Raw genomic sequence first — 57671 nt, 5'->3', positions numbered from 1 at the left:
CGCCACGCCGTCGCGTCGGTGGTCGCCTGGTGGGAGTGGAACGGCGGGTTGTTCAGCACCACGTCCACGCTCCCGGCCGCCACCCCGGCCAGTCCGTCCCCGACCCGGAACTCGGCATGCCCGGGCACCCCGTTGGCCTTGTAGGTGGCCTCCGCCGAGGCCACCGCCTGGAACGACTCGTCGACGAACAGCACCTCGGCCGTCGGATCGGCCAGCGCCACCGCCGTCCCGACGACCCCGTTGCCGCACCCCAGGTCCACGATCCGGCGCCCGCCCCCGGGCAGATGGCCGAGGAAGAACCGGGTGCCGATGTCGAGCCGGTCGGCGCAGAAGACCCCCGCGTGATTGACGACCGTACGCCCGGAGACCGTGCCGATCCCGTCCGGGAGCTCGTAGCTGTACGGCCACGGGTTCACCGGCCGCCGAAGCGACGGGTCCGGGACGCAGTGGATCAGCCGGGCCTTCTGCTCGGCCGGCGAGGTACGGGTCGGGCCGAGGATCCGCTCGAACAGCCGCAGCGTCGACGTATGGATCTCCTTCACCATGCCGGTGCCGATCACGACCGTGTCCGCGTGCACGGCGGGCGCCAGTCTGAGCAGCTGGTCCTCCAGCAGCGCCAGGCTCTTCGGCACCCGCACCAGCAGCACGTCCACCCGCTCCGGCGGCGGGTCCTGGGTGGTGAGCAGCTGCACCGCACCCGTCTCGACACCCGCGCGCGCCAGGTTCGCCCGGGTCGCCTCCTGGCTCAGGTACGAGTCGGTGATCTGCGTCGGCCGGTGTTCCGCCAGCGCGGTGACCAGCGCGCCCCACCGGTCGCCGAGCACCACGACCGTGCCGGACAGCCCGGTCCGTTCCTCGGCCAGATGCCTCAGCAGATACGCGTCGGAGGCGTCCCAGGCACGCAGCCGGTCGCTCGGATCCTGGGGGAAGCGGGACAGCTCGTACTCGCCCCACGCAGTCGTCATACGGTCGCTCATCGTGTGTCCAGGCTAGCGGAGCCGCAGCTCAGACCCGGTCGGGCAGGATGGGGGGCATGGAGGACGAGTTGTTCCCGAGGGCGTGCGCCCAGGTCGCGCCGGGCGCCGTGCACGTCCCCGACTGGCTGAGCGCGGGGCGGCAGCGTGAGCTGCTGGAAGCCTGCCGGGAGTGGGCCCGGCCACCCGCCGGACTGCGCACGGTCCGCACTCCGCAGGGCGGCACCATGACCGCCCGCCAGGTCTGCCTGGGCTGGCACTGGTACCCGTACGCCTACGCCCGCACCGTCGTCGACGGCGACCTCACGCCCGTCAAGCCCTTCCCGGCCTGGCTGGACGAACTGGCCCGCCGCGCGGTGACCGACGCGCTGGGCCCACAGGCGGTGGGTGGATTGTCGTACGACATCGCACTGATCAATTTCTACGACGCCGACGCGAGGATGGGCATGCACCGGGACGCCGACGAGAAGTCGGACGCGCCGGTGGTGTCGCTGAGCCTGGGGGACACGTGCGTGTTCCGCTTCGGGAACACGGACACCAGGGCGAAGCCGTACACGGATGTGGAGCTGCGGTCGGGGGACCTGTTCGTCTTCGGGGGAGAGTCGCGGCTCGCCTATCACGGGGTGCCGCGGGTGTACCCGGGCACGGCGCCCTCGGAGCTGGGCCTGACCGGCCGCCTGAACGTCACGCTGAGGGTCAGTGGACTGTGACGTGCCCCAGCTGAAGCGCCCCCGAAGGGGCGCGGGGCTGTGTCGACATGCGGCTCCGCCACGTGGGCGCGACCAGCCACAACGCACCGGCACCGTTCAATACTACGGATCATGGGAGACTCGCTCTCATGAGCGGCAAGGCGGCCCCCGGCGCGACGGGGAACGGAACCTCGAAACCCCGGTTGGACCGAGGGCGCGGCGCACTCGGCCCCGCGCTGGAACTCGTGCACACCGGCCGAGCCCCCACCCGTGCCGTACTCACCGCGGAACTCGGCGTCACCCGGGCCACGGCCGGCGCCGTCGCCGCCGAACTGGAGGCGCTCGGCCTGATCACGGTCGACGCGCACCCGGGCGCCGCGGCCGGTTCGCAGGGCCGCCCCTCGCACCGCCTCGAGGTCGCCGAGCACGGCCCCGTCGCCCTCGCCGCACAGGTCCACGCCGACGGCTTCCGTGCCGCGCTGGTCGGCCTGGGCGGCCGGATCGTCGCCACCGCCCCCGGCTGCGAGACCGTCGACGCCGACCCGGCCAAGGTGCTCGGCTCGGTGGTGGAGGCGGGCGCCGACCTGCTCCGCACCACCGGCCTGCGCTGCGTCGGCGCGGGCCTCGCCGTGCCGTCCGCCGTCGCCGAACCGGAGGGCCTCGCCCTCAACCCCCTTCACCTGGCCTGGCCGGTGGGCGCGCCGGTGCGCCGGATCTTCGCGGAGTGCGTGCGCGCGGCCGGGATCACCGGTCCGGCCTTCGCGGGCAACGACGTGAACCTCGCCGCACTCGCCGAGCACCGGCACGGCGCGGGCCGGGGCGCCCGCGATCTGCTGTGCGTGGCCACCGGGCACCGGGGCGTCGGCGGCGCGCTGGTCCTCGACGGCCGTCTGCACACGGGGAGTTCGGGACTGGCCCTGGAGGTCGGCCACCTCACCGTCAACCCCGAGGGCCGCCCCTGCCACTGCGGCAGCCGGGGCTGCCTGGACGTCGAGGCGGATCCACTGGCGCTGCTCATCGAGGCGGGCCGCGAACCCGGCCCCGAGGTGTCGCTGCTCCGGCAGGCCGAGGACCTGGTCCGCGACCAGTACGCCGACCCGACCGTGCGCAGAGCCGCCGAGGCCCTGATCGACCGCCTCGGCCAGGGCCTGGCCGGCCTGGTCAACATCCTGAACCCCGACCGCATCATCCTCGGCGGTCTGCACCGCACCCTGCTGGACGCCGACCCCGAGCGGCTGCGTGCCGTCGTCGCCGACCGCAGCCTGTGGGGCCAGAGCGGTGGAGTACCGATCCTGCCGTGCACGCTGAGCCACAACAGCCTGGTGGGAGCGGCCGAGCTGGCGTGGCAGCCGGTGCTGGACGATCCGCTGGGGGCGCTGCAGTGACGGCCTACCACTGAGCCGTGAGGCTCCACAGGGCCGCCACCAGGGTCTGCCGCAGATCGGGCCGCCGTACGCACAACCCGATCGGGAACCGCTCCGGCGCCGGAGCGGCCGGCACCACCGCCAGCCGGTCCCGCACCGCGCTGTGGTCCAGCACCAGCCGCGGCACCACACCCGTGCCGCAGCCCAGGGCGACCAGGGCCAACAGGGCTTCGTGGCCCTCCGGTTCGCAGGCGATGTCCGCGGGCCCGCCCCGCGCGCGGAACCAGCGGTCGGCCGCCTCGCGCACCAGGCCGCGGTGCGGCAGGACGAACGGCCCGTCGAGGCCGGGATCCGGGCGGTCGCGCGCGGTGACCAGAACCAGGTCGGTGACCGTGACCGTCCGGCTGACCAGGGGCTCCGGCAGCCGCGCCGGGATCCCGGCGACCGCCACGTCGGCCTCGCCCTCGTCGAGCCGGGCCAGCGCGGACGCGGCGTCCCCGGTGCGCAGATCGAGCCGTACCTGGGGATGTGCGGCCCGGAACGGCGCCAGCAGGTCGGGCAGCAGGGCCTGGCAGGCGGTCACGGTGGCGAACACCGTCAGCCTGCCGACGAGTTCCGCCGGGTCGGGATGCTCGTCGCGGTAGGCCTGCCACAACTCCATTGCCCGTACGGCGTAATCGCGGAAGCGGTGCCCCTCCGCGGTCAGGGACACCCCGCGCGGGCCCCGGTCGAACAGCCGGTGGCCCAGGTCGGCCTCCAGCCGCTGGACGGTCCGGGTGAGCGTCGCCGGGCTGACATGGCACTCCAGGCTGGTCCGCCCGAAGTTCAGCGACTGCGTCAGATGGAGGAAGAGCCGCAGCTCACGGTGGTCGTCCCGCACTCCTGTGACCAGGTCCTTTCATGATCCGCAACGGTACGCTGCGAAAGTTGCGCTTGCCGCAATGCTCGCCGGGACCCTACAACTCGACCATGACCCTGACGAACACTTACACCTCCCGTGTCTTCGCACTCGAAACCATGGACGTGCCCGGCGGCACGGAGACCATCCTGCGCGGCGGCCGGCACCTCTTCCCGCTGCTGCCCCAGGCGTTCACCGGGGTCGGCAGGATCGGCGTCCTCGGCTGGGGACCCCAGGGCCGCGCCCAGGCGCGCAACCTGCGCGACTCCCTCGCCGGTACGGACGTCACGGTCGCGGTGGGACTGCGCCCCGGCTCCGCCTCGGCCGCCGACGCCCGCGCGCACGGCTTCACCGAGGAGAACGGCACCCTCGGCGACTGGCTCGCCGTCGCCGCCGACAGCGACCTGCTCCTGCTGCTGATCGCCGACGCCGCGCTCGCCGCCCACCACGAGGAGATCTTCGCCGTGCTCAAGCCCGGCGCGGTCATCGGGCTCTCGCACGGCTTCCTGCTCGGCCATCTGCGCGAGACCGGCGGCGACTTCCCCGCCGGACACGGCGTGATCGCCGTCTGTCCGAAGGGCATGGGCGACTCCGTGCGCCGCCTCTACGAACAGGGCGCCGAGATCAACGGCGCCGGGATCAACAGCAGTTTCGCCGTGCACGCCGACCCGGACGGCCGGGCCACCGACCTCGCCCTCGGCTGGTCGGTCGCGCTCGGCGCGCCGTACACCTTCCGTACCACGCTGGCCAGTGAGTACCGCTCCGACATCGTCGGCGAACGCGCCATCCTGCTCGGTGCCGTGCACGGCATCGTGGAGAGCCTGTACAGCCACTACCGGCTGGCCGGGGACGACGAGGTGACGGCCTACGAGCGGTCCTGCGAGAACGTGACCGGGCCGATCGCCCGGACGATCTCCCGGGCCGGGCTCCGGGCCGTCCGCGAGGACCTCGACGCCGCCGGGCGCGAGGTCTTCGACCGCGCGTACACGGCGACGTACGGGCCGGCCCGTGAACTCGTCGCCGAGATCTACGACGAGGTGGCCGACGGCACCGAGCTGCGCAGTGTCATCCTGGCCGAACGGCGGCTCGGGAAGCGGGAGATGAGCCGGATCGGCGGTTCGCCGATGTGGGCGGCGGGGGAGCGGGTCCGCGCCCGGCGGGACGAACGGGAGCTGTCCGTCGAGCCGTTCACCGCCGGTGTGTTCGTCGCCACGATGATGGCGCAGATCGACGAGTTCGCCGAGCGCGGCCACCCCTGGTCCGAGATCGTCAACGAGTCCGTCATCGAGGCGGTCGACTCGCTGCTGCCCTACATGCACGCCCGGGACGTGGCGTACATGGTCGACAACTGCTCCCGCACGGCCCGCCTCGGCACCCGCCGCTGGGGCCCCCGTTTCCAGGCGTCCTTCGAGCAGATCGCCTACCCGAACGCCGAACTCCCCGCCGACCAGACCCTGTTGGCCACCTTCGACACCCACCCGGCCCACGAGGCCCTGTCCGCCGCCGCGAAACTCCGGCCGTCGGTCGACATCTCGGTGGGCTAGCGCCAGTCGACGGCGAAGGCCCGGGCCGGGTTGTCGACGAGGACGCGGCGTACCTGCTCCGCACCCAGCTCCTCCTCCAGCCGCGGCCGTATCCGCCGCAGCAGGTACGGCATCCCGGGCCCGCCGTCCACCGACCGCGCCCCCGCCACCACGGTGTCCCCGCCGAGCAGCAGCCGGTCCCCGAAGCCGGCCTCGGCGAGGGCCCGGACGGCGTCCGGCATCCGCCAGTCGGTGGCGTGGTGGGCGCGGGACGGCCCGTCGAAGGCCAGCCAGCAGCCGGAGGCGGCGGCCTGCCGCTGGACGAGGAGGTCGGGGGAGCGGTTGAGGTGGCCGAGGATCACCCGGTCGCCGGGGACACCCGACTCCCCGCACAGCAGGTCCAGTACGTCGAGCGCGCCGGTGCCCAGCTCCAGGTGCACGGCGATCGGCGCGCCCGTCGCGTGGTGGGCCTCGGCCGCCGCCGTCATCGTCCGGCGGGCGTGCGCGTCCAGGCCGTGGAAACCGCCCGCCACCTTGATCAGACCGGCCCGCACCCCGGACGTGCCGATGCCCTCGGTCAGCTCGGCGACGAAGACGCCGGCGAGCCGCCCGCCCAGCCCGTCGAGCAACTCCGGTGTGTAGTGGGCCGCTTGGTGCAGCCCGGTCGCGCAGACCAGATGCACCCCGGTGGTACGGGACAGCAGGGGCAGGTCGGCTGCGCGCCGGCCCATCCCGTACGGCGTCCACTGCACGACGCTCGCCCCGCCCGCCGCGCGGAACGCCGACAGCTCCGCTCGCGCGGCGGTCGCTTCGTCCAGCTCCTGGCCGGAGAGCGCGGCACTGCGGAGGAAGAGGTGGTCGTGCGCGTCGCACACGCCCAGGTCCTCGGGCCGCACGTCGCCGAGGACCGTGCGGACGGTGCTCACCACTGCCGCCCGCGCGGCAGCCGGTCCCGGCCGGGCTCCGACATGTGCAGCACCTGGAACACGTCCCCCTCGGCCTTCGGGGCGTCCTGCGCCCAGAGCGAGAAGTGGACCAGCTCCCAGCGGGCCGTGTCCACAGCCGCCGCCGCCAGCACGGCGCCGTCCTCGCCCGCGACCCGGCGGGTCTCCCGCACCACGTCCGCCATCAGCCCGGACAGCTCGGCCCCGTCCGGTACCGGCTCCCGCCGCCTGACCGCTAAGGCCGCCCGCGCATCGGCCGCGCCGCCCTCCTCGTACGCCAGGCCCGACCACTGCCGTGCCTCGGGCCGCCCGAAGTCGTTCACGAGGCCCTGGAAGGCGCCTCCCCACAGGAAGCGGTTCATGCCCTCCACGGTGTTCCAGAGGTAGAAGGGCGCGTACTGGTTGACCGGCGAGCCGTGCACACCGCGCTCGCGCAACAGGTACGTCTTGAAGCCGAGGCCGTCCCAGTCGTCGAGCAGATGCCCGATGCGGGCCACCCGGTCACGGACGACGCCCATGTCGTAGTCGGCGGGCAGGGTCAGCTCGTACTGCAGGGCGTGCATGGCGGAAGCCTTTCTCCAGACGCTCGGACGGTGGGGTGGCCGGCGGCGGACACCTGCGGACGTACGTCAGTTCCTCAGCAGCGACAGCAGTCCGCGCACGGCGGTGTCGAACGCGGCGGGCGAGCCGGAGGCACGGGCGAGGACGTAACCCCCCTGCACGGTCGCGAGGACCGTCGCGGCGATCTCCTCGCCGTCCACCCGCGGCCCGAACTGCCCCTGTTCCCTGCCCTCTTCGACGATCCCGGCGATCAGCTCCCGGATCCGGTCGAGCGTCTCGTCGACGGGCGCCCGCAGTTCGTCGCTCGCGATGATGTCCGGGTCCATGGTCAGCCGCCCGATCGGGCAGCCGCGCAGCACATCGCGCTCGCGCCGCAGATACGCCTCGATCCGCTCGTACGGCGTGCCCGGCCCGGTGAGCACGTCCTCGGCGGTGGCCAGCAGTTCCTCGGCGGTCCGCCGGATCGCGGCCAGGGCCAGGTCCGGCTTGCCCTTGAAGTGGTGGTACATGCTGCCCTGGCCGGCCCCGGCGCGCTCCAGGATGGCCTTGGGGCTCGTGCCGACGTAACCGCGCTCCCAGAGCAGCTCACGGGTGGACTCGATCAGACGCTCCGACGTGCTCACGCAGTCACTGTACATACTAGTAGTTACAGAACGCCAGTCCTGGCGGGAGCAGCCGGGCCCCCGCCGTGTACTCCCCGGGAGGTACGGCGACTGCCGCCGGCCGCACGACGACCCGGCCCCCTCCCCGGAGCCAGTCTCGATGCAACACACCGAGACTTTCCGGCAAGGGAGTTGAACCGAGATGGAGACCCTCGCGAACTGGGACGGCGGGCCCGGCCCGTGGATCCTGTTCTTCCCGCTGATCTGGGCGGCCGTCGTGATCGGCGTCGTCACCGTCCTGCGCCGCACCGCGTGGCGCGGGCGCGGCGGCCCCTGGCGCCCGATGGACGCCGGACGCCCGGCCGGCGACTCGCCGCTCGCCGTCCTCGGCCGCCGCTTCGCCTCCGGAGAGATCGACGAGGACGAGTACTGGCGGCGGCTGTCCGTCCTGGAGGAGCAGTTCGGCCGCATCGGCAAGGGCGGCGCGGCATGACCACGGCCACCGAGGTACGGGCCGCGGCCCGGGTCGTGGGCGCCGTGAAGACGTACGGCGCCGGCGACACCGCCGTACGCGCCCTGGACGGCGTGGACGTGGCGTTCCCGGAAGGACGCTTCACCGCCATCATGGGCCCGTCGGGCTCCGGCAAGTCGACCCTGATGCACTGCGCGGCCGGCCTCGACACCCTCACCTCGGGCACCGCCTGGATCGGCGACACCGAGCTGGGCTCGCTCGACGACCGGCGGCTGACCCTGCTGCGCCGCGACCGGATCGGCTTCGTCTTCCAGGCGTTCAACCTGGTGCCGACGCTGACCGTCGCGGAGAACATCACCCTGCCGCTGGACCTGGCCGGCGGGCGCGGCGACCCCGAGTGGATCGACGCGCTCGTCGAGGTCGTCGGGCTGCGCGACCGGCTGCACCACCGCCCCTCCGAACTCTCCGGCGGCCAGCAGCAACGCGTCGCCGTGGCACGGGCGTTCGCCGGCCGTCCGGAGGTCGTCTTCGCCGACGAGCCCACCGGCAACCTGGACTCCCGCTCCGGCGCCGAGGTCCTCGGCCTGCTCGGCGACGCGGTACGGCGGACGGGCCGCACGGTCGTCATGGTCACCCACGACCCGGTGGCCGCCGCCCACGCCGACGAGGTCGTCTTCCTCGCCGACGGGCGCCTGGTCGACCGTATGGAGTCCCCGACCGCCGACGGCGTCCTGGACCGGATGAAGGCCCTCGAGGTGCGGTCATGAACGCGTCCGTACGACTGAGCCTGTCCTCGCTGCGCGCCCACCGCCGCCGGTTCGCCGGCACCTTCCTCGCCGTCTTCCTCGGCGTCGCCTTCCTGGCCGGCACCCTGGTCATGGGCGACACCCTGCGCGCGAGCTTCGACTCGATGTTCGGCGAGGCCACCAGCGGCACGGACGCCGTGGTGCGCGGCGCCGACGCCATCACCACACCGGGCGAGGCCCAGGGCGTACGCCAGCCCGTGCCCGCCTCCCTGGTGCGGACCGTCGAGCAGGTGCCCGGCGTAGCGGCCGCCGCCCCGGACATCCAGGGCGCCGGCCAACTGATCGGCGCCGACGGCAAACCCATCGGCGGCAAGGGCCCGCCCACCCTGGCCGGCAACTGGATCACCGACCCGAACCTCAACTCCTACCGGATCGCCGAGGGCCGCGCTCCCGCCAGGTCCGGGGAGGTCGTGGTCAACCGAGGTGCGGCGAAGAAGGGCGGCCTGAAGATCGGCGACACGACCGTCCTGCGTACCCCCGATCCCGTCAAGGTGACGATCGTCGGCCTCGCGACCTTCGGCGGCGAGGACGGCATGGCCCAGGTGACCTTCACCGGCATGACACGGGCCGACGCCGAGAAGTACCTCACCGCGAAACCGGGGGAGGCCGCGAGCATCCTGGTGCGGGCCGGTCCGGGAGTCGGCCAGAAGGAGTTGGTCGACCGGCTGACTCCGGTCCTGCCCAAGGGAGTCGAGGCGATCACCGGCCAGGATTCGGCCCAGGAGAACACCGACATGATCTCCAGCCAGTTCCTGACCGTCTTCACGACCCTCCTGCTCGTCTTCTCCGGGATCGCCCTGCTGGTCGCGACCTTCTCCATCCACAACACCTTCGCCATCGTCGTCGCCCAACGCACGAGGGAGAACGCCCTGTTGCGCGCCCTCGGCGCCTCCCGCCGCCAGGTGACCGCGGCGACCCTGACAGAGGCGAGCGCCGTGGCCGTCCTGGCGTCCGCCGCCGGGGTCGCGGGCGGCATCGGGATCGCCGCCGGGTTGCAGGCGCTCTTCCCGGCGATCGGATTCCCCTTCCCCGACGGCGACCTGGTGGTCAAGGCGCTCTCGATGGCCCTCCCGCTCGCGGTCGGTGTCGTCGTCTGCCTGGGCTCCGCGCTGCTGCCCGCCGTCCGTGTCGGACGCACCGCCCCGCTGGCCGCCCTGCGCGAGACCGCCGTCGACTCCTCGGGCGCGTCCGGCCTCCGTGCGGTCGTCGGAGCCGGCCTGGGCGCCCTGGCCGTCGCCCTCACCCTCACCGGCGTCCTGGTCTCCCCGTCCCTCTGGCTCGCGGGACTCGGCGCGCTGCTGGCCCTGGTCTCCTTCGTGATCCTGGGCCCGGTCGCCGCCACCACGGCCGTACGGCTGCTCGGCGGCCCCCTCGGCCGGCTGCGCGGAGTGACCGGCGCCCTGGCCCGCCGCAACGCGCTGCGCAGCCCCAGGCGGACCGCCGCCACCGCGAGCGCGCTGATGATCGGCGTGGCCGTCGTCTCGCTGTTCACCGTGTTCGGCGCGTCCCTGAAGGCGACCATGGACCAGACCGTCTCCCGGTCCTTCGCCGGCGACCTCGCCGTCAGCAACCCGTCCTTCGGCGCGGGCGGCAGCGGACTCAGCCCCCGTCTGGCCCCGGTGCTCCAGCGGCTCCCGGAGGTGGACACCGCCGTCGGACTCGGCCGCGGGGTCGCCGAAGTGGACGGCAGGGGACGGGCACTGACGGTCACCGACCCCGTCGCCCTCGCCCGCACCTTCGACCTCGGCACCGTCCAGGGCTCACTCTCCCGGCTCGGCACCGACGGCATCGCCGTCACCCGGACGGAGGCCGACCGGCAGCACCTGCACACCGGGGACACCGCCCGGCTCACCTTCACCGACGGCAAGGAGCGGGACTTCACCGTCCGCGCGGTCTACGGGCAGTCCGAACTCGCCGGTGACTACGTCATCACCCGTGCCGCCTGGGCCCCGCACCGCATCCAGGACTCCGACACCCTGGTGGCCGTCACCCTCAGGCCCGGGGTGAGCGCGGCCACGGGCCGGGCGGCGGTGACGAAGGCGGCCGCACGGTACGGCAACCCGCAGGTGCAGACCCGGGACGAGTACGCGCAGTCCTCGGCCGGTGGGATCGACATGATGCTCACCCTGGTCTACGCGCTGCTCGCGCTTGCCGTCCTCATCGCCCTGCTCGGCATCGCCAACACCCTCACCCTCGCGATCCACGAACGCACCCGGGAACTGGGCCTGTTGCGGGCCGTCGGCCAGACCCGCCGCCAACTGCGGGCCATGGTCCGCTGGGAGTCGGTCCTGGTCGCCGCCTTCGGCACGGCCGGCGGACTCGGCCTCGGCGCCTTCCTCGGCTGGGTCCTGGTGAGGGCCTCGGACGGCACGAGCGACACGGCGTTCGCCTTCGCCGTCCCGCCCGTCCGCCTGGCCGTCGTGGCGCTGGTGGGCGTGGCCGCGGGCGCCCTGGCGGCCCTGCGCCCGGCCCGGCGGGCGGCCCGCCTGGACGTGCTGCGGGCCATCGCCGTGGAGTAGCGCCGGGGAGGGAAACTCACCGCCCGCTCAACTGGCGACAGCCGAGCGGGCGGGAGCACGTGCGGTGTCAGGGGCACCGGCGGTCGCGGGTACGGCAGCGGGGGGACTGGCGGTCGCGGGTACGGCAGCGGAGACGCCGGCGGTCGCGGGTACGACGGCGGCGGCACCGGCGGTCATGAGCGCGGCAGCGGAGGCACCGACGCCGACCTGTGCGGTGGCGGAGGCGCCGGCGGTCGCATGCCCGGCAGCGGGCGCACCGGTGGCCGCCGGTCCCGCCGTGACGACATGCCGGGTCGCCGGCTCGGTCGTACGGCGCTGCGGGTGGGCCGCCTCCGGCATGGCGGTCGGCGCGGGCAGGGTGAACCACACGACCTTGCCGTCGTCGTGCGGCCGTACCCCCCAGCTCTCGCTGACCGCGGCCACCATCGCCAGGCCCCGGCCGCAGGTGGCCATCGGCGCGACGTCCGTCCCGTCCTCGACCACCGGCAGACGGGGATCGTGGTCACGGACCGACACCGTGAGCCGGTCGAGCTGGAGCTCGATCTCCACGGTGCAGTTCTTGTCGGGCTGGGCGTGCCGGTGGACGTTGGTCAGCAACTCCGTCACACCGAGCGCGGCCCGGTCTATCAACGGGTCCAGATGCCAGTAGCGCAACTGTGCAGATACGATTCTGCGGATCTGGCCGATCCGCGCGGGCAGGGCTTGGAGCTCCACCGAGCAATGTCTGCTTGGGTGTTCGATCACGACTGCGACTCCCCGACGTGAGGTCCGGAAGAACACGGAGAACGGATCCAGCAGGGCGCCGCCGTCCATGGGGCCGCCTGCTGTCGTGGCCGGCGGGCTGGTTCGCAGCGTTATCGCCGGTAAACCCAGAGTGACGTGAGACAAGCGTGACCCACTGCGTACGGTCCCGCAACTCGCCGTGGTTCAGTGGTCACGCCCGGCGGCCCGCCGTACCGCCTCGATGAAGCGGCGCGCCGCGGGCGGCCCGGGCTCGCCCGGCGCCGGATCGTGGTCGCCCAGGGTGAGTGAGTAGCGCTGGCCGTTGAGGTCGGCCAGGGCCCGGTCCTCCGACGCGAACCATGGCTTCGAGGCCCGTACCGCCTGCACGGGCGCGCTGTCGATCTCGCTGCCGTAGCTGGTCAGCAGCTGCAGCCTGCCGTCGCTTATCCGGACCTGCCCGGCCCGGGTGAGCGAACGCAGCCGCTTGTCGATCCGCACGCCCTTCGCCGTGAACTCCGGCTCCGCCATTCTGCCCCGCCCCTTTTCGAGTACCTCGGTCACCGGCCCGCGAGCTTGTGGCCCCGGTCGGCGCGCTCCGGCTCGTGTTGTGATCCAGTGTGCGCCCCCGTTCGGGACGTTCGTCCCGTCCGGTGGCAGTCTGCCCGCCCTTGACGAGGAGCACCAGTGCGCACGGGCCGCCGGGCGGGGGGCGCCCGGAGCACTCGCGGCAATGCGCCCCCCGAAGGATTCGAGCCACCGTTCCACAGTAGGTCTTTGAGGCGCTCAAAGATGCGTTTATGCAGGTGGGAAGCCATGTGAAAGGTGTTTATGATCGGTGTGCCGGCCGCGCTCGGACGCCGTCGGTGCCCAGCGTAAGGAGCCCGCCGTGAGCACCACCCCGCAGATCCGCACCGGCGCCACCCTCGACGTCGACCACAGCGACACCGAGTACCGCGGCTGGCTCAAAGAGGCTGTCCGCAAGGTCCAGGCGGACGCGAACCGCTCGGCGGACACCCACCTGCTGCGCTTCCCGCTGCCCGAGGCGTGGGGCATCGACCTCTACCTCAAGGACGAGTCGACCCATCCCACAGGAAGCCTCAAGCACCGGCTGGCCCGCTCGCTCTTCCTCTACGGTCTGTGCAATGGCTGGATCCGGCCGGGCCGCCCCGTGATCGAGGCGTCCAGCGGCTCGACGGCGGTCTCCGAGGCGTACTTCGCCAAGCTGATCGGCGTGCGCTTCATCGCCGTCATGCCGCGTACCACCAGCTCCGAGAAGTGCCGGCTCATCGAATTCCACGGCGGGCGGTGCCACTTCGTGGACGACTCCCGCAAGATGTACGAGGAGTCCGCGCGCCTCGCGGTGGAGACCGGCGGCCACTACATGGACCAGTTCACCTACGCCGAACGGGCCACGGACTGGCGCGGCAACAACAACATCGCCGAATCCATCTTCCGCCAGCTGGAGTTGGAGCGGTTCCCGGAGCCGGCGTGGATCGTCGCCACGGCGGGGACCGGCGGTACGTCCGCGACCCTCGCGCGCTATGTCCACTACACCCAGCGCGACACCCGGATCTGTGTCGCCGACCCCGAGAACTCCTGCTTCTTCGAGGGCTGGACCACCGGCGATCCGGACGTCACCTGCGACTGCGGGTCCCGGATCGAGGGCATCGGCCGGCCGCGGATGGAGCCCAGTTTCGTGCCGGGGGCCATCGACCGGATGATGAAGGTGCCGGACGCGGCGAGCGTGGCGGCGGTGCGGGCGCTGGAGCGGGCGATCGGACGGAAGGCGGGCGGCTCCACCGGGACCGGGCTGTGGAGTGCGCTGAAGATCGTGTCCGAGATGGTGGCGGCGGGGCGCACGGGGAGCGTGGTGACGCTGCTGTGCGATCCGGGGGACCGGTATCTCGACAAGTACTACTCGGACTCCTGGCTGGAGGAGCAGGGGCTGGACATCGCTCCCTATGCGGCTGCCATCGAGTCCCTGCTGGCCACGGGGGTCTGGCCGGACTAGGTTCGAGGGTGCGGGCCGCCTGTGGCCGACCGGGCAGGCCCCCGCGCATCTGAAGCGGCGCTGCGGCCGGCGGCGTTCACAGTCCGGCGTCCAAGGCCCGTATCCCCTCGCGGATCGCCCGGCCCATGCCCGGTGCCGCCAGGCGGCACACCGCACGGAACAGCGCCGTACCGTCCAGGGCGAACGTCATCCGTACCCGGGTTCCGGTGCCGTGGGGGGTGAGGTGCCACTCCTCCAGCCAGGCCCCCGCGCCCGGTACGTTCGCCGTGTCCACGCGGTAGGCGTACACCTCGGGCGACGTCGACGCGATCACCGTCTCCTCGAAGCGGACGCCGCCCTGGAGCCGTACCTCACGGCCGTGCTCCGTCGGGCGAGCCGACTTCACCCCTGTCATCCACTGCGACCAGCCCGGCACGTCCTCCGCCAGGGCTCGGAAGACCGTCTCCGGCGCCGCCGTCATCTCCCGCCCGAACACGAGCCGTACAGGTGCGGTCTCGACGAAGTCGAGTCCCACCGGGCGCAGTTGGTGAGCCACCGGGCCGACCTCCTCGTGAGACGCTGTCCCGAAAAGGTAGCTGACGACCCGTCAGGTGTCTGCACCGTCAGTCGGTTTCGCCCGCCACCACCAGGCGGCGCAGGTGTTCGGAGATCTCCGCACGCGCCGCGGCCGGCAGTCCGGCGTCCGTGACCAGGGTGTCGACCTGCTCCAGCTTGGCGAACGAACTCAGGCCCACGGTGCCCCACTTGGTGTGGTCGGCGACCACCACGACCCGCCGGGCCGACTGCACCAGGCGGCGGTTGGTCTCCGCCTCCGCGAGGTTCGGCGTGGACAGGCCGGCCTCCACCGATATGCCGTGCACACCGAGGAACAGCAGGTCGAAGTGGAGCGCCCCGATCGCCTGGTCCGCCACCGGCCCGACCAGCGAGTCGGACGGGGTGCGCACCCCGCCGGTCAGGACGACGGTCGCCGCGCCCTGCCGCTGCCCGGAGACCCGCTGTGCCGCGTGGAAGACGTCCGCGACCCGCACCGAGTTCGTCACCACGGTCAGGTCGGCGACCTCCAGGAGCTGATGGGCCAGCGCGTACGTCGTCGTGCCGCCGGACAGGGCGATCGCCGTGCCCGGTACGACCAGCTCGGCGGCGGCCCGGGCGATGTCCTCCTTGGCGGTCAGCTCCAGTCCCGACTTGGCCTCGAACCCCGGCTCGTGCGTGCTCGCCTCGACCACCGGCACCGCGCCGCCGTGCACCTTCTCCAGCACGCCCTGCCGGGCCAGCGCGTCCAGGTCCCGGCGTACGGTCATGTCCGACACACCGAGCTTGCGGGTCAGTTCGTTGACCCGAACGCCACCCCGGCGCCGGACCTCGTCCAGGATCAGGGCGCGGCGCTGCTCCGCGAGGAGGTTCTGGTTCTCGCTCACGTACGCTCCGGTCCTCTCGCCTCAAGCCGTCCGACACGCCCTGCGTACCGGCTCCGACCAGGACATTCCGCCCGGCTCCGGTGCGTGAGCGCCCCATCCTTTCACGGGACCACACCGGTTGCGCCACTCCCTGTGTCGGTGCGCACATGTCATTCGGTCACCACGTGTTCCACCGGGTGTCACACACAACGGGGAGATTCCGTGGCGAGTGGTGTGCGTCACACCGGAATCGGAGATCCTGAAACCCGCACGGACACAGACCATCGGCGCGTCACGGGGGAAGTGCGAGAAGAGTGGAACGCGCGCAGGAACGCACCGCCGACGACCTCGCCGAGCGGCCGACGGCGACGGAGACCGCACCCGCCCAGTCGCCCGGTGCCCCACGGACCGACCCGGCCGAGCGGCTCGTGGCCGAGACGACCGAACCGGCCGAGCGGATCGTGGTGCAGACGACCGGTCCGGCCGGGCGGCCGGCGGCCGGGCAGGGCGGTTCCGCCCAGCGGCTCACCGGCGGGGAGACCGACTCCGTCGAGCGGTCCGCCGTACCGGAGATCGACCTGGAACTGCTGGTGCACGGTGTCGGCGGCAGCACACCCGAGAAGATGCTCGGTGATCCACGCACCGTGCGGATCACCGGCGACGACACGGCCGCCGTCTTCCGGCGCGCCGAGGACGTCGACGCGGAGTCCCGGCCCGGCGACTACCGCGACCGTCCGGTGCCCGAGGCCTACGTCTGGTGCAACCTCACCTCCGGCAACGCCTCCCGCGCCCTGTGGCTGCTGCTCCTGCCGTTCATGGTCGTCAACCTCGCCCACTGGATGCGCCCCGCCGCCCAGAACCGTCCGCGCACCGTCCGCTTCTACGGCCTGCTGGTCCGGCTCGCCGGGCTCACCCTGACGGTGCTGCTGGTCGCCGCCGCCTGCGAGGTCGCCCTCGACCTGGCCGCCTGGCAGTGCGCGGGCGTCACCGCCTGCGCCCGCCGGCACTCCTGGCTCGGTTTCCTCTCGCCCACCGGTCCCGACGGCGGCTGGTGGAGCGCCCCCGGCCGCCGGCTCGCCCTGGCCGCCCTGGTGCCCACCGCGCTGACCGGCCTGCTCTGGTACCTCTCGCACCGCACCTGGAGCGCCTACGAGTCCACCCGGCCCCTGGCCCACGACGCCGAGCCCGGGCACACCTCCCTCGGCAGCCCCGGCTTCTGGTACGGGCGCCGGCTGGTGGCCCGGCTGCGCGCCGCCCACACCGCGGCGGGGCTGCTCACGGTCGCCGCCGCGGTCCTCGCACCGGCGGCCGCCTTCGACCGCCGGGCCGGCGGACCCGCCGTACTCGACGCCATCGGGTGGCTTCTGCTCGCCGCGCTGGCGGCCCTGGCGGTCGCCGCGGTGTGGGTGGTCTGCCGCCGGGGCCGCAGCGAGAACCTCCTCGACCAGGAACTCGACCGGCATCTGGTACGACGCCTGCCGCTCGGCGCACTCGCCCTGCTGGTCCTCGTCGCGCTGTACGCCGGCTGGTCCCGGCCGGGGTGGCGCTCCGTGGGGCGGCTCGCCGGGGACCCGGCCTTCGGCGGCCTGGTCCTGGCCCAGGGCGTGCTGGTGATCGTCCTCGGGGTCGTCGCCCACGACCTGCACCGCCGGCTCCCCGATCCACGCGCCGCGATGCGCGGTCTCGGCGGGCCGGCCGTCGCGCTGCTCGCCTGCGCGCTGGGCGGGGTGATCTCGGGCGGGGTCGCCCAGCGGGTCTCCGACTGGCTGGACGGCACCGGAACCTCCCTCGCCGGGCCGCCGGTTCTGCTGACCTGGCAGGCCTCGGTGATCCCGCCCGTCCTCGTGGTGCTGCTCGCCGCCGTCGCCTGGCTCTCCTGGCGTACCTCGCGGCTCGGCCACGCCGAACGCACCGCCGTCGGCCTCGACCACGCCGGCGAGCCGGAGGACACGGCACGCACCCGCCGTATCGCCGGGGTCCGTGCCATGGCCGCCCTCACCGACCGGACGCCGCTCGTCGTCACCGTGCTCTGCGCGGCCACGCTGGTGCTGGGCGCCGGGGCGCTGGTGGGCGCGCTCGCCACCGGGAAGACGCCGGACGCGGCCGCCGACCGGACCTACGCCCTGGTGCACGGCGCGGCGCAGGCCTCCCAGGCGCTCGGCTCGTGGCTGGTCGGGCTCGGCTTCATACTCTTCGTCACCTGGGGCCGGCGCGCCTACAAGGACGCCTCGGCCCGGCGCACCATCGGCATCCTCTGGGACGTCGGCACCTTCTGGCCGCGCGCCGCCCACCCCTTCGCCCCGCCCTGTTACGCCGAGCGCGCGGTCCCCGATCTGACCTGGCGCATGGACACCTGGACCCGCAGCACCGGCGGCCGGCTGGTCATCTCCGGCCACTCCCAGGGCAGCGTCCTCGCGGCCGCGGCGGCTTGGCAGCTGACCCCGTCGGTCCGCAAGCGCGTCGCGCTGCTGACCTACGGCTCCCCGCTGGAGCGTCTCTACGGCCGCTGGTTCCCCGCCCACTTCGGCCCGGCCGAACTCGGCTCCCTGCACCGCGAGGTCGCCTGCTGGCGCAACCTCTACCGCCTCACCGACCCCATCGGCGGCCCTGTACGGATTCCCGGCGACGGCGGCCCGGCGGTCGACCACACCCCCCTGAAGGACCCCCTCGCCTACGGACGCACCCCGGGACACCCGCTCCCGGCCCCGATCCTGGGCCACTCCGACTATCAGGCGGACCCGGTCTTCGCCGAGGAACGGGAACGACTCCTGGGGCGGCTGCGCCCGGAGCTGCCCGGGCAGCGCCCGCAAGCGGGCTGATCAGCCGAGTTCGGGGAGGTCCTCCGCGTACAGCAGGGTGAGGTCGTCAGTGCTCGGGTCGGCGAGCTGGGCGACCCGGCTCGCGTGCCGCTCGACCATCGCCTCGAAGGTCTGCCGTGCGGTACGGCCGTTGCCGAACGCGGGGCCCTTGGGGAGCACCGTGAAGTACCTCCGCAGCGCCTCGAAGGCGCCCGGCACCAGCCGGTACTCATGCTCGTCGGCCTGCTGCTCCACGATCCGCAGCAGTTCGTCCGGGCCGTAGTCGCTGAAGGTGATGGTCCGGGAGAACCGGGACGCCACCCCGGGGTTGATGGAGAGGAAGCGCTCCATCTCCTCGGTGTAGCCCGCGACGATCACCACCACGGCGTCCCGGTGGTCCTCCATCAGCTTCACCAGCGTGTCGATGGCCTCCTTGCCGAAGTCCCGCCCGGCGTCCTCCGGTGACAGCGCGTACGCCTCGTCGATGAACAGCACACCGCCGTGCGCCCGCTGGAAGGCCTCCTGGGTACGGATCGCCGTGGAGCCGATGTGCTCGCCGACCAGGTCGACCCGGGACACCTCGACCAGATGGCCCTTCTCCAGCACCCCGAGGGAGGCGAGGATCTCGCCGTAGAGCCGGGCGACCGTCGTCTTGCCGGTGCCGGGGGAGCCGGTGAACACCAGGTGCCGCTTGACCGAGGCGGCCTTCAGACCGGCCTGCTGGCGGCGCCGGCCGACCTCGATCATGTCGGTCAGCGCACGGACCTCGCGCTTGACGCTCTCCAGGCCGACCAGCGCGTCGAGTTCACCGAGCACGGCCTGGGAGGTGCGGGCCGGCTCCTGGGGCTCGGCGGGGGTGAGGAGCGGTTCCTGCTCGGTGCTGCGCTGGCCGGGGATCGCGCCCAGCAGGCCGGGGGTCTGGTGTGCGGTCTGCACGGCCGGCTCGTGCGCGGCGGGCGGCCGCAGGCTGCCGCTCTCGTCGCTGGTGCAGTCCTCCACCACCGGGCCGGTGCCCGAGCCGGCGTCCGCGCCGCCGTCCGCGAACTCGTAACCTCCGCGCGCGCACCGTTCCGTACGGCACTTGCGCAGCGTCGTACGGCAGCCGTCGATCACATGGAACCCGTAGCCGGCGCTGCCGGTGACCCGGCAGTTCTGGAAGGTGCCGCGGCCGCCCGCCGAGACGTAGAAGCCCGCCTCGGCCGGGGAGTCCACCGTGCAGCGCTCGATGGTGGGGTCGGCTCCCTTGGTGACGATCACTCCGGTCTGGGTGCCGTCCACCGTGCAGTTGTTGAGGGTGCCGCCGCTGCCGTGGTCGCGGAACCAGGCGCCGGTGGTCGCGTCCCGGATCCGGCAGTCGTCCAGCTGCGCGGTGGCCCCGTCGCTCACCGACACCGCCGTGTTGCGCACCTGGGAGAGGTCGCTGTCGACGACGTCCGCGCGGGAGCCGCGGTCCAGCACGAACAGCGCGTCCGGCACGTCGTGCACCCGGCATGAGTCCAGGACGGCGGTGGCGCCGTCGCTCACCCACACCGCCGGGTAGTCGCCCGTGCTGTCGAAGATCTCGCACTGGTTGGCGTCCACGCGGGTGCCCGGGTCCCACACCGAGAGCCCGTTGCGCCCGAACTGGCGCACGGTCGTGCGCGTCAGCGTCAGCACCGAGCGCGAACGCAGGTCGACCGCGTTCTCCGGGATGTCGTGGATACGGCAGTCGGCGAGGGTGAGCACCGCGTCGGTGTCGAGCGTGACGCCGTCGGCGGTGGTGCGGTGCACGTCGCAGTCGGTGAGGTGCGCCGTGGCCCGCGCGGTGACCTGCACGCCGGAGCCGCGCACCTCGTAGATCTCGCAACCCACGGCCTCCAGCGCGGAGTTCTCGCCGGTCGCCGTCACCCCCGTGCCCGAGGCGTGGTGGATGCGGCAGCGCTCCAGCCGCGGGTGGCCGCCGCCGCGCACCGCCACGCCCGCCTGACCGGCCGCCACGACCTCACACTCCTCGAACACCCCACCGCCGCCGTCGAGTACGGCGATGCCGATGCCGGCCGGGTTGTCCACGGTGCAGCGCCGCACGGTCGGCCGCGCCCCGCCGCGCACCTCGATGCCGACGGCGGAGCGGGTGACGATCCGCACGTCCAGCAGTTCGGGCGTGCCCTCCTCGACGAGCAGTGCGGGCGCGGCCGCGTCCTGGCCCTCTACGTGCAGGTCCTGTACGACCGCCGAGGCCCGCACGGTCAGCGGTACCCCGTCCGCGGGCGCGATGCGCACTGAGCCGGGCGAGCCCTCCGGGCCGCGCAGCGTCACCGCGCGCTGGACGACGAGGTTCTCCCGGTAGGTGCCGGGCGCGACCGTCAGGACGTCGCCGTCGGCGGCGGCCTCCAGGGCGGCGGCGAGCGACGCGTACTCACCCGTGCGGCGCCGCCACCTCGATGTGCCGGTGTGCGTCACCTGGACCGTGCCCTGTGCCATGGCGTTGCTGAGCCCCCACCTCGTCGTACAGATCGCTTGCTCGCCTTCGGGCCGGCCACCTCGGTGGATGTCCGGCCCCTGCGGTCCGCTCGCGCGCGGGTCGATATTGAATGCGCTTCGGCCGGTCCACCGTAGCGTGCGCCGAGGTGGTGCATTGACCAGAGAGACAAAGGCCCTCAGCTGCCGGTGCCGGCCTTGCCCCAGTCCGGGCCCGCCCGGTCCCAGGCCTGGTCCCAACGTGCGTATCTGCGACGGACCATACGCCAGACGATCATCCGTCTGGCGCTCTCGACCAGACCCGCGGTGAGCAGGGTCGCGCCGAACCCGGCCAGCACGGCGTGGGTCGTCGCGGTGGCGGAGTCCAGGGGGCGGGCCGTCAACAGGCCGTGCCCGTCCGTCCAGATGCCGAAGTGGTCACCCTTGTGCGGTGACTTGAGGGCCGTCAGGGCCGCGCCGTGCTGCCGGGTGCCGTCCGGTGCGGTCCAGTCGGCGAGGACGCGGCTGCGGGTGTCGTGGGCGCTGGTGGCGTCCGGGTCGGGCTCGACCAGGGAGCCGCTCAGCTTCCGTACGACGGTGGCGGTGACCAGGTGCCGGTCGTGGTGCTGCTGCCGGACGGACCGCTGGAGGGCGTCCTGGGCGGCGGCGCCGACGAGCGAGCCGAGCACGGGCGCGGCCACCACGATCAACAGCATTGCCACCAGCGCCACCCAGGCCTCGGCCAGGTCGGTCGCGCGGCGCAGCGGATTGCGCCGCCAGCGCCACAGGCCGCGGATCGCTCGCACCGTCCACCACCCCCTTCCGCTCCGTGATAACCCCCGCCCGAGCCGTTCACCCGCGAGCCCGGCCGAAGAGAGAGCGAAATCACCCCGGCCGGGGCTCTCAGGAACTTCTCACGACCCCAACGACCGGGCCGCGGCCTCGGGTTCCCGCGCGGGTGGAGATCATTCGAGCCGGAGTCGAAGCCGGCTCGGGGGAGGGGGACGGGGAGCGGACCCTCGTCGGTGTGATCGTCCCGTGCCGTGAGGGACTCGCGGGCGTCAAGTGGAGCCTGCGCGGTGTTCAGCAGGGGGCAGCCGTCAGTGAGGCGCACGGTCTCGCCCGGCAGTGCGTGGGCCGGGTCGATCGGGTGGCGGGGCCGAAGAGGAGGTCGGGCTCGCCCTCGGCGCTCCGGACGACGTGGTCGTCCCAGACCTGTGCGGACGCGGCGGGTGTCGGTTCCCAGGCGGTCGTCGCACCACGTGTGCGTGGCCCAGGCCGGGAGAACAGCCTCCTCCTGTGTGCCATGGACGACTGCCGGCACTGCGGCCGCCGGCTCCGGGACCGGCATCTCCGGCGGGGCCTGCCCGGTCGGGGGCAGGCAGATGCCGCCACCGGACAGCAGCTCGGCGGCGGCCGGTGCGGGACGCGGCTGTGCGCGCCGGGTGACGACCTTTCCCCGTCGTTGATCAGGACCCGGCGGCGGTCCCTGGCCGCCCCTCAGGGCCCCACGACGGTCTGCCGGGGCGAGAGGCCCCGGAGCGTCCTGACCGGGTGAACGTGCATCGACCTCACTTCGGCGATCCCCATGACGCCATCGTGCCGGGCGGCACTGACATCAGGGGGATGCCGATCAGTAACCGCGGTACTGCTGCTGTTGCTGGTTGTTGTACGGGTCCTGGTACGGAGCCGTCGGCGCGGGGCGCGGAGCCGCCGGGCGCATCGCCTCGTACCCGGTGCCGCCCATCATCGGGCGCGGCGGCTGCGGCTGCTGCTGGCCGGGGTAGCCGCGCGGTGCCGTCGCCTGCTGGGGGATGTACGCCGTGGGAGCCTGCTGCAGCGGAGCGGGCTGCTGCATCTGCGGGTAGCCGTAGCCGGGGGCCGGCTGGGAGGGGCCCGCCGGGAGGGCGGGCAGCGCCGACGGGAGCGCGGGCAGGTTCATGCTGCTGGGCGCGTCGTAGGCGGGGGGGACCCGGATCGGGGCGATCTGCGGGGTGCCCCGCTCGGCCACGAGGGAGTCGTAGATCGGAGTGTCCGGGAAGGAGGCGGAGTAGTAGCCGCCGCCATAGGTGGAGCGGGGGGAGGTCATGGCACATAAGTTAAGCCCACGATGTGCTGGTTGGGGAGACCGATAAGAGGGTTGTTTTCCGTGTCGGCAGTGACGCCGGATCCCCAATCCGAGCGAACTCGGCAAAAAAGGACGGCAATCAACGTTCTGATCGTGTAAAGGCCGAGTTCCGTGCTGGTTACCGGCGGTTGGACAGGGATCTTCCTGTGCAGCTGATGGGACTTCCCTGTCCCCGGGAATAGGTTGTGCGGGTAGGGATGATCTGGGACCGCCGGGCGCGCCCGGCATGCCGACATGTGATGGGGGCGGACATGACAATGCCGAAAGGATCCAATACGCCGGTGCCGACCACGGCGCTGCGTGTCGAATTGGGCTGGCGCTCCGGTCCCGGTGCCCCCGACGCGGACGCCTCGGCGCTGCTGCTGGTCGCCGGAAAAGTGCGCTCCGACGGCGACTTCGTCTTCTACAACCAGCCCGCGCACGCCTCCGGCGCGGTCCGCCACGAGGGCAAACGGCGCTCCGGCGACCAGGTCACGGACACCCTTTTCGTCGACCTCGCGCGCATGGAGACCCCGATCGAGAAGATCGTCCTGGCGGCCTCCGCCGACGGCGGCACGTTCGGCCAGGTCCCCGGTCTCTACATCGAGGTCCGTGACGCGGCGGACGGGAATGAGCTCGCCCGGTTCGACAGTACCGGCGCCACGGTGGAAACCGCTTTCGTCCTCGGGGAGTTGTACCGGAGGCAGGGCGGCTGGAAATTCCGTGCCGTGGGACAGGGCTACAGCAGCGGGCTCGAAGGACTCGCCACCGACTTCGGGATCACGGTGGACGAGCCGCAGCATCCGGCACCGCCGTCCGCGCCCCGCTCGGCCCCGCCGGCCACGCCCACGGTGACCGCGCCCCTCGCCGCCCCGCAGGCACCGGCCCCGACACCCCCGCCGCCCGGCGGTCTCCCCTTCCCGCAGCCGCCGACGCCGACCACCGGTGGCCTGCCCGTCCCGCCGCCCGCGCCGGTGCGCCTGTCCAAGGTGACGCTCACCAAGGCGGCTCCCTCCGTCTCCCTGGCCAAACAGGGCGGCACCTCGGGCTCGCTGCGCGTCAACCTCAACTGGCAGGTCCGCAAGCAGTCCCCAGGCTGGGGCGGCCGGCACGGCGGGTCCGACCTCGATCTCGACCTGTGCGCCCTGTACGAACTCGCCGACGGCCGCAAGGGCGTCGTCCAGGCGCTGGGTAACGCTTTCGGCTCGCTCGGCAGGCCGCCGTACATCCATCTCGACGGCGACGACCGCACCGGTGGGGTGGCCAGCGGCGAGAACCTCACCGTCAACCTCGACCACAAACAGGACTTCCGGCGCATCCTGGTCTTCGTCACGATCTACCAGGGCGCCAGGTCCTTCGCCGACCTGCACGCCACCGTCACCCTCCAGCCCCAGCACGGCGCCCCGATCGACTTCTCCCTGGACGAGTGCACGGTCCCCTCGACCGTGTGCGCGCTCGCCCTGCTCACCAACACCGGCGATGACCTGGTCGTGCAGCGCGAGGCGCGCTATCTGGTGCCGGATCGCGGGGTCAGCCCGCAGCGGACCGTCGACCGCGTCTACGGCTGGGGCATGAACTGGACGCCCGGCCGCAAGTGACGGCGCGGGCGGAGGTCAGCCCTCGTCGGCCACGGTGTCGGGACGCGCGTACGTACGGCCCTTCCAGGCCGCCCCACGCCCGCGGTAGTGCTGCACCGCCGAGTCGACCGTCATCAGGAGATAGAGGAACGCGGTGAACGGCAGCAGGGGGGCGAGCCACAGCGGCTGCCGGTAGTAGCGGAGCATCGGCAGGTACGTCGCGGTCATCACCAGCCAGGCCGCCGCCCCGACGAGCGCCGCCGCCGGGCTGCCGGTGACCGCGCCCGCCAGCACCGCCGCCGGGGGCACCAGGTAGACCAGCGCGAGACCGACGACCGTACCGAGGAGCAGCAGCGGGTTGTGCCGCAGCTGCGCGTACGCACTGCGGGAGACCATGCGCCACAGGTCGTGCAGCCGGGGATAGGGCCGCACGCTGTCCACCCGGTCCGCCAGCCCCAGCCAGATGTGCCCGCCGGAACCCTTCACCGCACGGGCGAGCGCCACGTCGTCGATCACGGCGTGCCGGATCGCGTCCGGGATGCGCGCCTTCTCCGCAGTGTCGGCGCGCACCAGCACACAGCCGCCGGCCGCGGCCGCCGTACGCGACCCCTTCCGGCCGATCCGGCGGAACGGGTACAGCTGGGCGAAGAAGTAGACGAACGCGGGGACCACGAGCCGTTCCCACAGGCTCGCCACCCGCAGCCGCGCCATCTGCGAGACGACGTCGAAGCCCCCGGTGCGCGCGGACGCCACCAGCAGCCGCAGGCTGTCCGGCTCGTGTGCGATGTCCGCGTCCGTCAGCAGCAGGTACTCGGGGTCACGCGCGCGTGCCAGAGAGATGCCGTGCCGTACCGCCCACAGCTTGCCCGTCCAGCCGGCCGGCGGCTCGCCGGGCGAGGTCACGGTCAGCGGCAGCCCTCCGTGGCGTGCGGCCAGCTCCCGGGCCAGCTCCCCGGTGCCGTCCGTACTGCCGTCGTCGACGAGGAACACCTCCGCGAGCCCCGGATAGTCCTGCGCCAGCAGCGACGGCAGACTCAGCGGCAGTACGGGCGCCTCGTCCCGGGCCGGCACGACCACGCACACATCCGGCCACTCCCCGGGATCGTGCCGGGGCGGCAGCCGGACGTCGGTGCGCCAGAAGAAACCCTGGCAGAGCAGCAGCCACAGCCAGGCGGCGAGGGATACGGCGGCGGTCCACATGATGGCGCTCACCCGCGCAGTCTGCCCCATGGGACCTGCCCCCAACGGCCCATCGTCTATCGTGGCCGGGTGAAGATCGCGCTCATCGACTCCGGAATCGGCCTGCTGGCGGCCACCGCAGCGGTACGGCGGCTGCGCCCCGACGCGGATCTCGTCCTCTCCTTCGACCCCGAGGGCATGCCCTGGGGGCCACGCACCCCCGAGGGCATCACCGAGCGCGCCCTGGCGGTCGCCGAGGCCGCGGCCGCCCGCCACCCCGACGCGCTGATCGTCGGCTGCAACACGGCGACCGTGCACTCCCTGCCCGCACTGCGCGCCCGCCTGGAACCCGGCATCCCCGTCATCGGCACCGTCCCGGCGATCAAGCCGGCCGTGGCAGCCGGCGGCCCGGTCGCGATCTGGGCGACCCCCGCGACCACCGGCAGCGCCTACCAGCGGGGCCTGATCGAGTCGTTCGCCGACGGCGTGCCGGTCACCGAGGTGCCCTGCTGGGGCCTCGCCGAGGCCGTGGAGCACGCCGACCAGGCGGCCGTCGACGCCGCCGTGCGTGCGGCAGCCGAGCTCACGCCCGACGATGTAAGGACCGTCGTCCTTGGCTGCACCCATTACGAACTTCTGGCGGAACGTATCCGTGCCGCCGTGCAGCCCCCCGGCGCCGCGCCCGTCGTCCTGCACGGCTCCGCCGTAGCGGTGGCGGCCCAGGCGCTCCGCCGGATCGGTGCGCTGCCCGCCCCCGACGCACCCGCCACCGGCACGGTGACGGTGCTGCTCAACGGCCGCGAGGGCGAGCTCCCCGAGGCCGCGCTCGGCTACGCCGAAGCCGGCCTGCTGCGGACGGCCAGCCCCGCCGCGTCCCAGTGAGCCCTCCGGGGCCGCGGATACCGCCGATATGAGCAGTCACCCTCCGCAACGCGCTACCGGCGCAGCGAAACCTGAGTAATCTCGTAGATATGAGGGACCACCCCCACGACCGCTCCCCGGACACGAAGGACACCCCGCAGCCGGATGTCTGGACGGGGCGCGCCACGAACCGGGTCCAGTGGCTGCTGGCGCTCGTCGGCGCCGCCTGTATGGCGCTCGGCGTCGAACTGGCCGTGGACTCCGCCTGGACCTCGGGGGTCGCCCCGCTGGTGATGGCGGTCGTGGGCTGCATCGCCGCCGGCCTGCTGGTCCTCTTCGGCACCCTCGCCTTCGTGCACGTCGACCTGAAGCTGGACAAGGAGTGCCTCGAAGTCCGGTGCGGCCATATAGGGGTACCGCGCCGTCGTATCCCGCTCTCCCATGTGGTCGGCGCCGACTTCACCCCACAGATCACCCCGCGTAACTGGGGCGGCTGGGGCTACCGCTGGCGGCCCGAGAAGGGCACGGCCGTCGTCGTCCGCCGAGGCGAGGGCATCGTCCTGAGCCTGTGGGATGGCCACACCTTCACGATCACCGTGGACAACGCCGAGTCGGCCGTCCGGGTGATCAGGGAACGCTTGAGGACCATCACACCCGGCGCCGCGCACTGAGGTGGCCGACGGGGCTGTGTGGCTCGGACACATGGGTGCGGGACATATGGGCGTCGGCTTCGGCTCCGGTCGGTCTCAACTCCGTGGCACACCCGCGACCCATGGCCGGGCCGTCGCCAGTCCCGCCAGCAGGCCCGCGCCTGCCGACACCGTCGTGAAACTCAGCGCGTCGCCGACCGCGGCGACCGCGGCCAGTGCCGTGAGCGCCGCGCCCGCGGTGAGCACGACCGGCGTCGAGCGGGCCGAGCGCCACAGGGCGTAGAGGATCCAGCAGAACGCGGCGGCCAGCAGGAGGACACCGACCAGACCCATTTCGGCGGCCTGCTGGAGCGGCGCGGAATGCGGCTTGCCGTCGGGCAGCAGGGCCTCGGACGCGGTACCGCTCAGCTCGCCGAACCGCCCGGGGCCGACGCCCAGGGCGCTGTTCCGGCGGGCGAGACTCAGGGCGTCCCGCCACAGCTGGACGCGGCGCTCGGTGAGGGGGCCCGACAGGGCGGTGGTGAGCCCGGCGGGCAGGACGTTCGCGGCGACCGCCCAGACCATGCCCGTCACCACCGCGGCCGTCAGGGCCAGCCCCGCGATGCCCGGGCCCCGACGGTGCAGCCGACCGGCGGCCAGGGAGCACAGCAGCACGGCGGCACTGCCCGCGCACCCCATCGCCGAGCCCATGGCCGCCCCGGTCACCGCGATCCCGGCGGCCAGCGCCCGCAGCCCGAACCGCAGCGACGGAACCGGTGTCGCCCAGGCGGCACAGCACACGCCCCCCGTCGCGAGGACCAGCAGCGCCGCGACGGCACCGGCATGGCCGAGCGGTGTCGTGAACTGGGAGCCCGCGGCCACCCCGGGCATCGTCACCGCCAGGGCCAGCCCGGCCAGTGCGCCGACGCAGGGCGCGGCCACCGGCCACAGCGACCCCGCCATCCGGCCCGCGGCATAGCTCGCGGCCACGGCGAGCACCGCCAGCAGCACGCCCTCGGGCCGTCCGTCCCGCCCGGCCGCCGAGAGCAGGGACCATAGGGCGCACGCCCCGAGCACCACGACGCCCACCGCGTCAGAAACGTTTCGTCTGTCGTTGTCCGCGTCCGTCCCGGCAGCGGACGTCATCCCGGTCGACCCCACCGTCGCCCCCCGTACCCGGTCCCCCGACCTGTGGCAGGCCCCGCCGCCCGCCTCGGCTCACCGTAACCGGTGATGCCCGTTTTGTGGACGACTTGCGCGGGAACGGTGTGATTCCTGCATGCCGAGACCGTGCTGTCGGCCGCACAGCGGGCCGCCGTACACTCCCGGAGTGACCGCCACCGCAACTTCCGTCGACCAGTCGGACCAGCTCACACCGCGCCTCGCGCCCCGCGAACGCGGTCTGCGGCTGCTGCGCCGTCTGGTCCCGGCCGCCGCCTCCGCGCTCAGCGGAGTGCTGCTGTACGTCAGCTTCCCGCCGCGCACCCTGTGGTGGCTGGCCCTGCCCGCCTTCGCCGGATTCGCGTGGGTGCTGCGCGGCCGTACCTGGAAGGCGGCCCTTGGCCTCGGCTATCTCTTCGGCCTCGGCTTCCTGCTGCCCCTGCTGGTGTGGACCGGCGTCGAGGTCGGCCCCGGGCCGTGGCTCGCGCTGGTGGCCATCGAGGCGATCTTCGTCGCCCTGGTCGGTGTGGGCGTCGCCGCCGTTTCCGGACTGCCGGCCTGGCCGGTGTGGGCGGCTGCCGTGTGGATCGCCGGTGAGGCGGTACGCGCGCGCGTGCCCTTCAGCGGCTTCCCCTGGGGCAAGATCGCCTTCGGTCAGGCGGAGGGCGTCTTCCTGCCGCTCGCCGCGGTGGGCGGCACCCCCGTGCTCGGCTTCGCGGTCGTCCTGTGCGGATTCGGTCTGTACGAGGTGGTGCGCCTGGGCGTCGAGGGACGCCGCACGCGGGAGATCCGGCGCGGGGCGGCGGCCGCGGCCCTGCTGAGCGTGGCCGTCCCCGTGGTGGGCGCGGTCGCCGCCCGGACGCTGGTGAGCGACAAGGCGGAGAACGGTTCGGTCACCGTCGCGGTCATCCAGGGCAATGTGCCGCGGGCCGGCCTTGAGTTCGCGGCCCAGCGGCAGGCCGTGCTCGACTACCACGTGAAGGAGACGCTCAAGCTGGCCGCCGACGTCAAGGCGGGCAAGGTCGCCAAGCCGGACTTCGTGCTGTGGCCCGAGAACTCCTCCGACGTCGACCCGTTCACCGACGCCGACGCGGCCGCCGTGATCGACGAGGCCGCCACGGCGATGGGCGTGCCCATCTCGGTCGGCGGGGTCGTCGAACGGGGCGGCAAGCTCCTCAACGAGCAGATCCTGTGGGACCCGGTCAAGGGCCCGACGGCGACGTACGACAAGCGGCAGATCCAGCCCTTCGGCGAGTACCTCCCGCTCCGCGGTCTGGTCGGCGCCATCAACAAGAACTGGACCAGCATGGTCCGGCAGGACTTCAGCCGGGGCTCCAAGCCCGGTGTGTTCGACATCGACGGCACCAAGGTCGGTCTCGCCACCTGCTACGAGGCCGCCTTCGACTGGGACGTGCGGGACACCGTGACGCACGGCGCCGAGATGATCTCCGTGCCGAGCAACAACGCCACGTTCGACCGCAGCGAGATGACCTACCAGCAGCTCGCCATGTCCCGGATCCGGGCCGTCGAGCACAGCCGGACCGTCACCGTGCCGGTGACCAGCGGCGTCAGCGCGATCATCATGCCGGACGGGAAGATCACCCAGAGGACCGGCATGTTCGTGCCCGCCTATCTGGTCCAGAAGGTCCCGCTGCGCACCTCCGAGACCCCCGCGACCGAGCTGGGCATCCTGCCCGAGATCGCGTTGGTGCTGGTCGCGGCCGGTGGCATCGGCTGGGCGATCGGGTCGGGGCTGCGCTCCCGGCGCGCCGGTGACGCGTAGCCGTACACCCGCTGTACGCCCCGTGGCTTCGGCCGGTTCGGGGGAACCGGGCGGTTAGGGTCGGCGCATGGCCACTCCTGACTTCATCCACGCGATCCGGGCCTCCGCCGGCCACCAGCTGCTGTGGCTGCCCGGGATCACCGCCATCGTCTTCGACGACGAGGGCAGAGTGCTCCTGGGCCGTCGGACCGACACCCGCAAGTGGTCGGTCATCGGTGGCATTCCGGATCCCGGGGAACAGCCCGCGGCCTGCGCCGTGCGGGAGGTCTTCGAGGAGACGGCGGTGCGCTGCGTCGCCGAGCGGGTGGTCCTGGTCCAGGCGCTGAACCCGGTCACCTACCCGAACGGTGACGTCTGCCAGTACATGGACATCACCTTCCGCTGCCGGGCCGTCGGCGGCGAGGCGCGTGTCAACGACGACGAGTCGCTGGAGGTGGCCTGGTTCGACGTGGACGCCCTGCCGGAGCTGAACGAGTTCGGGGTGTTCCGGATCAAGCAGGCTATGTCGGATGCACCCACATGGTTCGACGCTACGGCTTTCAGCTGAAGTATGTGCGCTGACCCTATGTGGTCCCGGGGGAGGGCCGCCTAGGGTCGGATCATGAGCTCGCCCGGCGTCCTCCCCGGCCTCCATCCGCCCGCCCTCGACCTGCGCGGCCGTACCGCCCTGGTCACCGGTGCCGCCGGCGGCATCGGCCGCGCCTGCGCGCTGCGCCTCGCGGCCGCCGGAGCCCGGGTGAGAGCCGTGGACCGGGACGCGGCCGGGCTGGCCGAACTGACGGAGGCGGCCGCACGGGGCGTCGGCCCGGCGGGCGGTGGCGTCGAGGCGTACGTCCTCGACCTCACCGACCTGGACGCGGCGGAGGCGGCCGCCGCCGGCACCGACGTCCTCGTCAACAACGCCGGCATCCAGCTGGTGCGCCCCATCGAGGAGTTCCCGCCGGACGTCTTCCACACCGTGCTGACGGTGATGCTGGAGGCCCCGTTCCGGCTCATCCGGGGCGCGCTGCCACATATGTACGGGCAGGGCTGGGGGCGGATCGTCAATGTGTCCTCCGTCCATGGACTGCGCGCCTCCGCCTTCAAGTCCGCCTATGTGGCCGCCAAACACGGTCTGGAGGGACTCTCCAAGACGGCCGCCCTTGAGGGCGCACCCCATGGCGTGACCTCGAACTGTGTGAACCCCGGCTATGTGCGCACCCCACTGGTCGAGAAGCAGCTCGCCGACCAGGCCCGGGCGCACGGCATCCCCGAGGAACGGGTGCTGTCCGAGGTGCTCCTGACGGACACCGCCGTGAAACGGCTCGTCGAACCGGAGGAGGTCGCCGAGGCGGTGGCCTATCTCTGCGGCCCTCAGGCGTCCTTCGTCACGGGCACCTCACTCGTGCTCGACGGCGGCTGGACAGCCCACTGAGGGGCCGGGCGGCCATCGGTCCGCGAGTTTTCCACAGGCCCGACGGACCGCGGCGACGATGCGGAATCCTGTGACCATGTCGCGCAATCAAGTGCAGTCCGCCAGGTGGCCGGCCCCGGCAGAAGCGGTCGGCGCTCTCGCCGAGGGTGCCGAGGTGGTCTCCGGCGCCGATCCGGCGTTCCTCGAACTGCTGGCCAGGGGCGCCTCGGTGGAGGCCTACGAGCAGCCGCTGCTGGTCGCCCGTGCCGAAGGCCGGGCGCCCGAGCTGATCGCCGAACTGGAGCGGGCCAGACTCCTCGCGCTGCGGGTCCGCACCGAACTGGAGGGCAGACGGCGACGCGAGGCGGAGCTGTCCGCGCTCTTCGAGACCGCGCACGACCTGGCGGGACTGCGGGATGTGGATGCCGTACTCCAGGCGATCGTCCAGCGCGCCCGCTCCCTGCTCGGCACGGACGTCGCCTACCTGAGCCTCAACGACCCGGCCCGCGGCGACACCTACATGCGGGTCACCGAGGGCTCCGTCGCGGCCCGCTTCCAGCAGCTGCGGCTCGGCATGGGGGAGGGGCTCGGCGGGCTCGTCGCACAGACCGCGCGGCCCTACGTCACCGACGACTACTTCAGGGACGACCGCTTCCAGCACACCCTCACCATCGACGCCGGGGTGCGCGACGAGGGCCTGGTCGCCATCCTCGGGGTGCCGCTCATGCTGGGGCCGCACGTCATCGGCGTGCTGTTCGCGGCGGACCGGCGGGCGCGCGTCTTCGAGCGGGAGCAGATCGCACTGCTCGGTTCCTTCGCCGCGCTGGCCGCCGCCGCCATCGACGGGGCGAACCTGCTCACGGAGACCCGTGCCGCCATGGCCGGCCTGGAGCGGGCCAACGAGATCATCAAGGACCGCAGCGCTGCCATCGAACGGGCCTCGGACATCCACGACCGGCTCGCCGAACTCGTGCTGCGCGGCGGCGGAGTCCATGACGTGGCCGCCGCCGTCTCCCAAGTCCTCCGCGGCGCCGTGGAGTTCACCGACACCGCTGACGTCGGCTCGCTGGCGACCTCGCGCACGGAAGGGCACGCGATCCGGCACGGCGACGACTGGATCGCCGCGGTCGCCGCCGGCGGCGAACTGCTCGGCGCGCTGGTACTGCGCGGCCACCCCGGCCTCGACCCCGTCGACCAGCGCACCCTGGAGCGCGCCGCGATGGTCACGTCGCTGCTCCTGCTGGCCCGCCGCTCCGCCACCGAGGCCGAACAGCGGGTGCGCGGCGAGCTGTTGGACGACCTTCTCGACACGCGCGACCGCGATCCGCGCCAACTGCGCGACCGCGCCGCCCGGTTGCACGCCGACCTCGACGCCACCCATGTCGTGCTCGCCGCCCGGCCGGACGGCCCGGCGGCCAGTGCCGAGGAGGAAGCGGCTGCCCGCCGCCGGCTCTGGTCGGCCGCCTCCCACCTCGCCACCACCCGGCACGGCCTGGCCGCGGCCCGTGACGGCGGCACCGTCCTGCTGCTGCCCCTGGACCCCGGCGACACCGCCGCCGACGTGGCCCGGCGCACCGCCCGCCAACTCGGCACCGCCGTCCACCAGCCGGTCACCGTCGGCGCCTCCGCGCCCGTGGCAGACCTCGCCGTCCGGCCCGACACCGTGGCCGCCGGTTATGCCGAGGCCCGCCGCTGCCTCGACGCGCTCCGCCTCCTCGGCCGGGGCGGGGACGGCGCCGCCGCCGAGGACTTCGGCTTCCTCGGCCTGCTCCTCGCCGGCGAACGGGACGTCACCGCATTCGTCGAACGCACCATCGGCCCGGTCGTCGCGTACGACGCCCGACGCGGCACGGAACTGCTGCACACCCTCGACGCCTACTTCGCCTCCGGGATGAGCCCGGCCCGCACGAAGGATGACCTTCATGTCCATGTGAACACGGTGGCCCAGCGGCTGGAGCGCGTGGCCCGCCTCCTCGGCGACGACTGGCAGGGCCCCGCACGCGTCCTGGAGATCCAACTGGCGCTGCGCCTGCACCGGTTGGGGGCGCCACCGGAGCGCCGCTGATCCCCGGGGACCAGCGGCGCACGCTCACCCGGTGCGTGCGTCGGCCCAGCTGCTCGCCGTCGACGGTCCCGGTGCGGTCGGTGTCGTGGAACCGTCCGGGGCCACGAATTCCTGAGACGAGCGCCATCCCCAGGGGCGGACGTGCCCCTGGGGATGGTTGTGCTTGCGATGTCGACGGCGGCGCGCTGCCGTCTGCGCACCGGCGGCTCGTGGCGCAGCGGTCCCTCGCGCCGCCGCCGAAGTGTGACTCCGTGTCTGTCAGATGCTGACCGGCTCGGACCGGCCCGCGTCGACACGACCGCGCCGCTCCTCGAACGAGGCGAAGACCGCCGAGACGCCGTAGACGATGCTGAACAGCCCGAAGACGTCGGCGAGCGAGACCGCACCGATGTCGGGTCGGACGAACAGCACGAACGCAAGGGCGATCGACACAATGCCGTTCAGCAGGAACAGGGCCCGCTCGCCCGCCGTTTCGCCGCGCTGGAAGGCCAGGACGATCTCCATGGCACCGGTCGACAGTGCCCACGCGCCTACCCAGATCGTGAGCGCGAGGGCCGTGATGCCGGGCCACGCCAGCGCGACCACCCCGGCCGCCAGCGAGAGCAGGGCAAGCAGCAGCCAGCCGAAGACGGGACCCACCCTGTCGCTGGCGAAAGCACGGGCACCGTCCGTCGCCGTTGTCATGAAGGCGTAGACGGCGAAGAGGATGACGAAGGCGCCGACGGTGATACCGGGCCAGGTGACGGAGACTATGCCGATGACGACGGCCAGCAGGCCGCGCCAGAGGAGTGCGTTCGGCGAACTGAGCATGGTGACCTTCCACATAAGGGGGCGTCGCCTCGTTTCTGGCACGAAGCGGGAATGAATGGTGCGGTGCCCGGCCTCGACCGAGGCCGTGGCGTTCACCATGAACGCTAGAATCGTGACCCCCCGCCGTCATCGGTCAGACGACTACCCTCGCTACTTCGCCGCTGAGCTGTTCACTACCAACGAGGGCGCATCGAACTGCCGCATGCGCTGATGGACGAGGCGGACCAGCGGGAACTCACCGACGCGGACAGAGTGTGTTCTGAGGGGCGGTCAGGCAGCCGGCCGCCCGATCGTGCCGGTCAGCCTGACAGGCGGCGCTGAGCCGAAGAATGAACCGCGCCCGTCTCACGCCTCATGGACAGGGAATGCCGTCCACAACCCGGAGAAACGACAGGCTCACCGCAGCGTGGCGCCGATACGGTGATCAGGCCCGGGGTCGTCACACAGGTGAGGTCGTCAGGGAACGGTGATGAGTCCCGGGGATCGCGGCAGACCGTAGGTCACCCTTCGGACAGTGGATTTCTCAGTCCTGCGTCCGGCCGGGCTCGACGGCGGGAGTGGACGGTACGGATGCCGCTTGCAGCACCTTGATCTGTGCCTCGTCCCGTGCGGCCTCCAGTTCCTCGATACTCGCGCCGAAACGGGCCTGTTCGGAGAGGAGCCGGACCGTCGGCTCGTCGAATTCCGGGGTGCCGAGGTCGCGCCAGAGGCTCTCGAGGCCGGGTCCGAGGTGCTGGAGGAAATGGGGCAGGCCGCCAGGGCCGCCACCGAGGTGGAAGCTGCGGAAGGGGCCTGCGACGGCCCAGCGCAGGCCGACGGAGGAGGTCACGATGCTGTCGAGTTCCGACTCGGTCACCACGCCCTGCACGACGAGGTTGACGGCCTCGCGGAACAGCGCGGCCTGCAGTCGGTTGGCGACGAATCCCGGCACCTCTTTGCGTAGGACCTGCGGCTTCTTGCCGAGCGCCGTGTAGAAGGCGACGGCCCGCTCGACCACTTCCGGGTCGGTCTTCTGTCCGGGGACGACCTCCACCAGCGGGATGAGGTGCGGCGGATTGAAGGGATGGCCGATGACGAGGCGGGCGGGCTGCCGCAACGCCTCTGCGATGTCGGTGGCGCGAATGCCCGAGGTGGAGCTGAGCAGCAGGGCGTCGGGACGTGCGGCCTGCTCGATCCGGGCGAAGAGGTCCTGCTTGACGTCCAGGCGTTCGGGGCCGTTCTCCTGCACGACGTCCGCGTCCGCGACGGCCTTGCCGAGGTCGGCTTCGAAGCGCAGGTTGCGGTCGAGGTCAGCGGTGGGAAGCCCGAGGGCGCGCAGCGTGGGGATGGCCTGCTGCAGTTGGTCGTGTACCAGCCTATCCACGTCGGGCATGGGGTCGGTGACGGTGACGGTCAGTCCCTTGGCGAGGAACAGGGCGGTCCATGAGGAACCGATGACCCCGGCGCCGACAACGGTGACCCGCCGATGGGCGTCAAGAGTGCGCTGGGTCGCAGCGTGCGTGTCGTTCATGGTGGCTCTTTCTGAGAATACGGCCGGCGGGCTTCAGCCGGCTGAGGCAGCGGACGGGTTCTAGGCAGAAGGGCGCAGATGGGCAACGGGTGCCCGACCCTGCCCGAAGTCGCCCTCTTCGCGTCGAAAGCTAGGAGCGGCCGCCCGGACGGTGAACCGCCATCCGGCTGCATTCGGTACCTCATCACTTCGTTCCGCAGGCGGATCGGTCCACGAACGCGTGGCGGCGGGACCTTCGCATGACGTGATGCAGTCATGTGACGGATCCGCGGACCAGGCTCCGGCGGGAGCATCGGTACCGCCACGGTGGGGGAGGTGGCGTCTCCGGAGTCCCGGCCTCCCCCCTGATCCCCAACGCGGCTCCCGTGCCGGGCGGCCTCGAAGCACTGGAGGCCGGGGGCGACCGGGGCGGCCACCCCGGCCGTGTTCGGCTACCGGCTGCTCAGGTTCTGGCTGGACGTCCCGCCGGGCGTCCTGGCCCTGAGCGTGGTGCGGCGGCGAGGTTACGTGTGACGTGTGTGTCCGCTGATGCGGTGTTCACGGCGTACTCGCGCGTCATACGCTGCCTGAGCCCGGTATCGACGCTTTGTGGTTCCGAGTCCGGTCACATGACTCAAGCCCTGCGGCCGCTGTTCACCTACGATCCCGCTGAGAAGGCGTGGAGCGTACTGGAAGACTGGGGAGACGCGTGTACGAGGGCGGGTTCCTTGGCCGCGATGAGCAGTTGAGAGTGCTGCAGGAACTGGTGGGAAGGCTGCCCGGTGCCGGTGGCGCCCTGGTATTGCAGGGCGGTCCGGGGGTAGGCAAGTCCGCGCTGTTGCGGGCCGCAGCGGAACGCGCCCGTGCGGCGGGATGGCAGACGCTGGAGGTCGCCGGGCGCTCTGGCGGCGCACCCTTCAGCGGTCTACGCGAGTTGCTACGGCCGGTGCTCGACACGGCGGACGCTCTGCCCGCGGAACAGGGCGGGATCCTGCGCGCGGCCCTCCAGATCGGTTCGGAGCCACCGCCGGAGACCTCGAAGGTCGCCCTGGCCGCATTCAACCTGATCACCAAGAGGGCGGCCGAACAGCCCGTGGTGCTGATCGTCGACAACGTGCAGTGGCTGGACAAACCCACCCGGGACGTAGTGGCGTTCACAGCGCGCAGGGCGAGCGACAACCCGATCGTCGTCCTTGTCGCACTCCGCAGGGGACGGAACATGCCGGATGTGGCCGTACTGGACGTGCCGGTGCTGGACGAGTCCTCGGCGCGACGGCTGCTGGCCAGGCATGCGGCCACGCTTCCTCCTGCCGTTCAGGAGCGGATACTCGGGGAGGCGCTCGGCAATCCGCTCGCGCTGGTCGAACTCCCCACGGCGTGGCGCCCGACAGGGCCGCCGGGTTCGTGGACCCACCTGCCGGTGAGTTCCGCCTTGGCAGCGGCGTTCGCGGCCGGACTCGGCGAACTGCCGGCGCAGGCCCGCGACGCCCTGTTGGTCGCAGCCGTCGACCAGGTCGGAGACCTCGCGGAGATCCTGGCAGCCGCCTCCGTCCTGGCAGGTCGCGCGGTAGCCGTGGACTTCCTCGACCGCGCGGTCGAGGACTCGTTGATACGACTCGACAGGACGACCCTGCGCTTCCTCCATCCCGTGGTCCGGTTCGCGGTGCTGGAGGCGGAGACCCCGGCCCGCCGACAGGCCGCCAACGCCGCCATGGCGCAGGTGCTGGCCGAACACCCGAACCGGCGCACCTGGCATCGTGCCCAGTCCGTCAACGGCCCCGACGACGAGTTGGCGGACGAGCTGGCCGATGCTCATGCTTCCTTGCTGCGGCGTCACGGAGTCCTCGCGGCCATCTGGGCGCTCGAGAGATCGGCGCAGCTCACCACGGAGTCGGCCACCCGGGGGCATCGGTTGCTGGGTGCGGCCGAGCACGCGTACGGTCTCGGTCGCACATGCCTGACCCACTCCCTGATAGACGAGGCGGAACGTCAGGAGCTCAGCCACGCGGACCGGGCGAGGGCCGGGTGGCTGCATGACATCTCGGACGCGGACCCGCAGCCCGGTCCGGCCCGCACGCGCGTGCGGGACATTCCAGAGCTGTCGGCGGGCGATCCCGATCTGGCTCTCGACCTGCTGCTCAGCGCGGCGCTCCGTGCCCACAGGACCGGTACCGACCCCGCGCTGCGGGTCGGTATTGTCGCGGCCGCCGAGCTGCTGACCGACACGAGTGACCCACGGCGCATCGCGGCTCTGGCGCTGGCCGAACCTGTGCTCCACGGCCGGGCGGTGGCCGACCGGCTGCCTTCCAGCGAGACGGTGTGGTATCCCCCTGCCGCCGACGGCCTCCGGCTCTTCGGTATGGCCGCGCACGCGATCGGCGATCCGGTCCGCGCGGTCGATCTGCTCGGCCGGGCCGAACCGATTCTGCGTGAGCAGGGCCGACTCGGTCTGCTGTCGGAGACCCTCCTCACCGAAGCTGTCGACCTGCTGCTGCTCGGGGACTGGCCGCGTGCCGCTCATGTCACCGAAGAGGCACGCCGGATCCTCGCCGAGACCCGACAGCCGGGCTTAGTCGCCGCGCTCACCGGCACGGACGCGGTCGCCGCCGCACTGCGCGGGCAGGTCGAGCGTGCGGTGGAGCTGGCCGACACCGTGGCGGGATGGCAGCGCACCGATCTCGTCCCGACGCTACGGCTGGCCCGTGGTGTGGCGCGCCTCGGCGAGGGACGGTACACCGAGGCGTACGAGGAGCTCCGGCCGCTCCTCGACCTGCCGCAGGAGGGCCTGCGGTGGCAGGGATTCGCCGCGGTGATGCCGTTCGCCATGGCGGCGGATCGTGGCAGCAGCCGTCATGAAGCCGCGCGCATACTCGCCGTACTCGAAGAAGCGGCACGTGTGACTCCAGCCCCGCTGCTGCACGTGCAGCTGCCGTACGCGCGAGCCGTGCTCGCCGCCGACACGGCGGCCGAGGAACTGTACTTGGTCGCGTTGGGCCAGGATCTGACCCGCTGGCCGCTGGTCAAGGCGCGGACGGAACACGCGTACGGACAGTGGCTGCGGCGCCGTCGGCAGGCCGCTCGGTCGCGCACGATGCTGCTCTCGGCGCGGACCGCTTTCGACCTCATCGGAGCCTCCGACTGGGCGGGCCGCAACGCTGCTCAAGCAGCTGACCACCCGCTTCCGTCCGTCATGGAACTGCTGTCACCCCAGGAGACGTTGATCGCCCGGCTGGCCGCCGAAGGGCTCTCCAACCGGCAGATAGCGGAACGACTGCATCTGTCACACCGTACGGTCGCCGCACATCTGTACCGGGCCTTCCCCAAGCTCGGCATCACCTCGCGCGGTGAGCTGGCGCCGCTGCTGAAGCCGTAGGAAACCGGCTGCGAACGACCACTGGAACCCGCGCTCGCCGCACTGCCGGATGTGTGGGCGGGAACAGTCAAACGGCGCAAGCCGCCGATGGCGCGGAGTGATTAGCGTGGAGGTTCCAGGGAGTTGGGAGGGAGCCATGAGCGCGGCGATGCTGGTGGGAAGGGAGCGGGAGATCGCTGTGCTGGCGAGGCTCCTCGAACGTACGCCGCCGAACGGCGCGGTGGTGCTGATGGTCGGGGACCCGGGTATCGGCAAGTCGTCGCTGCTGCATGAGGCGGAGTCCAGGGGGCGGGCCCGGGGTTTCCGGATACTGCGGCTGGTCGGTGTCGAGTGCGAGGCGACGTTTCCCTTCGCGGGACTCCACCAAATGATCGGTCCGGTGCTCGATCATGTCTCGCTGCTTCCGGGGCACGAGAGGGAAGCGTTGCTGGTGGCGTTCGGCCTGGTCGAGGGACCGCCACCGGAGCCGTTCCTGATCAGTCTGGCGGTCGTGGACCTGCTGGCGGCCGTGGCGGCCGACCGGCCGGTGCTGGTACTGGCCGACGACGTGCAGTGGCTGGATCCGCAGTCGCACGAGGTGCTGACGTTCGTCGGACGGCGCGTGGCGGGACCCGTGGTGATCATCGCCGTGATGCGTCGTGGCCATACGGGCCCGTTTCTGCACGCCGGCTTTCCGGAGCTGACCGTGGGCGGTGTGGACGACGCCGCGGCAGCGCGGATCCTGGCCGTTCATGCTCCTGGCCTGAGTCCGGCCGAGCGGCGGCGCATCCGGCGAGAGGCGCTGGGCAATCCGCTGGCGTTGCGCGAGTTGCCGATCGCGCTGGCGGCCCTGCCCTCCAGTGGACTACGTCCGCTGACCCTGTCCGACCGGCTGGAACACGCGTTCGCGGGACGTGGGGCCGAACTGCCCCCGGCGACCCGGGACGCCGTGCTCGTCGCCGCCGTCGACCCGGCGGACGACCTCGACGAAATCATCGCCGCGACCTCGGCCCTGCGCAGCGAACCGGTCACTCCCGAGGTGTTCGACCCGGCGCGGGCGGTGGGACTGGTGACCGTGGAAGAGGGCCGGGTCGCCTTCCTGCATCCCCTGGTGCGTTCGGGAATCCTGCAGGCCGAAAGCCTGGCCCGGCATCAGGCAGCCCACCGGGCGCTGGCGCACACTCTGGACGATGTGTACCGGCGGACCTGGCACCGTGCCCATTCCATCGTGGGTCCCGACGACCGGATCGCCGACGCTCTGGAGGCCAATGCCGCGCAGGCACTGAGCCGGGGCGCGGTGATCGCGGCGATCAACGACCTCTCCAGGTCGGCAGAGCTGACGAGTTGGTCGGCGCTGCGCGGACACCGGCTGGTGACGGCTGCCCGGCACGCCTTCGGAATCGGCCGGGAGGACATCGTCCACGAGTCGCTGCAGTCGGCCGCGAGGACCGACCTGACCGACCGGGACCGGGCGCGCATGGAATGGCTCGGCGAGATGTTCGACCGCGGACATTTCGGGGACGCCGCCCGCGTGAACGTGTTGTGCGACATCGCCCTGCGGTCCGCTCCGGCCGATCCCGATCTGGCGCTCGACATTCTCCACGTGGCTGCCCTCCGCTGCTATGAGTCCGACCCCGGGCCGCCCGCCCGGGCACGTGTCGTCGCTTGCCTCGACGGGCTGCCCGAGACGGCGGGCGACCCACGCCACCTTGCTGCCCTGGCACTGGCGGAACCGCTGCTGCGCGCTCGGCAGGTCATCGAGGGACTGACCCGGACGCCTCCTGGCCACGACGGGGACGCGCTGCGGCTCATGGGCATGGCCGCGCACGCGGTGGGCCACCTGCCCCGAGCAGCCGAGCTGCTCGCCCGCTCCGAGGTGATACTGCGCCGCCAGGGCCGACTGGGACTGCTTTCCCATGTGCTGACCATGCAGTCGTGGACGCATGTGCTGCTCGGGGACCTGGTGCGGGCGGCCGACACGTCCGAGGAGGGGAAGCGGCTGGCAGCGGAGACGGGGCAGCCGTTGTGGGAGTCCGCAACGCTGGTGTGCGACGTCCTGCTGAAAGTGCACACCGGTGATGTGCAGGAGGCGCTGCGGCAGGCCGGCGAGGCCGAACTGCGGGAGGCCCGCGGCCGGAACGCGATGCTGTCGTTGTTCCAACTCGCCCGCGGACTCGTCTCGCTGGCGGTCGGGCGGAACCGGGACGCCTACCGGGCACTGCGGGCGGTATTCGATCCGGCCGATCGCAGCTTCCACCAGAGCGAGAGGTTTCTCAGTCTGATGGCCCTCGCGGACGCGGCCGTACACGCCGGACACCAGGAAGACGCCCGGGAGCTGGTGGCGGAACTGGAGGCGGCCGCCCGGGAGACGTCGTCGCCGATGCACCACATCAATCTGTCCTACGCCCGCGCCGTGCTGGCCGCCGACGGGGACGCCGAAGACCTCTACCTGGCGGCGCTGCGGCAGGATCTGTCCCACTGGCCCTATGCCCGCGCGAAGGTCGAGCTGGCGTACGGCTCCTGGCTGCGCCGCCGGAGTCGGATCCATGAGGCGCGGGCGCTGCTGACCTCCGCGCAGTCCGCCTTCGACCGGATCGGCGCGCTGCCGTGCGGTGACGAGGCACGACTCGAACTGCGGGCAACGGGCGCCCCGATCGACTGGCCCGAGTCGTCCGCCGAGCGGCTGAGACAGATCACCGAGCTGTCCGCCCGGCGGCTTCCGGACGGCGAGATCGCCGAGCGGCTCAGCCTGCGCAGGGAGGTCGTGGCGATGTATCACGACAGGGTGCGGCCCGAGACCCCCGGTGAGGGCGCCGAGGCAGTCGGATGACGCAAGCCCGGCAGCGGGACCTTTGGCAGCATGGCATGCGTCCGCTTCTCTCGAGTGGCCGGATGGGACCGCATGGAAAAAGCCGGAAACGAATCGAGTTCCTCGCTCGATACTGTGAATTCGGCACCTCAGGGTGTCGAACTGCGTCATCTGCGCTATTTCGTGGCAGTGGCGGAAGCAGGCACCTTCACACATGCCGCGGAGCGCATGTATGTCGGACAGCCGACACTGAGCCAGCAGATTCGGCGGCTGGAGGAATTCGTCGGCACACCGTTGTTGCAGCGTCGGCGTGAAGGAGTTCGGCTGACCGAGGCTGGCACCGTGCTGCTGGAGGAGTCCCGGGCCGTTCTCTCCCTGGTCGATCACGGCGTCAGCCGGACCCGGCGGGCGGCGGGCCTTGGCAGGTCGCGCCTGCGGTTCGTCGTTCAGCCGTATCTGCCGCCCACGCTCGCCGCCGAGACCGTCTCGCGGTTGCGGTCCGCGGCCCCGGAGGTCGACGTGATCTGGTCGGAGGCAGCGCTGGACCCGGACTTCTCCTCGATCCTGCAACGGCGGGCCGACGCCGCTCTGGGCTGGCTGAGCCCGGCGGACTGTGTGCTGCCGGACCCCCTCGACGTGATGGCCATCGGGTCCTTCGAACCCGATGTCTGGATTCCCGCACGGCACCGGGGCGCGGTGGACGGGGCCATCGGCCTCGACGAACTCGCCTGCATGGACGTCATCCACGGTCCTCGTCATGCGGATCCCGGAACGTACGACGCATGGCGCTCGGTGCTGCGGACCAGGAATCGGCCCTTCGACTTCACCGACCCGCCGTTTCGGCAGTCGCTGCCGATGACGCTGGCCTTCGCCGCGACCGGGAGCCGCCCGAGCGCCGTCCTGACGGGGCCGTGCCGGCCCGTGGGGATCGCTGTGCCGTCGGCGGCGGACGCGGGCCGTCATGAGATGGTGCCCGTTCGTGTCGAGGGGTCCCCGCTGACCGCCACCGCCGGTCTGGTGTGGAACGCGGACCTCCCTCGTGAATTGCAGCAGGTACTTTTCGACACCGCCGAAAAGGTCGTCTCCTGTACCAGTACCCTGCCTGGGCCGCGGAATCCATAGCGCGGACCAATACCAGAATCATCCGCATCGCTTTTACTGGCACCGGGGTTTCGCGATGAACTGATGACGAAGCGGAAATTCGCCGCTCTCGCCGGAACGGAAGGATCCCCCGATGAGCAAGACAAAGGACATTCAGCAGTCGGTCGACGCGGAACTTGTCTTCGATCCGCTGGTGGACGCGTCGGCCATCACCGTTCACAACCTGGGGGGCGAGGTAAGGCTCACCGGGACCGTCCCGAGCTACCTCCAGTACCTGGAAGCCGCCGCCGCCACGCAGCGGGTGGCCGGCGTCACCAAGGTCCACAACAACCTGGAGGTCGTGCTGCCGCCCGCGCACGAGCGCGACGACGTGACGCTGGCCGAGACGGCGAACAGCGTGCTGCTGATGAACATCGCCGTGCCGGTGGGTGTCGAGGCGACCGCGAGCAACGGCAACCTGAAGCTGACGGGTGTTGTCCGGTACGGCTCGGAGCGGCAGGCCGCGGAGGACGCGGTCGCCGGACTCACGGGAGTCCGCGGGGTCAAGAACAAGATCGAGATCTCCGACGACGCCGACCCGGTCGACGTCACCCTGCTGGTGTCGGACGCGCTGGACCGCTACGCCCTGATCCTCGACGACAGCGAAGTCGCCGTCACCACCGATGCGAACACGGTGATCCTCACCGGCCATGTCCGCACGTGGGCGGAGCACGACGCCGTGATCGCGGCCGCCTGGATGGCCCCGGGCGTCTACGACGTACGCGACGACCTGTACATCACCGGCTGACATCGAGCCGCATCAGGAGCTGCACAAGGGCCGGTCCCTCGGGAAAACCCGCGGGACCGGCCCGCTCCACTTCCCAGGACCATTCGTACCCGACCGAGAGGCACAGGACGCCATGCACGACGCGACTCGATCCACGAAGAAGGGCACCGGCCGGTTCCGCGAACCGGGCGCAGAGCTCGAAAACCTGCTGCGGGACGCGCTCGCACTGGTCGCCGGTACGAAGGCGGCCCCCCGCACACCTTCCCGCCACCACTGGTTTCGGGACGCCCCGCGCCACCGGCTCGCCCGCTCCGCGGGCCACCTGTTCGGCTACGCACTGCTCGGCTACATCGTCGTCCACCAGCGGCGAAGCCTGAAGAACCCGGCCGCCTGACCAGGGGGCCGGCCACCCGGCGCGGCACGAGGGGCACACCCGGAGGCCGCGCCGGGCGGCCGCTCACGCGCTCCGACACAACTCAGCACGGATCAGTACAGAAAGGGAAACACATGGCCCGCTCGCACAACGAACCAGCCAGGTACGTCCGTTCCCCGGAGCAGGATTGCGCGGATCTCTCCGTGACCATGTGGCGGTACGTGTCCCTGCACGAGACAGTGCCGGTCCAGGCCCGCTTCGGCTACGACCACACCCGGCCCCTCGAAGTGCACGTCGAGTTCTTCAACGACATCGGCGGCACCGTCAGTTGGGTGCTCTCCCGGGACCTGCTGGTGACGGGCCTGCAGCGACCGAGCGGTGACGGCGACGTACGGATCTGGCCGCCCTGCCGGCACCATGGCGGGGACAGCCTCTGGATGCTTCTCGAGGGACGGACCGGCGCGGCAATCCTCGAAGGCCGCGTCGCACCCCTGCGCGCCTGGCTCGAAGAGACGCTCAGATGCGTTCCCTCCGGCGCGGAAGGCCTCTCGATGGACTGGGACGAGGCCTTCGCACACGTTCTGGCACAGGGGGACCGCTGAGGGTTCTACGGTGCCCAGTAGGGCGCCACGCCGTCGATGGTCTGAGCTCGGTGACGCAGATCCAGGCCATCGACAAGGGCGGATTCGGACCGGCGCATCCGCCCCTGGCGGGTACGCAACAGGGCGAGGACGATCTGGTCGAGCCCGGTGCGCCGGGGCAGCACGTCGACCAGCCCATGACGCACCGCCCGCACAAGCTGGGCGCGCCCCACGTACTGGGCCACCAGTACGACGTGCGGCCGCACATGTTCCGTGCGCACACCGCGCATGAGTGCGAGCGCCTCTTCGTCGAGCTGCGTGGCCAGCACGAGCAGCGCCTCCGCGCGTGCTTCCTGCTCCGGTCGCAGCACGCACACACGAGGCCGGGCACGCAGTGCGGTGGAGATGTCACCAGCGAGCCGGGGGTCGGTGGACTTGACGGCCACGGTCACTGGCGAGGCCACTCGTTCCGTTCTTCTCATGATTCCGAAGCTAGGCGGCCGACGACCTGTCGGGCTTCCGTTGGACGACTGTCGAGGGGACGTACGTCGGTCGTCCGGGCCGTTCCCGTCGCACGGTAGGCGTTTGCGCCATACGGCGGAAGCCGTTGTCTCCCTACGCGGACCACGATGGCGGCTCTCGGCCCCCTGGCCTGCTCAGCTGTTCGGAGGAAGTGTCATGACCAGTCCGACCAACCCGACGCGTCCGCGTGTCCTGATCGTCGGCGGCGGCTTTGCGGGCGTCGCCTGTGCCCGTCGGCTGGAACGGGTACTGAAGGCCGACGAGGCGGACATCGTCCTGGTGACGCCGCTCGACTACGAGTTGTACCTGCCGTTGCTGCCGCAGGTGGCGGCCGGGGTGCTGACACCGCAGTCGGTCGCCGTCTCGCTGCGCAGGGTGCTGCGCCGCACCCGGATCGTCCCCGGCACCGCTCTGGGCGTCGACCTCGACTCCCGGGAGTGTGTGGTGCGGTTGATCACCGGTCAGGAGGTCCGGGAGGGCTACGACATCGTCGTCCTGGCCAGCGGGAGCGTGACGCGCTCGTTCGACATCCCCGGTGTGCCGGAGACCGCCCGCGGCATGAAGACCCTGGCGGAGGCCGTGGCCATGCGCGATCACGTCATCGCCCAACTCGACCTGGCCGACGCGACCGAGGACCCGGCGGAGCGGGAGGCACGGCTGCGGTTCGTCGTCGTGGGCGGCGGATACGCGGGCACCGAGACGGCCGCCTATCTCCAGCGACTCACCGTCGCGGCGACCTACCGCTACCCGGGGCTGAGCCGGGAGTCGGTCGAGTGGCACCTGGTCGATGTCTCGCCCCGGCTGATGCCGGAACTGGGCCCGCGCCTGGGCGACAAGGCGCTGGCCCGGCTGCGGCGGCGCGGCATCGAGGTCTCCCTCGGGGTGAGCGTGGCGTCGGCCGGGCCGGGCTGGGTCGCGCTCACCGACGGGCGCCGGCTTCCCACGCACACCCTGGTGTGGACCGCGGGGGTCGCGGCCAGCCCGCTGGTCGCGTCGACAGGGGCGAAGACCGTACGGGGGCGGCTCGCGGTCACCGCGGAGCTGACCCTGCCGGGCCACGACGAGGTGTTCGCCCTCGGCGACGCGGCCGCCGTACCGGACCTCGCCGCCGGCGGGTACGCGATCTGCCCACCCACCGCGCAGCACGCCCTGCGTCAGGGCAGGACGGCGGGGAACAACGTCGTCGCGCGGTTGCGTGGACGGAGTCCGAGCCAGTACCGGCACCGCGACCTGGGCCTCGTCGTCGACCTGGGCGGCCTGGGTTCCGTCGCCCGGCCGCTGGGCATCCCGCTCAGCGGTCTTCCGGCACAGCTGGTGACGCGCGGCTACCACCTGCTGGCGCTGTCCACGTTCGTGGCCAGGACCCGCGTCGCCACGAACTGGATGCTGCACGCGGTGGCGGGAGACGATTTCGTCCGCACCGGATTCCTCGCCGGACAGCCGAGCACGATCCGGGCGATGGAGCACACCGACGCCCGTCCGACCGCTGATGAGGTCCACGCCGCCACCGACTCCGGCAAGCCCGCGACGACATGACAGACGCCATGACCCTCCTGACTGTCCTGACCGTCATGAGGAAGGGGGTGGCCCGGCGGCCGAGCCGCACGGGCCACCCGTCGCCCATCGGCTCGGGGTCAGCAGATGCCGGCGCCAGGCGGCGAGCGCGACGATCAGACCCGGTTCGGCCGGTTCGGCGCCCTCTCGGACGGGGGCCGTGGCGGTCACCAGGCGGTCGTAGGAGTCACGCAGGGAAGCGGACGAACCGGCGCTGGTGGGCGCAGCACGGCCTCCTCGGGGCCGCGGTTGTGCGCGGTGATCTCGACGAGCCGGTCCCCGGTCCGGCCTTGGCGTACTCGACGACCACGTCGAAGCAGCGGTTCTCCTCGAAGACGCCGGTGTCGAGGAGTTCGTACCCGGTACGCACGGGAGCGGGCCTGGTCATGGTGGCGTTCGTTTCGCCCCGGTTCTTCGCCGTCGCTCGCCCTCCCCAGGCAGCGCCTTCACTCAGGCTGCGGCGTCTCGGACTCCGTCGTGACGATCTTGCGGGGTCGCAGTTGCCGGAGCTGTCTGCGGTCCCCCTCGGACATGCCTCCCCAGACGCCGTACGGTTCAGGGCCGCGTATCGCGGTCCAGGCACAGGCCTCGATGACGGGGCAACGCCTGCAGACGGCCCGGGCCTCGTTCTCCCGCGTCCGCTTCTCGGCACCCTGCTCGCCGGGCGGTGAGAAGAAGACGGAGCTGTCCATGCCCCGGCAGAGTGCGTGCTGTTGCCAGTTCCAGTAGGCGAGGAAAGGGCGATGTCGCTGGATCATGACGCTTTCTCCCGGTGACAGGTCGATCAGGTACAGGTCATGCTCACCGCGGGACCGGCGTCCCGGCATCGGTCGACTGGCTGATTCGCGGTCGGTATGCGGGGATGCGGGGATGCGGGCCGAGGGGCGAGGGATGCCCGCCCGCGCAGCGGGTGCACGTTTCCGTGCCACGGTGTCTATGGAGATGACGGCCCGGTGCCGTTCATCTTCGCCTGGTTCTGCGCGAGGAGGGTCTGCACGTCCCGTTCGACCTGCTTGGGGTCGACTCCGAGGGCATGTCCCATGTGGGCCGACCACACCTCGGAACGGACGTTGGTCTCGAAGTCCAGGTCGGCGCGGACCTTCTCGCGCATCGCCTGGCGGTTCTGACTCACCATCACGAAGGTGGACAGAAAGATCGCCTCAAGGCTGACGATCATGGTGAGCAGTCCGAAAGGGTACGGGTCCCATACCGCGGAGTGGCCGAACAGTCCCTCGTTGAAGGCGATCCAGACCGTGAACCATGCCGCGTGGAGATAGACGAACTGCATGGTTCCGGAGAAGGCGGTGATCGCGTCGGCGATCCGGTCCTGGGTCCCGCGCATCCGAGCCAGAACGGCCTGCTCGTTGGGGAGATGTACATCGAACCCATTGAATCCAGGGGCCATGGCCACTCCTTGATCGGCTGCTCGTGAGGGACGCCCGCCAGCGTAGGTGCGGGGGAGGTGCCCTCCCTTGGGTCAATCGACTGCGTTCGAGGCCGCATGCCTGTCCGTACACCGTTCATTGAGGCGATCGGCCGAAGCGAGCCGGGCGGGCGCTGCGGCAGCGTGACACCGGTGCCGCAGGGGGCAGCGGGTGGGTACGGCGAGGCGTCGCCTCCGGCCCGATCGCCCCGCAAGAGTCCCGACAATGACTCGGCGGTGGTGCGCCAGGGGCCGGCAGGGTGCCCGGCGTCGCGCGGACCGCGTGGAGCGCCGGCCATCGGCCCCGCGACGAGAAGGCCCCCAGTGGTGTGCGGCTCGGCGTGCTCGTCCGCCGGAACCGTGAGGCCGAGCTCCGTCAGGGGACGCCCGCTCCGGCCCTCGGGCCGACAGTGTTGGGGCAGCCGGCAATGGCGTACGACGGGGGAGAAGCGGCGCTCGGCGGAGCGCCGACGCGGCCTGGCGGAGCGTTCAGGAGCCTGCCGTGGCGACCCTGTGGCCAGTCACTGTCGTGGGGGCCGATTGCTGTGACGGGAAACAGGAATCACCGCCCCCCGATCAGTGATGATCTTGCTGTCGATGTGAAGCGGACGTTCGCCCATGTGGGGACCGTACGTCTCCTTCTGTGCGCTTCGACGGTGCCCGAGATGTTCCGGTTCCTCCATCTCTGGCGTGCACGCAGGCTGTTCAGCGACGGCATTTTCCGTCCTACCCGAAGTGGGGTGCGTTGGATGCAGGGCTACACCTCTGTGTGGTCGCCGTGAAGGCAAGGCGCCTGACTCCCGCTTCGCCATGGCTGCACGTCGGCAGGAGGCCGGTATCGGTGATGGCCGGCGTTGTGGTCTGCGCGGCGGACGGTGCTGTCGAGCCCCGCGACGGGGCCGGGTCTTGACCGTCGCAGATTGAGTAAATAGTTAGGGATGTACTTTTTGTCAACTCGTCATCAGGTTCCCGGCAGTCCGATGGGCAGCGGGAAGTCGGCGAATTCCCGGCCTGGAGCGGACCTGGCCGGGCGCACGGCCGAGCTGGAACTGCTGGAATCGCTGGTCACCAGACACGATCGGGGCGGCGCCAGCCTGTTGCTGCGCGGCGCCCCGGGGGTGGGCAAGACAGCGCTGCTGAATACCGCCGCGGTACGAGCCGAAGAGCTCGGCATGCGGGTACTGCGCGCCTCCGGCGTGGAGTTCGAGGCCGAGATGAACTTCTCGGCGCTGCACCAGATGCTCTGGCCGCTGCGCCGGCACGCCGACCGGCTCGCCGACCACCATCGAGACGTCCTCGACCGGATCTTCGGTCTCGCCCCGGGACCGTCGCCGGACCCGATGGCCGCCTCGACGGCGGTACTCGCCCTGCTCGGCGAGGTCACCACCGAGCGCCCGCTGCTGATGATCGCCGACGACGTACCGTGGATCGACGGCGCCAGCGCGACCGCGCTCGGGTTCGCCGTCCGCAGGATCGGTGACGATCCGGTCGTCTTCCTCGCCGCCGCCCGCACGGGAACCGAGGGTCTCTGGCACCAACTCCAGCTGCCCGTATGCGAGATCGGGCCACTGGCCGCGCAGCCGGCGGCCGAGCTGCTGGACGCCCGATGGCCCGGGCTGACGCCGACGGTACGGCGTCGGTTGCTGGCCGAGGCCGCGGGTAACCCGCTCGCGCTGCGGGAACTGCCGGCGGCGCTGAGCAGCAGGCAGCGCTCGGGCCAGGACCCACTGCCCACGCTCCTGCCCCTGTCCGGCCGGCTGGAGGCGGCCTTCGCCTCTGCCGTCGAAGGGCTGCCCGCGCCGACCCGAAGAGGGCTGCTCCTGGCGGCGCTGGACGCCGACGCCGGCCTGACAACGATACGGAAGGCCGCCCAGGGCTCTGTGGACATCGACGACCTCGCCCCGGCGCAGCAGGCGGGCCTGGTACATGTCGATGCGGCCGACGGCGCCATAGCGTTTCGCCATCCGCTGGTCCGCGCGGCGATCGTGCACCTGGCATCCCCTGGTGAACGCCGAAGCGCGCACCACTCGCTGGCCGCGGCGCTGGCCGACTTCGCCGAGCGCCGGGCCTGGCATCTGGCCGAGGCCACGACCGGACCGGACGAGACGGTGGCCCGGGCGCTGGACGAGGCAGCCCTGTCCGCCTGGCGCCGCGTCACGGTGTCCGGCCCCGAGGCCCGGGCGTCGGACGAGACGGCCGTCTCCGACCGGCGGCGCGTCGCCGCGTCCGGCGCGGTGGCCGCGCTCATGCGGGCCGGTGAACTCAGCCCACATCCGGGCGACCGGTCCCGCCGCCTGGTCGAGGCCGCCTACCTTGCCACCTTCACCGGTCAATTCGAAGACGTCCCACGGCTGTTGGTCGATGTCGGACAGGCGCCCGACACGCCGACCGGGCTGGTCTTCGCCGCTACAGCCCACCTCCTCACGAACGATGAGGGTGATGTCGACACCGCCTACCGGCTCCTCACCCGGGCGCTCGACGACACCGCCGACACCGCCGGGAACGACAACTGGGACCACTACGGCATCCTGTACGCGCTGCTGCTCGTCGGCCTCTACGCCCTCCGCCCTGAGCCGTGGGAGCTCCTCAAGACCGCGATGGCCCGGTTCGAACCGGCGGCGGTGACGCCGTTCAGACTGTGCCACGACGCGTATGTCGACCCCACTCGCGCCCCCGAGGCGTTGCGGAAGGACCTCGCCGACGCCTTCGCGGCACTGCCTGACGACGCGGCACCCTGGCAGCTGATCCCTCTGGCCTTCGCGGCGGTCGCGTTGGACGCCCTGTCCGACTACAGGTACCTGGTCTCCCGCATGATCGAACGGGAGCGCGACGGCGGCGCCATCGCCATGGCCATTCCCGCTTTGATGCTGCTCTGCCACGACTCCTACGCCCACGGACAGTGGGACGAGGCCGAGGGGCTGGCGCAGGAGGGGCTGGACCTCGCAGCGGTCTACGGCTACCACTTCTGGGAACGGCAGATTCGGGCCCTGCTGGCATCGGGTGCGGGTCTGCGCGGCGACGCGGATCTCGCCCGTACCCGCAGCGAGGAGACCACGACCTGGGCGGTGCCTCGCGGCATCGAGGTGACGGAGGGGTACGCCCGGTCGGCGCGCCACCTCGCCGCCATGGGCGAAGGCGACTACGAGGAGGCCCACGTCCAGGTGGCCAGGGTCGATCCGACCGGCGCACCGAGCGGTGTCCCAGCCCGGTGGGTGGTCCTGGACCTGGTCGAGGCGGCGGTCCGCACCGGCCGCATGGACGAGGCCCGCGCCCACGTCACCGCCGCCCAAGAGGCAGGCATCCACCGCATCTCCCCGCGCATCGCGATGATCACCGCCGGGGCCGCCGCCGTGGCTGCCGATGAGAGCGAAGTCGACCACCTGTTCGAGGTGGCCCTGTCCCTGCCCCATGCGGCCCGGTGGCCGTGGGAACACGCGCGCATCCAGTTCAGCTACGGGCAGTGGCTGCGCCGCGACCGCGACCCTCGTGCCCGCCTGTACCTGAGCGCCGCCCTCGAAACCTTCGACCGGATCGGGGCCAAGGCCATGGCCCAGCGGGCCCGCAACGAACTGCGCGCCACCGGCGTCGCGATCACCAGCGGGCCCGCCGCACCGACAGCCGCGCTGACCGTGCAGGAGCGGCAGATCGCCGAGCTGGCGGCCATCGGCCTGACCAACAAGCAGATCGGTGAGCGGCTGTTCCTGTCCCACCGTACGGTCGGCTCCCATCTGCACCGGCTGTATCCCAAGCTCGGTATCACCTCACGCGCCGCGCTTCGGGTCGCCCTGGAGGCCATGGCACCCGGCGAGGACGACCAGGCCTCTCGGTCGGCGTTCCTCACCGAGGACCAGGACGGCGGGTAGTCCCGTGCGGCCACACATGACTGAACATCGCCGCATCGCATCGTGCTGCAGCGCCGGCGTTCCCCGTAGGGTGCCGGTCGCAGCCCGCCCCGAGACACTTCCGGCGCCACCCGGCTCCAGTCACCGTCTGCTTCACGCGGACGGGTCTCACCGCAACCACTCCGTGCCCCTGTGCGGGCTGCGGCTCCGACGGTAGGGTGGACAGAAGATCCTGATCAGCGAGCCGGAGAAGACCTTGGTCGACAAGGAGATCAGCACCCTGGCGACTGCTCTGCTCGAACGCGTCGAGGACCTGGCGAAGGGGATGGCGGCGCGGATCCGTGCCGGCTCGCGGGACTACCAGTACGACGTGGTTCCTGAGGACGAGCTGGCGGAGGCTTGCCGGATCCACCTCGGCAATGCGCTCCGGGCGCTGACCGGGCAGGCACCTCTGGACACCGAAGCCGCGACCCGCATCGGCCGCCGACGTGCTCTGCAGAACGTGCCGCTTCCCGCCGTGATGACGGCCTACCGCATCGGCGTGAAGTACTTCTGGGAGGCAGTGGTCGCCGAAGCCACCAGCAACTCCCTGGTGGGGAGCGACAAGCTGGTCGCGGCGGCCTCGGCGATGTGGGTGATCCAGGACGGCATCACCGAGGCCATGGTCTCCGGCTACCACGACGCCGTGGCCCAGCGTCTCCTAGCCAGCGACCAGGAGTGCTCGGCGCTGGTGGAGGCGCTGCTCGAGGGCAGGAGCATGGACGTCGACGCCCTGTGGTCCGCGGCGGAGGCTCTGGGAGTACCGCGCAACGGTCCTTTCACCGTGGTCGCCGCAGAGGTACCGCAGATCGGTCGGCAGGCCCTGCCGGAGGTTGCGGCCCTCCTGAGCCGGCGCGGCATCCGGTCCGCCTGGCGGCTGCGCCCCGATCTCCAGCTGGGCATCGTGTATCTGCGCAGCCCGCGGGCCCTGGACGACCTCCTCGGGGTGCTGCGGCAGCACGCGGAGCGGCGCGTGGGGGTGAGTCCCTCCTACGACGACCTGTACGGCACGGGGGACGCCCTGCGCTTCGCCAAGGTCGCCATGCGCGGCGGCGACGCGGAGAGCCGTGCCGTGACCGTCTTCGACGACTCCCTGGTCGCGGTCGCGGCGGCCGGGGCACCCGATGTCATGGCGCGCGTCGCCGCCCATGTCCTCGGTCCGATCGAGGCCCTGCCGGTCGACGAACGCGAATTGATGCTGGACACGCTGGACGCCTGGTTCAGCTGCGGCGGATCGGCCGAGGAGGCCGCCAAGAGTCTGTATGTCCATCCCAACACGGTGCGCATGCGCCTGCGCCGCATCGCCGAACGGACCGGCCGCTCCATAACCGATCCCCGCGGCATCGCCGAACTCTCCCTCGCCCTGCGCGCGGTCCGGCAGACACCGAAGCCCCCGTCCCCGGAGTCGACCCCGGTCGAATGAGTCGTCGCACCACTCGATGGCGGTGCCGATCGGGCCGGCGGCGACGATGCGATGTGATCACCGACGACACAGGTCGGCATCGGTGACCGAGCGGCAGGCTCAGTCGCCGAGGTGGTTGCCGATCGACCGGGCGACCTCGGCGTGGGCGAGGTACTCGACGATGCTGTGGGCCCGGTCGCGGGCGTTGACGACGGCGAGGTCGGACAGCCCGTCCGCCCAGTCGTCGCCCAGCGGGCAGCCGACGGCCACCGCGTCGGTCGGGCACCATGCGTTGAGCCAGTCCGCCACGGTGTCCGGACGCTTCGGCCCGCCGACGAGCAGCCTGCTGTACACGCTGTCCAGGCCGAGGGGACTGCCCGCCGTGGTCAGATGGACGAGGTTCACGCCGGGGGACAGCCGGGTGACGAGATCCAGGCCGACGACCGTGCCGAGGCTGTGGCTGACGAGCACCACTTCCCCGGCGTCCGGCATCGTCTCCAGCACGCAGTCCAGGACCTCGTCCCGGATGCGCCGGTCGTCGAGGTACGCGGCCACGTCACGGAAGACCAGGGCGATGGCCCAGGCGTCGAGGTCGCTCCGGGCGGCCAGCCAGCCGAGCCGCTTGTGCAGGGTCCCGACCACGTCGTCCAGGCCGATCCGTTCGGTGGCCAGCTGCCCCTCCTGCGGCATGTCCCACTTCGCGGCCGCCTCGCCGATGATCTCCTCGTACACCGCGCGGGCGGTGGGGGTGGCGGGTGCGACCGCCTCCGCCGCCCTGGCGGTCGGCGCCTCGGTGAGGTGGGGAACGGCCTCGTGCGCGGTCAGGGCCTGCACCAACCGGTCGCCGTAGTAGGGGAACCAGACGTCCGCCGGGTCGACCGGGGGGAGCCCGGCGCGGACGAGCCCCTGGTTGAGTCCGGCCGCCCATTCGCGGCGCAGTTTCTCGGGGTCCCTGCCTTCCTGGGAGCGACCGTGCAGGAAGACCAGATGCCGTGCGCCGCCGAACGCGCCGGCCCGGGCGCGCAGGCCCGCACGCGCGGTGGCCCTCTCGACGGCGGGACGCGACACCGGGACAGCGGGAGCCGGAGCCGTCGCCGGGCCGGCGACGGGAGCCGGACCCGCCACCGGAGCGGCCGCTGCCTCCGCGACGCGCAGCCCCGACTCCGGGCCCATCTCGGCCAGCAGCTCCCGCTGCCGGGAGGCGAGGGGCAGGGCCGCGAGGTGTCTCAGGATGGAGCTGACGCGTACGCCCTCGTTGGACACCCAGTCGATGGCGTCGTCGCCGTCACCGGGCTGCCAGAGCCGGCCGTCACGGCGCAGGACGCGGCCCTGCCCGTCGGCCCTGGGCACACCGCTGTGGTGGAGCGCGACGACCTCCCACTGGTCGTTGAACACCGGAGAACCCGAGTTGCCCGGCTCGGTGTCCGTCTTGTAGTGGAGGAAGTCGTCGAGGCGCACCTGAAGCATGTTGTCGCGTACGGCGATCTCCTTGAGGCGCCCCATCGGATGGCCGATGACGTTGACCGGCTCGCCGATCACCAGCTTTCCCGGCTGTGCGCTGAGCCGGTTCCAGCCGAATGTCTCCCCGGCGGGCCGCAGGTCCGGGCCGGGGGCGACCCGCACCAGGGCGAAGTCGAGGCGTTGGTCCGCCACGAAGAACCCGTCCGGGTCGAGCTCCAGCCGCGTCGGCGGCTGGGCGGTGTTGTCTACGGTGACCTGGGCGTCGAACTCCACGAAGCACTGCCGGGCGGCCTGCGCGTCGGTGAGCACGTGATGGTTGGTCATCAGCAGGCTCGGCGACACCAGGAAGCCGGTACCGAGCGGCAGTTCACGGCCGTTCTCCCGCACCGAGATCCGGGCGACGGTGCGTGCCGCCCGGGCGCCGCGCGGCAGGAAACTCCATGCCTGCAGCTCCTTGGACACCCCGAGGATGCGTTCGTACGCCGCGGTCGCTGCCAGCGGTTCCGCCCGGACGGCCGCCACCGCCATGGCGGCGGGCACCGCCTGCCGGTCGAGCAGCCGGGCCGCGCGCGCCGCGAGTGCCTCCTCCGAATCCGGGAAGGCGACCCCGGCGTCCTGCTGCTCCTCGACCGCCCGCCGCTCGTCGCCGGTCTCGTCGTACCGTGCGGTGGCCGCCGCGACCTGGCGCTCGCGTTCCTCCCGGAACCTGTCCGTCGCTGCCATGTCAGGTCACCGTCCTTGCGGCGCTGTGCCACGGCACGAAGGCGTTCGTCAGCCCCGAAAGAGCCGTACGCAGCTCCGGGTGGTGGCGCAGCAGCACCGTGATCATGCTGTTGTCGTCGATCCAGGCCATCCCGGCCTTGGAATACACCTCGGGGGTGTAGTACTCGGTGAAGAAGCGGTCGCTGTTCAGCCGGCGTGAGGCCATCAGGATGAAGATGCGGAACGCCGTGTCGCTGAAGGCGAATCCGGCCGGCAGCTTCTCCGCGTACAGCCCGACCATGAGGTCGACCTTCTCGATGTCGCCGTCGTAGAGCCACTGGATCTGCTCGGCCCACGCCCGGTTCTCCGTCAGCTCCAGGAAGTTCGCCGCGGGCTTCAGCCGCAGCAGCCGCCGGAACTCGTTGTAGCGGGGGACGCCCAGTTCCCGGGAGCGCAGGATGTCGGTGGCGGCGAGGTCCTGCAGTTGCCCGTCGGGGCGCTCGAACTCCTGGAGGAACCTGGGGAAGTTGTGCAGGGTGACCAGTCCGGGGTGGAGCGTGCCGAAGCTGTAGAGCAGATCGGCCATCTCAGTGGTCTCCATGACCTTCAGCGCCCCGGGGCCCGCGATGTCACGGAGGGTGCAGTGGCGCAGGCTCGAGTCGTCGGCGGCCGAGCGCAGATGCCACTCGTCGCGGACGAGCGGGTGCATGCGGTAGACGGCCACGAACTCCTCGGTGAGGGAGTACGGAACGCCGTAGTGGTCCGTCTCGCCGCCCGGGATGCCGCTGACGACCTCGCTGTCGCTGATCCGGCCGAAGAGGTTGTGCACGCGCTCGCCCGCGATGCCCCACCAGTTGGCGCGCAGTGCCTTGACGGTGGTGGGGTGGCTGATCACGGCCGGTGTCCACTCCACGGTGTGGATCTTGGCGAGGAGCGCGGCGTTGACGAGCCGGGCGCGCTGGAAGAGTTCCTCGTCGTTCCAGGACGGATACGCGCCGTGCAGGTGATCGCAGATCGCGTTGTGCTCACGGGCGAACAGGTCGTGCATCATGGCGAGGCCCAGCCAGAAGCCGGGGACGTGCGAGGGGTCCCGGGAGGGGTCCGAGGGGACCGGGGACTGCTCGTCGTCCCACAGATGCAGCCTGCCCAGCTCGCCGGTGCGCATCAGACGCTGCTCGGTCTCGTTCGACCCGTAGATCTGCGACGCGTCCCACCAGTGGGAGGACACGTTGACGCGGGTGTCGGGTGTCCCGGCGGGTGCCTGCGGGTCGCGGGTCGGGTCGTCCGGTGTCCGCATGATCCGCATGGGGTGCTCCGGCCACGGGTCGTCGTCCATGAGGGGGACTTCCCAGGGCCGTTCCGTGGGGCTGGTCCCGTGGCTGAACCAGTCGCGGACCATGAACTGAAGCCAGGCGGCGACCAGGGAGTTGACCGATTCGGCGGGGACGAGCGCGTCGCGGGTGAGCACGGCGCGGCTGACCTCGCGCGGGTTCGGCGCGGACAGTACGTCCTCGGGTGCGGTCGGTGCGATCCGGTCCAGCGGGATGTTCCGGCCGAAGCGGGTGCCCGCCATGCCCATGCGAGGCTCGTCGAGGTCGTTGTGGCCGCCGTCGGCGGTCCGGTCGACCTTGTGGGTCTCGGAGGGGGGTCCGGGATCGGGCAGATTCACCGAGGGCAGTCGGCCGGTGTCGTGGAGGTTCTTCTGCCGAAGCCTGACGCGCAGTCCGAGGAGCGTCACCAGGCCCGGAACGACGGGCAGTCTGTCCCAGCCGATGCGCCGGTCCACCGCTTGGGCGACGGCGGTGACGATCCGCCAGGGCAGTGACGTACGGTATCCGGCTGCGGAGCTTCGTGCGGCGGGTCGTTGCTTGCTCATGGCGGTCCTCCTCGGGCGGCTGCTCCTTGGGCGGTTGCTGATTGAGTGGTTGCTCCTCGGGCGGTTGCGAGGATCACGTCGCTCGCCTTCTCGCTGA

General features: G+C 71.9%; 46 protein-coding genes and 1 pseudogene (2 of these 47 only partly in view). 24 read left to right on the top strand and 23 right to left on the bottom strand.

Translation table 11 applies throughout. The features are described from left to right. Positions 1 to 965, bottom strand: partial view of a methyltransferase gene (locus ACFWXC_RS14710; protein WP_384478450.1) — the 5' portion only. It extends 166 nt beyond the left edge of the window; the window shows 965 of its 1131 coding nt (coding positions 1–965); it begins with the start codon at positions 963 to 965; its stop codon lies beyond the left edge, outside the window. Between the two features lie 68 nt (positions 966 to 1033). Here ACFWXC_RS14710 and ACFWXC_RS14705 point away from each other — a divergent pair, with 68 nt between their 5' ends. After that, the gene (locus ACFWXC_RS14705; protein ID WP_384478447.1) at positions 1034 to 1684 is read left to right on the top strand and encodes an alpha-ketoglutarate-dependent dioxygenase AlkB family protein; all 651 of its coding nucleotides are present in this window, start codon (positions 1034 to 1036) and stop codon (positions 1682 to 1684) included. A 128-nt stretch (positions 1685 to 1812) separates the two neighbouring features. Further along, on the top strand, positions 1813 to 3048 hold the full coding sequence (locus ACFWXC_RS14700) for an ROK family protein (protein WP_384478444.1): 1236 nt from the start codon (positions 1813 to 1815) through the stop codon (positions 3046 to 3048). Between the two features lie 4 nt (positions 3049 to 3052). On the opposite strand, the gene ilvY is transcribed toward ACFWXC_RS14700, so the two are convergent. After that, complete coding sequence (ilvY, locus tag ACFWXC_RS14695; protein ID WP_384478441.1) at positions 3053 to 3907, bottom strand: HTH-type transcriptional activator IlvY; 855 nt, start codon at positions 3905 to 3907, stop codon at positions 3053 to 3055. Positions 3908 to 3996: 89 nt separating this feature from the next. Between ilvY and ACFWXC_RS14690 the strand changes: the two genes are divergently transcribed. Next, positions 3997 to 5469 carry a ketol-acid reductoisomerase gene (locus ACFWXC_RS14690; RefSeq protein ID WP_384478438.1) on the top strand — a complete coding sequence of 491 codons (1473 nt, stop codon included), beginning with the start codon at positions 3997 to 3999 and terminating at the stop codon, positions 5467 to 5469. Here the strand turns inward: ACFWXC_RS14690 and ACFWXC_RS14685 are convergent. The 3 genes from ACFWXC_RS14685 to ACFWXC_RS14675 all read right to left on the bottom strand — a co-directional run bounded on the left by ACFWXC_RS14685 (position 5466) and on the right by ACFWXC_RS14675 (position 7591). Continuing rightward, complete coding sequence (locus ACFWXC_RS14685; protein WP_384478435.1) at positions 5466 to 6374, bottom strand: phosphotriesterase; 909 nt, start codon at positions 6372 to 6374, stop codon at positions 5466 to 5468. The two genes, ACFWXC_RS14690 and ACFWXC_RS14685, sit on opposite strands and share 4 nt — an antisense overlap. Then, positions 6371 to 6955, bottom strand: coding sequence for a DUF4865 family protein (locus ACFWXC_RS14680; RefSeq protein ID WP_384478432.1), 585 nt, complete (start codon positions 6953 to 6955; stop codon positions 6371 to 6373). Before ACFWXC_RS14680 ends, ACFWXC_RS14685 begins: the two co-directional genes overlap by 4 nt. A gap of 66 nt (positions 6956 to 7021) precedes the next feature. Beyond that, a complete protein-coding gene (locus ACFWXC_RS14675; protein WP_384478429.1) occupies positions 7022 to 7591 on the bottom strand; it encodes a TetR/AcrR family transcriptional regulator in 570 nt (189 codons plus the stop codon). A 166-nt stretch (positions 7592 to 7757) separates the two neighbouring features. On the opposite strand from ACFWXC_RS14675, the gene ACFWXC_RS14670 reads away from it, so the two are divergent. The 3 genes from ACFWXC_RS14670 to ACFWXC_RS14660 are packed head-to-tail and all read left to right on the top strand — an operon-like array spanning position 7758 to position 11352. Then, a complete protein-coding gene (locus tag ACFWXC_RS14670) occupies positions 7758 to 8048 on the top strand; it encodes an SHOCT domain-containing protein (protein ID WP_352222868.1) in 291 nt (96 codons plus the stop codon). Next, the gene (locus tag ACFWXC_RS14665) at positions 8045 to 8794 is read left to right on the top strand and encodes an ABC transporter ATP-binding protein (protein WP_384478426.1); all 750 of its coding nucleotides are present in this window, start codon (positions 8045 to 8047) and stop codon (positions 8792 to 8794) included. The genes ACFWXC_RS14670 and ACFWXC_RS14665 overlap by 4 nt, the downstream gene beginning before the upstream one ends. Next, the gene (locus tag ACFWXC_RS14660; RefSeq protein ID WP_384478423.1) at positions 8791 to 11352 is read left to right on the top strand and encodes an ABC transporter permease; all 2562 of its coding nucleotides are present in this window, start codon (positions 8791 to 8793) and stop codon (positions 11350 to 11352) included. The genes ACFWXC_RS14665 and ACFWXC_RS14660 overlap by 4 nt, the downstream gene beginning before the upstream one ends. A gap of 318 nt (positions 11353 to 11670) precedes the next feature. Here ACFWXC_RS14660 and ACFWXC_RS14655 read toward each other — a convergent pair. Continuing rightward, positions 11671 to 12096, bottom strand: a pseudogene (locus tag ACFWXC_RS14655) (ATP-binding protein); the annotation flags it as partial. A gap of 183 nt (positions 12097 to 12279) precedes the next feature. Then, positions 12280 to 12603 (bottom strand): hypothetical protein, encoded by a 324-nt coding sequence (locus tag ACFWXC_RS14650; protein WP_352222870.1) that lies wholly within the window; start codon positions 12601 to 12603, stop codon positions 12280 to 12282. A 358-nt stretch (positions 12604 to 12961) separates the two neighbouring features. Here ACFWXC_RS14650 and ACFWXC_RS14645 point away from each other — a divergent pair, with 358 nt between their 5' ends. After that, positions 12962 to 14086 (top strand): PLP-dependent cysteine synthase family protein, encoded by a 1125-nt coding sequence (locus tag ACFWXC_RS14645; protein ID WP_384478421.1) that lies wholly within the window; start codon positions 12962 to 12964, stop codon positions 14084 to 14086. A gap of 76 nt (positions 14087 to 14162) precedes the next feature. On the opposite strand, the gene ACFWXC_RS14640 is transcribed toward ACFWXC_RS14645, so the two are convergent. Both ACFWXC_RS14640 and ACFWXC_RS14635 read right to left on the bottom strand, forming a co-directional pair. Beyond that, positions 14163 to 14621 (bottom strand): SRPBCC family protein, encoded by a 459-nt coding sequence (locus ACFWXC_RS14640; protein WP_384478418.1) that lies wholly within the window; start codon positions 14619 to 14621, stop codon positions 14163 to 14165. Between the two features lie 67 nt (positions 14622 to 14688). Next, a complete protein-coding gene (locus ACFWXC_RS14635) occupies positions 14689 to 15504 on the bottom strand; it encodes a DeoR/GlpR family DNA-binding transcription regulator (protein ID WP_384478415.1) in 816 nt (271 codons plus the stop codon). 551 nt (positions 15505 to 16055) lie between these two features. Here ACFWXC_RS14635 and ACFWXC_RS14630 point away from each other — a divergent pair. After that, positions 16056 to 18302, top strand: coding sequence for a hypothetical protein (locus tag ACFWXC_RS14630; RefSeq protein ID WP_384478529.1), 2247 nt, complete (start codon positions 16056 to 16058; stop codon positions 18300 to 18302). Here the strand turns inward: ACFWXC_RS14630 and ACFWXC_RS14625 are convergent, their stop codons facing one another. From ACFWXC_RS14625 to ACFWXC_RS14615, 3 genes are all read right to left on the bottom strand, one after another. Next, positions 18303 to 20741, bottom strand: coding sequence for a right-handed parallel beta-helix repeat-containing protein (locus ACFWXC_RS14625; protein ID WP_384478412.1), 2439 nt, complete (start codon positions 20739 to 20741; stop codon positions 18303 to 18305). A gap of 176 nt (positions 20742 to 20917) precedes the next feature. Continuing rightward, positions 20918 to 21523: a hypothetical protein gene (locus ACFWXC_RS14620; protein ID WP_384478410.1), complete on the bottom strand. Its 606-nt coding sequence runs from the start codon at positions 21521 to 21523 to the stop codon at positions 20918 to 20920. Between the two features lie 827 nt (positions 21524 to 22350). Further along, a complete protein-coding gene (locus ACFWXC_RS14615) occupies positions 22351 to 22806 on the bottom strand; it encodes a DUF6643 family protein (protein WP_352222878.1) in 456 nt (151 codons plus the stop codon). Positions 22807 to 23102: 296 nt separating this feature from the next. Here ACFWXC_RS14615 and ACFWXC_RS14610 point away from each other — a divergent pair, with 296 nt between their 5' ends. Beyond that, a complete protein-coding gene (locus ACFWXC_RS14610; RefSeq protein WP_384478526.1) occupies positions 23103 to 24422 on the top strand; it encodes a TerD family protein in 1320 nt (439 codons plus the stop codon). A 15-nt stretch (positions 24423 to 24437) separates the two neighbouring features. Here ACFWXC_RS14610 and ACFWXC_RS14605 read toward each other — a convergent pair whose 3' ends face one another. Beyond that, positions 24438 to 25631 (bottom strand): glycosyltransferase, encoded by a 1194-nt coding sequence (locus tag ACFWXC_RS14605; RefSeq protein WP_384478406.1) that lies wholly within the window; start codon positions 25629 to 25631, stop codon positions 24438 to 24440. A gap of 39 nt (positions 25632 to 25670) precedes the next feature. On the opposite strand from ACFWXC_RS14605, the gene ACFWXC_RS14600 reads away from it, so the two are divergent. Together ACFWXC_RS14600 and ACFWXC_RS14595 are read left to right on the top strand one after the other, a co-directional pair. Continuing rightward, the gene (locus tag ACFWXC_RS14600; RefSeq protein WP_384478403.1) at positions 25671 to 26462 is read left to right on the top strand and encodes a glutamate racemase; all 792 of its coding nucleotides are present in this window, start codon (positions 25671 to 25673) and stop codon (positions 26460 to 26462) included. Between the two features lie 89 nt (positions 26463 to 26551). Next, positions 26552 to 27112, top strand: coding sequence for a hypothetical protein (locus tag ACFWXC_RS14595; RefSeq protein ID WP_384478400.1), 561 nt, complete (start codon positions 26552 to 26554; stop codon positions 27110 to 27112). 75 nt (positions 27113 to 27187) lie between these two features. Here the strand turns inward: ACFWXC_RS14595 and ACFWXC_RS14590 are convergent, their stop codons facing one another. Then, positions 27188 to 28216, bottom strand: a complete 1029-nt coding sequence (locus ACFWXC_RS14590) for an O-antigen ligase family protein (RefSeq protein ID WP_384478397.1) — start codon at positions 28214 to 28216, stop codon at positions 27188 to 27190. A 184-nt stretch (positions 28217 to 28400) separates the two neighbouring features. Here ACFWXC_RS14590 and lnt point away from each other — a divergent pair, with 184 nt between their 5' ends. The 4 genes from lnt to ACFWXC_RS14570 all read left to right on the top strand — a co-directional run bounded on the left by lnt (position 28401) and on the right by ACFWXC_RS14570 (position 33472). Continuing rightward, positions 28401 to 30014 carry an apolipoprotein N-acyltransferase gene (gene lnt, locus ACFWXC_RS14585; protein ID WP_384478394.1) on the top strand — a complete coding sequence of 538 codons (1614 nt, stop codon included), beginning with the start codon at positions 28401 to 28403 and terminating at the stop codon, positions 30012 to 30014. Positions 30015 to 30081: 67 nt separating this feature from the next. Further along, positions 30082 to 30561: an NUDIX domain-containing protein gene (locus ACFWXC_RS14580; protein ID WP_365803472.1), complete on the top strand. Its 480-nt coding sequence runs from the start codon at positions 30082 to 30084 to the stop codon at positions 30559 to 30561. A gap of 54 nt (positions 30562 to 30615) precedes the next feature. Further along, the gene (locus ACFWXC_RS14575; protein WP_384478391.1) at positions 30616 to 31428 is read left to right on the top strand and encodes a 3-hydroxybutyrate dehydrogenase; all 813 of its coding nucleotides are present in this window, start codon (positions 30616 to 30618) and stop codon (positions 31426 to 31428) included. A gap of 76 nt (positions 31429 to 31504) precedes the next feature. Continuing rightward, on the top strand, positions 31505 to 33472 hold the full coding sequence (locus tag ACFWXC_RS14570; protein WP_384478388.1) for a helix-turn-helix domain-containing protein: 1968 nt from the start codon (positions 31505 to 31507) through the stop codon (positions 33470 to 33472). A gap of 258 nt (positions 33473 to 33730) precedes the next feature. Here the strand turns inward: ACFWXC_RS14570 and ACFWXC_RS14565 are convergent, their stop codons facing one another. Both ACFWXC_RS14565 and ACFWXC_RS14560 read right to left on the bottom strand, forming a co-directional pair. Further along, positions 33731 to 34282: an HdeD family acid-resistance protein gene (locus ACFWXC_RS14565; RefSeq protein ID WP_384478385.1), complete on the bottom strand. Its 552-nt coding sequence runs from the start codon at positions 34280 to 34282 to the stop codon at positions 33731 to 33733. Positions 34283 to 34805: 523 nt separating this feature from the next. After that, entirely contained in the window at positions 34806 to 35792 is a 987-nt protein-coding gene (locus ACFWXC_RS14560; protein ID WP_384478382.1) for a 3-hydroxyacyl-CoA dehydrogenase NAD-binding domain-containing protein, read from the bottom strand. A 658-nt stretch (positions 35793 to 36450) separates the two neighbouring features. Between ACFWXC_RS14560 and ACFWXC_RS14555 the strand changes: the two genes are divergently transcribed. The 6 genes from ACFWXC_RS14555 to ACFWXC_RS14530 all read left to right on the top strand — a co-directional run bounded on the left by ACFWXC_RS14555 (position 36451) and on the right by ACFWXC_RS14530 (position 44774). Continuing rightward, a complete protein-coding gene (locus ACFWXC_RS14555; RefSeq protein WP_384478380.1) occupies positions 36451 to 39144 on the top strand; it encodes an AAA family ATPase in 2694 nt (897 codons plus the stop codon). 136 nt (positions 39145 to 39280) lie between these two features. Next, on the top strand, positions 39281 to 41953 hold the full coding sequence (locus tag ACFWXC_RS14550; protein ID WP_384478377.1) for an AAA family ATPase: 2673 nt from the start codon (positions 39281 to 39283) through the stop codon (positions 41951 to 41953). Between the two features lie 54 nt (positions 41954 to 42007). After that, positions 42008 to 43054, top strand: coding sequence for a LysR family transcriptional regulator (locus ACFWXC_RS14545; RefSeq protein WP_384478374.1), 1047 nt, complete (start codon positions 42008 to 42010; stop codon positions 43052 to 43054). 112 nt (positions 43055 to 43166) lie between these two features. Beyond that, positions 43167 to 43820, top strand: a complete 654-nt coding sequence (locus ACFWXC_RS14540; RefSeq protein ID WP_384478371.1) for a BON domain-containing protein — start codon at positions 43167 to 43169, stop codon at positions 43818 to 43820. Between the two features lie 112 nt (positions 43821 to 43932). Further along, positions 43933 to 44193 (top strand): hypothetical protein, encoded by a 261-nt coding sequence (locus tag ACFWXC_RS14535; RefSeq protein ID WP_384478368.1) that lies wholly within the window; start codon positions 43933 to 43935, stop codon positions 44191 to 44193. 188 nt (positions 44194 to 44381) lie between these two features. After that, positions 44382 to 44774 (top strand): SsgA family sporulation/cell division regulator, encoded by a 393-nt coding sequence (locus ACFWXC_RS14530; protein ID WP_384478523.1) that lies wholly within the window; start codon positions 44382 to 44384, stop codon positions 44772 to 44774. Positions 44775 to 44779: 5 nt separating this feature from the next. Here the strand turns inward: ACFWXC_RS14530 and ACFWXC_RS14525 are convergent, their stop codons facing one another. Beyond that, positions 44780 to 45235 (bottom strand): hypothetical protein, encoded by a 456-nt coding sequence (locus ACFWXC_RS14525; RefSeq protein ID WP_384478365.1) that lies wholly within the window; start codon positions 45233 to 45235, stop codon positions 44780 to 44782. 196 nt (positions 45236 to 45431) lie between these two features. Here ACFWXC_RS14525 and ACFWXC_RS14520 point away from each other — a divergent pair, with 196 nt between their 5' ends. After that, a complete protein-coding gene (locus ACFWXC_RS14520) occupies positions 45432 to 46811 on the top strand; it encodes an NAD(P)/FAD-dependent oxidoreductase (protein ID WP_384478362.1) in 1380 nt (459 codons plus the stop codon). Between the two features lie 205 nt (positions 46812 to 47016). Here ACFWXC_RS14520 and ACFWXC_RS14515 read toward each other — a convergent pair whose 3' ends face one another. From ACFWXC_RS14515 to ACFWXC_RS14505, 3 genes are all read right to left on the bottom strand, one after another. Next, a complete protein-coding gene (locus ACFWXC_RS14515; protein WP_384478359.1) occupies positions 47017 to 47217 on the bottom strand; it encodes a hypothetical protein in 201 nt (66 codons plus the stop codon). Positions 47218 to 47275: 58 nt separating this feature from the next. Then, positions 47276 to 47587, bottom strand: coding sequence for a WhiB family transcriptional regulator (locus tag ACFWXC_RS14510; protein ID WP_384478356.1), 312 nt, complete (start codon positions 47585 to 47587; stop codon positions 47276 to 47278). Between the two features lie 176 nt (positions 47588 to 47763). After that, entirely contained in the window at positions 47764 to 48234 is a 471-nt protein-coding gene (locus ACFWXC_RS14505) for a DUF1003 domain-containing protein (protein WP_384478353.1), read from the bottom strand. Positions 48235 to 49232: 998 nt separating this feature from the next. Here ACFWXC_RS14505 and ACFWXC_RS14500 point away from each other — a divergent pair. Both ACFWXC_RS14500 and ACFWXC_RS14495 read left to right on the top strand, forming a co-directional pair. Further along, entirely contained in the window at positions 49233 to 52115 is a 2883-nt protein-coding gene (locus ACFWXC_RS14500; RefSeq protein ID WP_384478350.1) for an AAA family ATPase, read from the top strand. A 235-nt stretch (positions 52116 to 52350) separates the two neighbouring features. Continuing rightward, the gene (locus ACFWXC_RS14495) at positions 52351 to 53556 is read left to right on the top strand and encodes a PucR family transcriptional regulator (RefSeq protein WP_384478348.1); all 1206 of its coding nucleotides are present in this window, start codon (positions 52351 to 52353) and stop codon (positions 53554 to 53556) included. A gap of 99 nt (positions 53557 to 53655) precedes the next feature. On the opposite strand, the gene ACFWXC_RS14490 is transcribed toward ACFWXC_RS14495, so the two are convergent. The 3 genes in view from ACFWXC_RS14490 to ACFWXC_RS14480 are tightly spaced (at most 1 nt apart) and all read right to left on the bottom strand, a layout consistent with a single transcriptional unit that may run on beyond the window. Beyond that, positions 53656 to 55719: a trypsin-like peptidase domain-containing protein gene (locus ACFWXC_RS14490; RefSeq protein ID WP_384478345.1), complete on the bottom strand. Its 2064-nt coding sequence runs from the start codon at positions 55717 to 55719 to the stop codon at positions 53656 to 53658. A 1-nt stretch (position 55720) separates the two neighbouring features. Further along, positions 55721 to 57574 (bottom strand): peroxidase family protein, encoded by a 1854-nt coding sequence (locus ACFWXC_RS14485; RefSeq protein ID WP_384478342.1) that lies wholly within the window; start codon positions 57572 to 57574, stop codon positions 55721 to 55723. Then, positions 57571 to 57671: the 3' portion of a GMC family oxidoreductase gene (locus tag ACFWXC_RS14480; RefSeq protein WP_384478339.1), read on the bottom strand. Its footprint extends 1861 nt past the window's final position; 101 of the gene's 1962 nt are visible here — the last part of the coding sequence; its start codon lies beyond the right edge, outside the window; it ends in the stop codon at positions 57571 to 57573. The genes ACFWXC_RS14485 and ACFWXC_RS14480 overlap by 4 nt, the downstream gene beginning before the upstream one ends.

Source organism: Streptomyces sp. NPDC058683 (assembly GCF_042716195.1).
In the GTDB taxonomy this organism is placed as follows: Bacteria; Actinomycetota; Actinomycetes; order Streptomycetales; family Streptomycetaceae; genus Streptomyces.
The sequence above is the reverse complement of the archived record's forward strand: the minus strand, read 5'-3'. Positions and strand labels throughout refer to the sequence as shown.

Excerpts from the sequence above, each read along its gene's own strand:
- ACFWXC_RS14575 (WP_384478391.1), top strand. The coding sequence starts at position 30,616 with ATGAGCTCGCCCGGCGTCCTCCCCGGCCTCCATCCGCCCGCCCTCGAC.
- ACFWXC_RS14705 (WP_384478447.1), top strand. The coding sequence starts at position 1,034 with ATGGAGGACGAGTTGTTCCCGAGGGCGTGCGCCCAGGTCGCGCCGGGC.
- ACFWXC_RS14500 (WP_384478350.1), top strand. The coding sequence starts at position 49,233 with ATGGGCAGCGGGAAGTCGGCGAATTCCCGGCCTGGAGCGGACCTGGCC.
- ACFWXC_RS14490 (WP_384478345.1), bottom strand. The coding sequence starts at position 55,719 with ATGGCAGCGACGGACAGGTTCCGGGAGGAACGCGAGCGCCAGGTCGCG.
- ACFWXC_RS14675 (WP_384478429.1), bottom strand. The coding sequence starts at position 7,591 with ATGTACAGTGACTGCGTGAGCACGTCGGAGCGTCTGATCGAGTCCACC.
- ACFWXC_RS14680 (WP_384478432.1), bottom strand. The coding sequence starts at position 6,955 with ATGCACGCCCTGCAGTACGAGCTGACCCTGCCCGCCGACTACGACATG.
- ACFWXC_RS14535 (WP_384478368.1), top strand. The coding sequence starts at position 43,933 with ATGCACGACGCGACTCGATCCACGAAGAAGGGCACCGGCCGGTTCCGC.
- ACFWXC_RS14515 (WP_384478359.1), bottom strand. The coding sequence starts at position 47,217 with ATGACCAGGCCCGCTCCCGTGCGTACCGGGTACGAACTCCTCGACACC.
- ACFWXC_RS14525 (WP_384478365.1), bottom strand. The coding sequence starts at position 45,235 with ATGAGAAGAACGGAACGAGTGGCCTCGCCAGTGACCGTGGCCGTCAAG.
- ACFWXC_RS14660 (WP_384478423.1), top strand. The coding sequence starts at position 8,791 with ATGAACGCGTCCGTACGACTGAGCCTGTCCTCGCTGCGCGCCCACCGC.
- ACFWXC_RS14510 (WP_384478356.1), bottom strand. The coding sequence starts at position 47,587 with ATGATCCAGCGACATCGCCCTTTCCTCGCCTACTGGAACTGGCAACAG.
- ACFWXC_RS14615 (WP_352222878.1), bottom strand. The coding sequence starts at position 22,806 with ATGACCTCCCCCCGCTCCACCTATGGCGGCGGCTACTACTCCGCCTCC.
- ACFWXC_RS14570 (WP_384478388.1), top strand. The coding sequence starts at position 31,505 with ATGTCGCGCAATCAAGTGCAGTCCGCCAGGTGGCCGGCCCCGGCAGAA.
- ACFWXC_RS14650 (WP_352222870.1), bottom strand. The coding sequence starts at position 12,603 with ATGGCGGAGCCGGAGTTCACGGCGAAGGGCGTGCGGATCGACAAGCGG.
- ACFWXC_RS14670 (WP_352222868.1), top strand. The coding sequence starts at position 7,758 with ATGGAGACCCTCGCGAACTGGGACGGCGGGCCCGGCCCGTGGATCCTG.
- ACFWXC_RS14540 (WP_384478371.1), top strand. The coding sequence starts at position 43,167 with ATGAGCAAGACAAAGGACATTCAGCAGTCGGTCGACGCGGAACTTGTC.
- ACFWXC_RS14610 (WP_384478526.1), top strand. The coding sequence starts at position 23,103 with ATGCCGAAAGGATCCAATACGCCGGTGCCGACCACGGCGCTGCGTGTC.
- ACFWXC_RS14605 (WP_384478406.1), bottom strand. The coding sequence starts at position 25,631 with ATGGGGCAGACTGCGCGGGTGAGCGCCATCATGTGGACCGCCGCCGTA.
- ACFWXC_RS14625 (WP_384478412.1), bottom strand. The coding sequence starts at position 20,741 with ATGGCACAGGGCACGGTCCAGGTGACGCACACCGGCACATCGAGGTGG.
- ACFWXC_RS14690 (WP_384478438.1), top strand. The coding sequence starts at position 3,997 with ATGACCCTGACGAACACTTACACCTCCCGTGTCTTCGCACTCGAAACC.
- ACFWXC_RS14560 (WP_384478382.1), bottom strand. The coding sequence starts at position 35,792 with ATGAACGACACGCACGCTGCGACCCAGCGCACTCTTGACGCCCATCGG.
- ACFWXC_RS14565 (WP_384478385.1), bottom strand. The coding sequence starts at position 34,282 with ATGCTCAGTTCGCCGAACGCACTCCTCTGGCGCGGCCTGCTGGCCGTC.
- ACFWXC_RS14530 (WP_384478523.1), top strand. The coding sequence starts at position 44,382 with ATGTGGCGGTACGTGTCCCTGCACGAGACAGTGCCGGTCCAGGCCCGC.
- ACFWXC_RS14505 (WP_384478353.1), bottom strand. The coding sequence starts at position 48,234 with ATGGCCCCTGGATTCAATGGGTTCGATGTACATCTCCCCAACGAGCAG.
- ACFWXC_RS14700 (WP_384478444.1), top strand. The coding sequence starts at position 1,813 with ATGAGCGGCAAGGCGGCCCCCGGCGCGACGGGGAACGGAACCTCGAAA.
- ACFWXC_RS14550 (WP_384478377.1), top strand. The coding sequence starts at position 39,281 with ATGAGCGCGGCGATGCTGGTGGGAAGGGAGCGGGAGATCGCTGTGCTG.
- ACFWXC_RS14665 (WP_384478426.1), top strand. The coding sequence starts at position 8,045 with ATGACCACGGCCACCGAGGTACGGGCCGCGGCCCGGGTCGTGGGCGCC.
- ACFWXC_RS14595 (WP_384478400.1), top strand. The coding sequence starts at position 26,552 with ATGAGGGACCACCCCCACGACCGCTCCCCGGACACGAAGGACACCCCG.
- ACFWXC_RS14485 (WP_384478342.1), bottom strand. The coding sequence starts at position 57,574 with ATGAGCAAGCAACGACCCGCCGCACGAAGCTCCGCAGCCGGATACCGT.
- ACFWXC_RS14520 (WP_384478362.1), top strand. The coding sequence starts at position 45,432 with ATGACCAGTCCGACCAACCCGACGCGTCCGCGTGTCCTGATCGTCGGC.
- ACFWXC_RS14590 (WP_384478397.1), bottom strand. The coding sequence starts at position 28,216 with ATGACGTCCGCTGCCGGGACGGACGCGGACAACGACAGACGAAACGTT.
- ACFWXC_RS14580 (WP_365803472.1), top strand. The coding sequence starts at position 30,082 with ATGGCCACTCCTGACTTCATCCACGCGATCCGGGCCTCCGCCGGCCAC.